This window comes from Pseudoalteromonas fuliginea (genome assembly GCF_000690055.1).
In the GTDB taxonomy this organism is placed as follows: domain Bacteria; phylum Pseudomonadota; class Gammaproteobacteria; order Enterobacterales; family Alteromonadaceae; genus Pseudoalteromonas; species Pseudoalteromonas fuliginea.
Window position 1 is genome coordinate 1 of sequence record NZ_JJNZ01000012.1, and the last position, 57,671, is coordinate 57,671.

The window sequence follows — 57,671 nt, forward strand, 5'->3', positions numbered from 1 at the left end:
CCGCGATTTAATCGCCCCTAGATTGAACAAATTTCAATCCACAAAGATCAACACGCCCTAAGTAATACGTTAATAAAAAACCGTCAACCTTTGGGTTGGCGGTTTTTTTATGGATTATTATAAATACTGCGTTGCTAATTAACCAATAAATTTCGTATTAATGTTTTTTAATGATGATAGTAAACTGTGCTCAACGGTTAGGAAAAACCTAACGATTAAATAAATTAAAACAGGACTAAAACTCATGAAATTACTAAACACATTACTTAGCTCAAAAGCAGGCGTAGCAGCATTAATTTTACGAGTACCAGTTGGCCTTATTTTAGCGGCGCATGGTGCACAAAAACTATTTGCTTGGTTTGGCGGTTACGGGCTTGAAGGTACAGGCCAATGGATGGCGAGTATTGGTTTAGAGCCTGGCTATTGGTTAGCAATGATGGCAGGTAGCGCTGAGTTTTTTGGTGGCATTGCATTAGCAATTGGTTTGTTTACGCGCCCAGCAGCTGTAGTTGCCGGCTTTACTATGCTGATTGCTATTTTTAGCGTACATATTAGTAATGGTTTATTTATGGCAAACAATGGCTATGAATACGCATTAACGTTACTTGTAATAACTGTAGTTTTAGCAATTCAAGGAGCGGGAAGCTTTTCGCTTGATAACGTATTAGTTAAAAAACTAGCTAATAAATAGAGTTTATTAATTGAAGAATAGCGGCCAATTTGGCCGCTATTCTTGTAGGTTAACTACTAAATTATTTAGCTGAAAAAGTTAAAGAATAACTGTACTGCTTTTGCTCAAGTAAATACTCTTTATGAGTACTTGGGCTCCATGAATCATCGCCACCTACACCCATATGTTGATGATCAATGTGTACATGTACGCAATCATCAGCAATGAGTTCGTTAGTGTGTTTTGCTTGCGTTAGCGTACTTTGCGAATACTCGCTGGCTGCAAACAAAAACGCGCCAGTTACGGTTAAGTTATTAATACTCAGCAATTGGCAATCGCTACGCAGGCCATTATCAGTTGGGAATATATACGGTGTATGTAGCTCATTTAAGCTCAAGCTGTAATAACCTAAACGTGCTGCGGCTTTGCGATCTGGGTAGTTTTCAAAAGGCCCTAAACCACGCCAGTTTATTTTTGTATCGCTTTGCTTGTTAAGCGTTGTACTTAGCCCTATACGCGGCATTGGTGGCAGAGTATCGTTTAAGTGCACGTCAATATTTAAGCTAATATTGCCGGTATTATTTAGTGTATATAGCCACTGTGTTTGAGCCTGTAGCACGCCATTAAATTCGTAATTAAATACACAAGTAATACGTACATCAACGCTTGATTGCACTGCGTGAATTGAGCTGCATGTGCGCTGCCATTGCCCTATACCCGCACGCAACCAACGAGCTTCCCATGCATTGGGGTCTAGATTGTCTACTTCGCTTACACCAATGTCGTTATCAAGTGGGGCACGATAAAAGTTATCAACCAGTGGGCTACTAATAACCTGAGTATCGTTTTGTAACCACTGCTCTATAAGCCCTGATTGCTTGCTAAAAACAAGTTTAAATTTATCGTTTTCAATACATAGTTGAGAGTCGGTTTCGTTAACACTTATAGCGTTTTGCTCAGATGATGATGCAAATGATTTACTGTTTAAATTGTTACTATTTATAAGCTTAAACTGCTCTGAATCCATAACGTGATTAGCATTTGCAAAGTGTGAGTCGTTAATTAGTGCTACATCTAAATTAAGGTGATATTGCGCACCTTGCTCAAACGCTGTTTTAGTTTTAATTGTTAACGTGTGCGTACTTTGCGGAGCAATATTAATAATTTGCTCACCTTGTTCAACACAGATGCCATTTTGCATTAACTGCCAAACGAGCTTTTCGTTATCTGTGTGTCTAAATACGTAATCGCTAAATACATCAATAGTGTATTGATTTTTAGTTTGCTCGCGCAGCGTAAATTGTAAATGCTGTTGGCTGTATTTAGCTTCAAACAGGCTAGGGTGCGGCGTGCGGTCTGGGAATAATAAGCCGTTAATACAAAATTGGCGATCGTTTAGTTCATCACCAAAATCGCCACCGTAAGCCCAATAATGCTCACCGTTTTCGTCAGTTTTAGATAAACCTTGGTCTACCCAATCCCAAATAAAGCCGCCTTGTAGGCGAGGGTATTCTCTAAATGCTTGCCAGTAGTCGTCAAAGCTACCTAGGCTGTTACCCATTGCATGGGCGTACTCACATAAAATAAGCGGGCGCGTTTCACCCGGTAGGCTTAGCCATTTTTTTATTGAATATTTTGGTACGGCGTCATCGGCAACATGTGTATTTACACGGGCATACATAGGGCAAATAATGTCGGTTGCAGTGGTATTTGCGCCGCCACCTTCGTATTGCACTGGGCGAGAAGGGTCAAAGCTTTTTGACCATCCGTACATAGCATCGTGGTTGGCGCCGTGTCCGCATTCGTTACCCAGTGACCAAATAATAATAGAGGCGTGGTTTTTATCGCGCTCAACCATTTGTGTATAACGCGACATAAATGCGCCAGCCCACTGCGGATCGCTTGCAAGCCTGCCCATAGGAAACATGCCATGGGTTTCTATATTGGCTTCGTCCACTACGTATAAACCGAGCTCGTCACATAGCTCATAAAAACGAGGGTGGTTAGGGTAGTGAGCAGTACGCACGGCATTAAAGTTATTTTGCTTCATCAGCTTAATATCTTCAATCATATCGGCGGTGCTTACTGTGTGACCGTTTTCTGGGTGGTGTTCGTGGCGGTTAACACCGCGTATAAGTAACGGTTTGCCGTTTAAGCAAAGCTGCCCGTTAAGCATTTCTACTTTTCTAAAGCCAATGTTGTAGGCTTCAACATCTACTGTGTTGCCTTGCTCATCAAGTAGACTCACAACGCAGCGGTATAAGTACGGGGTTTCGGAGGTCCATTTTTTAGGGCTTTGTATATCAATTGTTTGAAATACAACATCGCTCCAGCCACCTTTTTCATCAACACGTTTATTGTTAGTGCTTTGAATTTGTGGCTCACATAGCGCCTGTTCGCCATCAAAAACTTGTACTGCTATTTGATAGTTATTTGGCGCATTAATCGCCGTTTTTATATGTAGCGTTGCATCACGATAGCAAGCGTCTAAATCGGGGGTTATAAACACATCACGTATTTGGTTTTGTGGTTTTGTAAGTAAGTAAACATCGCGAAAAATACCGCTTAGCCACCACATGTCTTGATCTTCTAAATAACTGCCATCGCTCCAACGAATAACCATAACGGCAATACGGTTGGTGCCTGCAACTAACAGTTCGCTTAAATCAAACTCGCTCGGTAAGCGGCTATCTTGTGAATAACCCACCCATTGCCCGTTACACCACAGGTGAAACGCCGAGTTAACGCCTTCAAAAATAATATGATTACGTTGAGTTAGCTGACTTTCACTTATATTAAATTCAGTACGGTAACAGCCCGTAGGGTTATCGCTTGGTACAAATGGCGGGTTAACTGCAAATGGGTATTTAACATTACAGTAAATAGGTTTATCAAAGCCGTGTAATTGCCAGTTAGAAGGCACTGTAATATTTTGCCAGTCGCTGTTTAGTGTTTCACTTAACAATAACTCATCAACCGCTTCGGGTTTATCAAATAATTTAAAGTCCCACTGACCGTTTAAACTTTGTTTTTGTGATTGTGTGTTAGTACGGGCATGCTCTAGCGTTTTAAAGCCATTGAGTGGGCTGTGCGCTTTTACTTGATTAACTTGTACTGAAATTGGGTTTTCCCAATCTCGGCGATTAATTATGTGCTGTAAAGAGGTCATGTTTATCCTATTGCATAAGCGGGCAATTATAATGCGCTAAATATAGCTAAAAATAATCGCAGGGGTTATGCTTAAAGCTCTCCTTTGTTTGTCCAAAACTATCATTGTAATTATGCGCTATAACATTAAAGACATACTCGATATTGGTCCGCGTTGTATAGAACGCTTTATTGATTCACAAACGCTCGCACAAATGCCAAACCTTGAAATAGTACTTGCGGGTTGCTCAAACCTATCGGGTCGTTATTGCGTAGCACGCTCAGCACCGCTAGAACATACACTTTTTTATACATTGGCAGGGCAGGGTAAATTAACAACACACAATGAGCAGTACACACTTAATGCCAATACACTTATTGTGCTACCAGCAAAGCAAAGCTTTGAAGTGAAAATTGATGCTGATCATTGGGATGTTATTTGGTTAAACCTTGCAAATACTAAACGTTGGCAGCATTTAAACTTAGCGCAAGCATTGGTATTAACCGAGCAAAAACTTGAACCGTTACACCTTGCTATGGAGCTTTTATACAGCGAGCCTAATGCTAATTTACGCGAAAGCGTAACGCCTATTTTAAGTCATTACTTAAATGCTACGCTGCAAAATAACTCTCAGGGTGCGGCGCATAATCGTTTAATTAGTTTGTTTGAAGAGGTAGACAAGCGCTTGCAGTTTGATTGGACAATAGAGGCAATGTGCGAACATGTGCATTACTCATCGCCGCATTTACACCGTTTATGCCAAGCGCAATTTGGTAAAAGCCCAATACAACAACTTATTTATTTACGCATTGAGCGAGCTAAAAACTTATTGTTAAACACGGCTTGGCCAATTTCGCATGTGGCAAGTTATGTGGGGTACTCTAATATTTTTAATTTTTCCAAACGTTTTAAGAAGTCGGTAGGCGTGTCGCCAAGCGAATTTAGAAAATAACGTTAGCGGCTCTCTACATTTGAATAAATTTAAGGTATTGTGCGATTTCTTAAATTGCATTTTAGAGTTTTAGGTAGGTAATGCGCTCAAACCGTTTTTTAATAGTGATATTATTAGTGCTTGTACACAGCTTTATTAGCTGTGATGGCGCTGCGTATCATTTGCAAGAAGACGTTGATCACGTAACCAGTTCGTTATCGCAAGGCGACTCCATAGCCGATGATAACCAAAGCGATAAAACATCAACTACCGAAATTCATGCTCACCAACATTGCCATTGTGGCTATAACAGCACCTCTAGCCATTCAATAAGCCCAGAGCAAAGTAAAGCAACTTCGCCTGCGTGCTATAACGGGTTAAATTACCCGCCAGATGTACCGCCACCAAATTTTTATAGCTAGTTTCTAATTTTAAATACTTTGTATATTAGAGCCTGCGTTTATGCGCTATTAGGCTAGTTATATGCATATTTAGGTTACTTGATCGCGCTTGTTTTTAAAGTAGGCGTAGTGATTAAGTTAACTCTGTTTATTAAAAAACGGACACGCTATATGAATAAAAAACCAATTATACTGGTGGCGCTAATGTGCGCGTTACCTGCTTTTAGTAGTTTGGCGAATGTTAAAACATTAACCCTTAAGCAAGCGCTGAGTAATACCGAACAACAAAACCCGGTATTAAAACGCTACCCTTATCATCAAAAAATATTGAGTGCGCTTAAAACTCAAGCAGCTCTTTCGCCTAATCCTGTATTGAATGTTGAAGCCGAAAACTTACTTGGCACAAACAAGGCGCGTGGCATTCAAGGCGCTGAAATAACGCTTGGGCTTAGCCAACTAATAGAGCTGGGCGATAAGCGCCAAAGTCGTATTAATTACGCAACCGCCAATATAAAAGCCCAAGCAATACAGTATCAAAATACCCGTTTAGCATTATTGGCAACCACTGCTGAGCGATACTATCAAGGGCTTAAATTTCAAACATTATTAAGTTTAAACAACGAGCGTAAAGAGGTAGTAACCCAAGCGCTTAAAGCGATTGAACAAAGAGCTAATGCGGGTGCAGCGTCGCAAGCCGATGTAACGCGTATGCGTTATGCACTTAGCCAAGTAGAGCTTGATAAAGCCATGCTTAATAGTGAATTTGAGCGAGCAAGTTTATCGCTTAACGAGCTGTGGAGTGAGGAGCAACCCTACGATACTTTTGCTGGCAATATTAATGCAATTACTGCGCTTAAATCAGCACAAGCACTTTTAGATGCGGTTAACCAAGCCCCTGAATTTGCATTATTACAACAGCAATATTTACAGCAAACAGCTAATTTAACACTGCAAAAAGCAAACGGACAAACCGATATTAATGTAGGGGGAGGCGTGCGCTATAACCAACAAAGCGACTCCAGCTCATTAGTGTTTTCGTTTTCTATGCCACTGCAATTAAGTAACTCTAATAGCGGAAATATTGCAGCTGCAAATAGTCAGCTCATGCTTTTAAATGAGCAGCAAGGGCAATTGCGCATCCAGCTGCGCCAGCAAGTACGTACTTTGTACGCTTATTATCAAGGTCGAGCTAATCAGGCAAAGCTATTATCTGATCAAATTATTCCTCAGGCACAAACATTGATTGAGCAAAGCTTAAAAAGTTATCAACGCGGACAAATTTCGGTGTTGCAATTACTTGATGCTCAACAAGCACTTTTTGATTCTAAACGCACACTTATTACCACTCACGCAGAGCTGTACCAAGTGTTACTTACTCTTGAGCGTTTAACAGGCCAATCTTTAATTGAGACTCATCAATCATGAACAAAAATATAATCGCATTACTAGTATCACTTTCGTTTGCCTGCAGCTTTGTAAGCACTGATGTATTTGCCTCTGCTGAACATGGCGAGTCAGGTCATAAAGAAACAGAGCAACACGATAAAAAACAAGGTCCACACGGCGGCTTTTTATTAACTGACTCTAAATTAACCCTTGAGCTTAAATTGCAAGAATTTGCAGGTAATGTTGAGCTGCGCGTATACGGCTATAAACAAAATAAGCCAATTAATATAAACGACTTAAACATAACAATGAGTTTAAAGCGCTTAGTTGAAGGGTCGCAAAATATACAGTTTGCAGCTGAGGGCGACTACCTTGTTAGCACGCAATCAATTAACGAACCACATTCGTTTGCACTTACCGTTACTGCTAATTATAAAGGCGAGAGCATTAGCTATGAATACGACCAACACGAAGGCCGTACCACGCTAACAGAGCGAGCTATTGAGCGCGCAGTTATTAAAACTGAGATAGCGCAAAGTGGTAAAGTGGATATTACCGATACGCTTTTTGGCGTTATTGCCCCAACACAACATGGCACGGTAGAAGTAATGGCGCCGTATACAGGATTGATCAGCGATATTTTTGTAAGCATTGGTCAAAACGTTAAAAAAGGCGAAGTACTTGCCAATGTAACCAACCGCGAAACACTGCAAAATTACGCCATTAAAAGCCCAATTAGCGGCGTTGTAACCGAGCAATACTTAAAGCGTGGCGAGCTTGCAAGCACCAGCGCACTGATGCAGGTAGTTAACCTTGATAAAGTGTGGGTTGAGTTATCGGCTTTTCCTGAAAACATTGAAAAACTCGCCATTGGTCAAAGCGCTAAAGTGTACGACTTGCATCACCATTTAAATACGCAAGGCAAAGTGTTTTTTATAGCCCCAATGATGACAGGCGGGCACATAGCGCGTGCCCGTATAGAGCTTAATAACCCAGACGGGCATTGGCGCCCAGGCATGCATATAAATAGCGATGTAAGTGTGGCTAAAATAAATGCCAGCGTGCGTGTAAAGCCACAAGCCATTCAAGAGTTTAACGGTCAACCCAGTGTGTTTGTTCGTAAAAATAATGTATTTGAAGTGCGCCCCGTTACCTTAGGCGCAAAAAATAGCGAGTGGGTAGAAGTACTTGCAGGTTTAAACGCGGGTAGCGAATACGTAACAGACAATAGTTATGTCATTAAAGCTGATATTTTAAAAAGCGGCGCAAGCCACGCTCACTAGGAGGCACCATGATTAATTGGATAGTTTCTTTTGCGGTTAAACGCCGCATGCTGGTGCTTGCGCTTACATTTTTATTTGCTGGATTTGGTGTATACAACATTCAAAATTTAGCGGTAGACGCAGTACCCGATATAACTAACGTACAAGTGCAAATTAATACCAAAGCACAGGGTTTTACGCCATTAGAGGTAGAGCAACGCATTACTTATTTGGTAGAAACCGCCATGGCGGGCATACCTAAGCTTGATTACACCCGTTCGCTTTCGCGTTATGGGCTTTCGCAAGTAACGGTTATTTTTGATGAAGGCACCGATATTTATTGGGCGCGTCAGCAAATTGGTGAGCGCATTCAAAGTATTCGATCCGACTTACCTAATAACGTAGAGCCAAACTTGGGTCCTATTGCCAGTGGTTTAGGCGAAATATTTACTTATAGTGTGCACGCCGCGCCTAATGCGTTAAAAGAAGATGGCACTGCCTACAACGCCGAAGACTTACGTACTTTGCAAGATTGGGTTATTCGTCCGCAGCTTTTAAAAGTAAAAGGCGTAACCGAAATAAACAGCCAAGGTGGTTTTGAGCGTCAATATCAAGTAGCGCCAGTGCCCGAAAAACTCATTGCCTATAAGCTTACTATTAGCGATGTAATTAGTGCACTTGAGGTTAATAACAGTAACCGAGGCGCAGGCTATATTGAGCGTTTTGATGGGCAATATTTAGTACGCTCACCAGGGCAGTTAAAAACCATTGATGACATAGCCAATACCGTTATAGCTAAGCGCGACGATGCACCTGTACGCATTAAAGATGTGGCTAACGTGCTTTTAGGCAAAGAGCTTAGAACTGGCGCGGCCACTTATAACGGCGAGGAAACCGTGCTCGGCACCGCCATGATGCTAATTGGCGAAAACAGCCGCGTAGTGGCAAAAGCGATGGCTGATAAGTTAGTTGATGTGCAAAAAAGCTTACCCGCTGGCGTTATTGTTGAAGCGGTTTACGACCGTACAACTCTTGTTGATAAAACCATAGCAACCGTGCAAACCAACTTATTTGAAGGTGCCATTTTAGTGATAGTGATTTTGCTATTACTGCTGGGTAATGTAACGGGCGCGCTTATTACGGCAATGGTTATTCCGTTGAGTATGTTGTTTGCCGTTACAGGTATGGTGGGTAATCGCGTATCGGGTAACCTAATGAGCCTAGGCGCAATCGATTTTGGTTTAATTGTTGATGGTGCTGTAATTGTAGTTGAAAACTGCCTGCGCCAACTCGGTGTAGCTCAGCATAAACATGGCAGGCTACTTACTTTAAACGAGCGTTTAAATGTAGTGACCGCAGCCACCAAAGAAGTATTTACACCGGCTGTATTTGGCATTGTTATTATTATGCTGGTTTACTTACCTTTATTTGCACTAAGCGGCGTTGAAGGCAAAATGTTTCAGCCAATGGCGTTTACTGTAGTTGCGGCGTTAATTGGCGCGCTTATATTTGGCGTTACATTTGTACCTGCTGCTATTGCAGTGTTTGTTCGCGGTAAGGTTGATGAATCCGAAAACGCAGTCATGCGCGGCGTTAAAAAAGTGTATAAGCCATTACTTGGTATATCGCTTAAATTACCGTGGCTGATGGTGGGTATTGCCACTGCATTAGTATTAGTGCTTGGTTTTAAAGTTAAAAACATGGGCGCAGAATTTTTACCGAAACTTGATGAGGGCGATATTGCTATGCACGCGCTGCGCATTACTGGCACTGGTATTGAGCAATCTGTGCAAATGCAAAAAGAACTTGAGCAAACCATATTAGATCAGCCTGAGGTTGCTAACGTATTTTCAAAAATTGGTACTGCTGATGTAGCAAGCGATCCTATGCCGCCCAATGTTGCCGATACTTTTTTAATACTTAAACCGCAAGAAGAGTGGCCTAATCCAGCACTCACTAAAGCAGAATTGGTTCAGCAAATTCGTACCCGTGTTAACGATGTACCAGGTAATAATTACGAATTTACACAACCAATAGAAATGCGCTTTAACGAGTTAATTGCTGGCGTGCGCGCCGATGTGGCACTGCGTATTTATGGTGACGACTTAAGCGTACTTAAAGAGTTTGGCGAAAAAGCCACAGGGCTAATGCGTAATATTGCAGACGCTACCGATGTACGTTTGGAGCAAATGGAAGGATTGCCAACACTTTCGGTAACACCAATGCGCGACCACATGGCGTTATTAGGTTTAAGCGTAAACGATATTCAACAAACACTTGCCGCCGCTGTTGGTGGTGTGCAAACCGGACTAATTTACGAGGGCGATAAACGTTTTTCGTTATTAGTGCGCCTTGATAAGCGTTGGTCTAGCGATGTATCAGCACTTGCTCGTTTGCCAGTTGCTTTACCTAAAGATAGTAACCCAGAACTTGCATTTGTACCGCTTGGCGAAGTAGCGACAATCAGCATTGAAAAAGGGCCTAATCAAATAAACCGCGAAAGTGGTAAGCGCAATGTAGTAGTAACTGCCAATGTAGAAGGGCGCGATTTAGCAAGCTTTGTAAGTGATGCGCAAGCGAGCATGAATGAATCACTTAATTTACCAAGTGGCTATTGGCTTGAATACGGCGGCACGTTTGAGCAGCTACAATCGGCAAGTAAGCGATTGTCGTTGGTTGTGCCGGTCACTTTACTGCTTATATTTGGCTTACTGTATAGCGCCTTTGGATCGCTTCGTGATTCATTGATTATATTTAGTGGTGTGCCACTGGCATTAACGGGGGGTGTGCTTGCGTTATTGCTGCGCGATATGCCGCTTTCAATTTCAGCGGGTGTGGGGTTTATTGCCCTAAGTGGTGTCGCGGTATTAAACGGCGTGGTTATGCTGTCGTTTATTAAGCAGTTACGAAGCGACGGCTTAAGTTTGTTTGAAGCAATTCACAGCGGTGCATTACAGCGCCTGCGCCCAGTACTGATGACTGCGCTGGTGGCAAGTTTAGGCTTTATACCTATGGCGCTTAATTCGGGAACGGGTTCTGAAATGCAAAAACCTCTCGCCACAGTAGTGGTTGGCGGGATTATTTCATCAACTTTACTGACACTGTTAATATTGCCTGCGCTTTATAAGTTAGTGCATTCTAAATTTACTAAAAAAGCAGAAGCTGAATTAGCTTAAATACTAGCTATTGATAATATAATAAAAAAGCAGCTGTACTTATCAGCTGCTTTTTTATTTGGGTATTATTTAGCAAAAATACTACATTAATTATATTGAAAAAGATTATCCCAGCGCTCATCCAGTATCGTTTTTGCATGATCTAAATTTATTGCGCTATACACATCACTAGTGCACGTTACCAAACGCATACGCACCAGCTTTTCAAGTGCGTCGCTAATTTCAAAATCAAGATCGCACTGGTATTTACTTTTAAACCAATGCTCTATTTGTTCATCAAGCGTTTGTGCGGTTAAGCCGCTTTCTGATTTGAGTAAAAAGGTATACGCAAGCAGGGCTTCTTTTATGTCTTCTTCTTCGGCGGCGTCAATAAGCGTGTGAAAAACACCCGCGTTGTTATCGAGGTTTTTAAAGTAGAGGTTATCGCTAAGGGCTTTCATAAATTTTATTTTACGGTTTTTAAACTTACTCCATTCTTTAAAAATAAAGCTGCCAAAAACCCCCATGCCAATAGCAAAGGTAATAAAATGTTGTTGGGTCATTTCTACAGCTTCACTTCTAAAACCACCCCAAAAAGCAAACAGAGCAAGCAATAATACGATTGATGCGCCAAGTTTAGTTATAAGTACCACTGCACCGCCAACTAAAGCCGATGAGCCAATAATTGCTTTATCAATAGGGCGCATGCGTACTTCGCTATTAGGAAATAGCATTTCGAGATCAGCCTTTGGCACATTTTGAAACAACTTTACTATGGTTGAACTTGGCTCAAACCCCATTGGCGTTTTATTTTTAGCTGCAAAATAAGCGCTGTCTTTAAAGCGAATAAACACCGCAACTCGGTCGTAATTAGTAAAGTGCAGCGGTTTTTTACGAAGGCCCCAAAAGCTGATGATGGTTTCAGTGAGTTGCGACTCGCCACGGCGATAAAATACCACTTCTTCAAAGTCGTCAAACTCAACCTCAAGGCGCACTTTAAATAGTGATTCTTCGTTTAATGCCTCTTGTAAGTCTTCATTGGTGATCACTTCAAAATTAGCAGCATTGAGTACTTTGGCAAAATCTTTAGCAAACTCATGTTGGCACTGCGCTTTTTGATCCGCCGATACTGGCGCTAACGATCGCGTGTCACTGTTGGGATCAAACGGGGCGTAGTTATTTTTAAGTGATTCAAGTGTTGCGTGGTAATCGTAATGAATAAGGCTTGCTAGTAAATCACAAAATTGTTTAAACGATGTTTTTTGTGTACTGCTTCTAAGCTCTTCGCTACACATATCAACAATATCTTGCTTTCTAAAGGGAATAAAACGCGCACTTTGCATAAATTTAATAACTACTTACAATTAAAATACTCACTACTTTTAATTGTAAGTTAATTTGTCTGCTATTTCTAACGTGCTTTTTGTTTAAGCACTATTTATCTTGGCTAGAAGGAAAAAAGCCGAGTTATAGTCATAACTCGGCCTAAATATTAATTATTTTGTGTACCTTAAAATTTATAACTTACATTTACACCTAAATTACGGCCTGCTTCGCTGTAGCGTTTAATGCCGTTATCAGTCACTCCGATCCCAGGTCTCATATCACCTTGGTCAACAAAGCGAACACTATCCCAACGGTAATATTCTTTATCTGTTACGTTGTATACGCCTGCAACCAAGCGTAAAGACTCAGTAATATTGTAATACCCAGTTAGGTCAATAATTGTTGCTGCATTACTAGAATAAAGAGGGTATGTTTTTTCGCCATTTTCATCGATTGTAAAGGAGTCTTTATCTTCTTTACCTGCAGTGTAAGAAGCATATGTGTGAACGCCCCAATTACCTTCAGGCTGGTCGTAGCTTATTCCCCACGTTAAATTAAACGGCTGAATAGAGTAGATAGGCGTATCTTCGCTATTTTCACCACTTGTATAAGCCGCTTGTACACGCGTTTTTAAACCGGGTGTTAAATCAAATGTGCGGCTTAGGTTAAGGTCGGCCGAGAACTCAATACCTTTAATTTCAACGGTATCTGAATTAAAGTTGACAAAAAATCCATCTGGGTCTGTTTCACCCGTATTAGTATTTATGCCTTGGCGTTTTTCGCTATCAATAAAGTCTTTATACTTACTGAAAAAAGTACCTAAACGAAAACTACCTTTAGAAAACTCACCAACTAATGCAACGTCATAGTTAGTGCTGTATTCCGCTTTTAGATCGGCATTGGGAACTTCATTCCAATCATCGAGAGTGCCACTTGTTGTGTACATATCTTCAATGGTAGGTGCTCTGAAGCCAGTTGATACACCCATTTCAATACTAAATGAATCATTGAGTGCTTGTTCAATGCCAGCTGTCCATGTTGCCATAGAGAACGAAATTTCTCCTAATGTTCCTGATTCATCTGAATAGTTTTCATCTGCTTTAGCATTATATGTATAGTGGTCATATCGTGCGCCAAGACGCGCCTGAGTTGTTTTTCCAAGATTAAACGTATCTAAGGCGTATAAAGTATAAATGTCGGCTTCTGATTTTGGGATCAAAGCTTGGCTGCTTGATTCTACCCAACCCTTGTCGTTTAAAATGCTGTTAGACTTTCGTACTTGTGAGTTTTCATAGTCTTTATTTAATATTTCAGCACCATAAACTAATTTATGTTTTTGTTGCGCAAACTTAAATGACTTCTCTAGATCAACTGTTACTTGGAATAGGTCTTGATTAAAAGCACGTGTATCAACACGGTCTTCATCGGTAGTTATTCCACCACCAAAACCAAATCTAGCGTGTTGGCTCGTATTAGCCGCAAAGTCGATACTTTGTTTATTTAATGCAGTGGTTATTTTATCAAAAAGAGCTGTTTCACCTTCGTATTTATGAAAAACACCAACTCGGGTTGTTTTACTTATATCGTTGCCTACTCGGTTTGAATACCAACCCCCATTAAATGATTGCGTATCAGTAATTACTTTTGTTTTATAATAAGTACCAACAAATCCAATTTCATTGTCAGGACTAATTTCATAAATAAGCTTAGCTAGTACACTATTTAACTTAGTATCTTGAGGGTCAGGAATTTCTCTGGCAGAGCCTTCTATATCAGCGCCATTCATATCATAGTTTTCAAATTCATTACCATCGCGATAGGTATAAATAATGAGTGATTCTAGAGCACCAGTTCTATTAGCCGCAGTGAGTGAGGTCATTGTTTCGCTATTTTCACCACTGTAGCCTGCTTTTATGGCAAAACCTGAGTCATCGCCTTGATAAGAAAGAAAATCGTCAGGATCTTTCGTTGTCATATTAACGGCACCAGCAAGCGAACCGTTACCCGATAAAATAGCATCAGCACCTTTAACAATTTCAACTGATTTTAGTGCTTCAATATCGACACCATTACGTGAACCTTTAAAATATCCGTAAGCTTGTCCGCTTTCGTACTTTAGTGTTTCGCCCTGTGGCACACCATCAACATTAATAGCAACTCGGTCTTCATCTAATCCTCTAATATTAAAGCCACTTGCACCCCAGCGATCATCACCTTTTGATACAGATACACCAGGTACTAATTTTACTAAATCTTCAAAGTTATCAACTTGGCGAAGTGCTAATTCTTCACTACTAAGTACTTCTACTACCGCATCACGCTCAATGCTTTGAGATTTAACAACCGTTTTTTCTAGTGTTTGTATGGTCTGTCCGAAAGCTTGCCCACTAAGTGCAATGGTTATTGCACTGGTTAAAATGGATTTTTTATATTTCATGATGATCCCTAATTTAATGTTAATTTAAATGCAAAGGCAAACGATTGCGATTTACACATTTATTTTTTAATAATACCTTTAAATGAGTAAGCGTTAGAGGCGATTATTATTTGTTGTTTTATAAGTTATGCTTACAATTCCCAGTTCACCTTTAGCAGGAATGACTAATTTTTTAGGTAGTGAGGCTGATTCAGTATGAGGGCTAAACTCAAATTCAATCCGTTTATAGTTGTGGCCTCCACCTTCTCTTGCCGCTTCTATATTTAGATAGTATTTAGCTTTTCTATCAAATTCACCATTGTTATTTAGGCCACTCCAAAGAACTTTATATTCTCCTGGTCGGCGAGTTGGACGAGCTATACCATCTAATAAATCTGGATTTTTACGACCGACACGTCGCCACCAACGACTGTTTTCTTTAGCCCATCGATTACTTTCACCCAGTAATAGTAAATTATAAACACTACGGTTTTGGCGATCGCTTATCCAAATAGCAACATAAGGTTTTTCATATTTAGCTACTTGTAAATTAGGTATTTGATATTCTATTTGCAGTGAGTTAGCAGAAAGCTCATCAATGGCTTCAGTTTCAGAGCCTACAAAAGTATGCCATCCAGCTGATGCCACTTTTAAACCTTGAGGCGATACTATTAATGCTTCAACATTTTCTAGTTGATTAACCCAATCTATTCCTTGTGATATTGATTGAGTGCTTAATGCCGTTGCGATGGCATCTGCAGTGACGGCGTCTTTAGCTATAACCGTTGCAGATGGCGCATAGTCCATTGGCCAGCCATCTTGTGGATCTAAAATATGACTAAATTTTCTTCTTTGAATCTGTCTAAAGCGATTATGGTGACTACTTGATGCAATGGCCATATTTGATAAATTCACATAATATGGCGCTGCTGATTGAGCATCGTTTAGATTTGTCGGATCGGCTATTGCAACATGCCATTTAGCATTATTATTTGGTTTTCCCCAATAATATGCATCACCGCCAATATCTAATTTTAATCCCGTTGCATCAGGCAATAACGAATGCAAATGCGCATAAGCTAAGTCAATAATAAACCCTTTTGCTAACCCCGCAGGATCAAGTGCTATTTTTTCATCTAATATTACACTGCTTTTTACAGCATCAATGTTAATGGTTGAGCGTTGGATGTCGCGAGCTTTATAACGTACGGCAATCCTATCTGGTACGCTATCAGTGCGTTCAGCGGCTAACCAAAGCTCTTTTAATTTTCCCATTTTGCAACTGAATTTTTTATGCGAAGCGGCATGCCATTTTTCACATAATTCAACAATTTCAATTAATTCACTAGGAAGGTTTTGTTTACTTCCTAATTTGTTTAGCAAGCTAATCTGACTCTCTTTTTGCCACGTTGAAAGAATCCCTTCTAAGCGTGTTATTTCATTTAATGTACTACCTATCGCTTTTTCGGCTTGCAGTTGAGGTACACCTGCAATGCTTATATCCATTGATGTACCTAATACATTATCGTAATGGGCATTTACCATTGCAAGAACTGGCTGTGTGTTAAAAATAAGCAATAAAGCAGCACCGAATATTTTTTTTAACATGATTTATCAACATTCCTTAATTCAATATTGTTCTCCCTGCCTGTAAATTTATTGGCAGGGAGGCGTTTAATATTCAGTAATTAGTGTTTGATGATTTTGCCGTTTTATTGTTGCTCACATATTCATTTTTTTTAGGCGCTGGATCTAGGTTGTTGACGATACCGTCTTTGTCAGTATCCCAACGTGTAAAACTACGATGCCCTGACAGCTGGTATTCAGCAAAGGTCATTGCACCATCTTCATCTTTATCTAAAACATTAAAACGAATGTGTGTTTGTTTTAATGCAGCTTTGCGTGTACTGGCTATCTTTTTATCTAAACGGTTTTCATATTCAAAAATATACTCTTGCTCTGTTAGCCAATTATTAGCATCTTCGTCGGCACGATTAAAGTCTTGTCGACGGCGTTGGTTAAATTCTTTTTGGGTAATAATGTTATCTTGATTTAGGTCGTATTTAATAAAAAAACCTTTTCGATCGTGCGTTGTTGGCATACGAAGTAGGCGTTTTGCTCTGTTTAATTTGTTTTGTTTTTCTTGTGCTAATTGCTGCTCAGTTTTTTCAACCGTTTTCTTTTCTGTTTTTCTTTTTGGCTCAGGATCTAGGTCGTTAATTGTGCCGTCTTTATTTACATCATATTTTGTAAAACTACGTACACCAGATGCTTGGTATTCTTGCCATTCCATTTTAGCATTTTCATTTTTATCGAGTGCTTTGAAGCGTACTGTGGTTTGTTTAACTTGCACTAATCTATCAAGGGTAAGTTGTTTATCCATACGGTCTTGGTATTCAAAAACATATTCGTTTTCGCTTACTGCGCCATCCTTATTTTCGTCAGTGCTGTTAAAGTTATTCTGTCGGGCATTGTCAAATTCAGCTAAGTGCACATTGCCGTCATTGTTGGTATCGTATTGGTTTATGTAAATCGACTTGCTATGCGATGCTGCATTTGTGACTGTACTTAGTAGTGCTAAAACAGTAGTAAAAGTAATCGTTATTATTTTGTTCATTTTATTTCTCGTTTATTCTGTCGCTTCAACAACAAGGGTGTAGGTATTACTGATTTGAGGAGCCGGAGAGCCTTTAGGTGCATCACTTTTATAACGTGCACGTAAAAGGTATACGCCTTGTTTTTGTGGCATAAAGCTAAACTCGCCTTTATCGTTACTTTTTAATGAGATGGAAGGTTTATCATTGCTAAATTGATCGTTCGCCTGAAAAACATCAACAGTTAAGTCAGCCAGTGGTTTTCCATTAAACACGCTAACCATTGATAAACGTTCACCAACAAAAAGTTCATTAGGGTGGCTTTTAGCAACAAACTCTAAGCCTTGACCGTAAGGTTTTAGGGCTGTTTCACTTGGGGCACCTTTGGTTACATAACTTTCAGCTAAGGTGAGTGATTGGAAAAAGGCGAGTAACTTTCCTCCCTCAGGGATTGCATCCATTGGGTTTTCTAGCGATTTTCTTTCACCGTTTATTTCATACATTTTAAACACACGGCCTAAGCGTTTACCTGTGCTAAAGCGATAAGTACCTTCTTCTTTTAGCTGATGTTCTACAACCATACGTAAATGCAATTTCACAACATTATCAGGATTTATGGTTTCACCATTAGGAGTAATTACAGTAAAAATACTGTTATTAAACGCAAGCTCAGGAACAAAAAATTTCTCTGCAAAAGCAGCGTCTAAAGTAACGTTATCTTGACTTGATTCATCAAAAGAGTAGGGCGCTAAATAAGGAGTGTGGGCATAACTTGTTGCACAGACTGTGAGTAGCATCACACCTGTTAATAGTTTTTTTAAACGCATAATAAATTCCTAATTAAGTAAACAAATAATACAGTTGAGCGGGAATAATTTCGCCATATTATATATAAATACGAATAATTCGCAATATCATTTTCATTTAATTGGTGTGTTTTTTACATGAATATGTTTTCAGTAAAAACCTTGGACTTAGCTTGTAACGTTTATTGCTTATAAGGCGAAAGATATGTAATAAATAGCGACTTGCTCATAAATATGTATTTTCATCCTGTATTAAGCTGAATATGCGATGATACTTCGCAAGTTAGTTATATTGTTACTTGGATTGTAGGGAGGTTAATTTAACCTGAACTGTGGATAATAAATCTATCTCAAGCAGCTATTTTCAGCGCTCACTGTGTTGAATTTACTTGCAACAGGCCAGCTATTGACGCGTAAGCTCGTCTTGCTTTCACTGAAAATTTCTGGCTAGAGAATATAAATTTACATATCACTATAATTCAATACGTTGGTAAATATCTTAACCAGAACTCAGGTTAATTTAACTTTATTAGCATTCGATTTTGGTGGGTTTATCTCTGTAGGTTAAATTTACGGTAGTGTTTTTTTAGGTGAAATAGACTTTATATTTGCTTTAAGTGTCTGATAAATAAAAATAAAGCCCTCTGCTTTATATTGTCGAGAGTTTAAATTATAGAAGGGAATTATAATGGCTATTCAAAAAAAGCTTAAACAAAAAACACGTCAATTTATAGATTCTAAGCATATGTTAAGTGGTATTACCGTTGCGTCTTTTTTAGAGTCGACTATAGTCCCTATTCCACTTGAGGCTGTTTTAGTGCCATTAATGCAAGCTCGACGTGAAAAACTTTGGCTTATTGCATTTATGGCTACTTTGGGATGTGTTGTGGGAGCTCTGTTTGGCTATGCTTTGGGTTATTACCTATTTGACGCCGTTGGTGATTGGATCATTAATACGTTTTCAACACCTGAGCAATTTAAAAATGTTCAGCAACAAATGCAAGAACAAGGTTTTTGGTTTGTTATAACGCTTGGTATTGTACCAATCCCTTTTCAAATAGCGATGCTTGCTGCTGGTGCAACTAAATATTCAATTTGGTTATTTTTGTTAGCCAGTGCTATTGCACGTTCTATTCGTTATTTTAGTTTGGCTATTATTGTGTATTACGCGGGTAATCAAGCTGAACGGATAATTAGTAAACATAAAACTAAGGCTATGATTGGTTTAAGTGTTTTAATACTAGGGACATGGGGGGTAAGTACACTCATTTAACGCAGTGGTTTTGTATCTGAATTTTGAACGTGTGTTATAATTTTACGTGTTGCTCATATAGCCTAACGTAAAATTGGACGATAATGAATCCCGAAATAGTAAGTATAAAGTTAAGTCGCTTTGTCCATCTCACTAAGCTGAATAAGCTTTTAATGTTTATACTTCTTTCCTATATTTTGGTGTTTTCTGCTTATTCTTTAATGAATTTCCCTTTTTTAGATTTTAAAAATAATATTTATGGTTTTACGACGGATGTTATTAATTTAATAGTCATTGTTGCTATTTTTTGGGTTGTACAGTGCTCAAAGTTAGCTAAAAAAGCATATTTTTACGTAAGCACTGGATTGTTATTATGGATTGTCGGTATTACGGCTGATGTGCTTGATGAGGTAGTTATACCGCCTTACTGGGTAAGTTTGTATGTTGAAGATTTATGCCGAACTATAGGCATGACAATAACCGCTTTTGGCTTGTTTAAAACTATGTTATTTATGCAAAAAATGCATAATCGGCTAGCTAAAGAGCTCATTATGGATGATTTGACTAATGTGCATAACCGGCGTTGTTTTTATCGATATGTGAAAAATGTGACGACACCCGCATACACTCTTTTAATAATTGATATAGACCATTTTAAATCTATAAATGATGACTTCGGTCACGATATGGGAGACAAAATACTTAAAGAGTTTGCCTATAAAGTGAATGCTTTATTTGATGACACGAGTATTTTTGCTCGAATTGGTGGTGAAGAGTTTGCCGGTTATTTCCCCCCAAGTAATATTAATGATGTGACTGATTTTTCCCAAACTATTTTAGAGCTCGCTCATACAATTAATGTGAAAAACGACCGCTTTATAACTGTAAGCATAGGTATTGCACAACGCATTGAACGAGAGTTGTTTGATGAGGTAATGAAGCGAGCTGATCTTGCTTTGTATAAAGCAAAAGAAACTGGCCGTAATAGGTATGTAGTGAGCTGATCTTTTCAACCTCTAAACGCAGACGTTAAAACGCTAAGCATTTGCTGTGGTTGTCCCTCAAACTTTCCCTTTTGTAATCTATTATCAATATTAAAGACACTTTCATACACTTTTTAACGTTTACGTCAGGAAGTGTCAGTGCGAGTAATGCTTTGTAAATTATGAAATTAAAATAGGGTATTCGAGTCATAAAAGGGATTTTAATAATAAGGAATAACTCTAATGACCAACTCCCTGTTTAAAGCTGCTTTACCACTTAGTTTAATCTCTATCTTAGCCGGTTGTGGCTCCGATGATAGCTCAAGTGATACCGGTTATATTCAATTATATAATGGCTCTTATAACAGCCCATACACTCGACTATTTATTGATGAAACAGAGCGTTCAGGTACTGACTTTGCTGATGTAACTACTCGTCACAACTACAGTACTGACACTTATGATGTAAGTTTTGAGTACCTTGATGCCAACGACAGTTACATAACCATTAGTGAACAAGAAGTGTCGATTAAAGGTGATAAAACGCAATTAATTGTGATGAGTGGCGATTTTGCTGAGCCTATATTCACAGAGCTTAGCGTGCCTATCTCTAGTGACACTGATGAATTTAACTTAGGTTTTTTTAATACCACGAATGAAAATAATAACTATGATATTTATATAGCTACGGATGATGGTGTATTTGAAAGCGCAACATTATTTGCCTCTGCGCAGTATTTGACTGAGCCCGATCTGCAAACACTTGAAGAAGGGTATTATACAATTTATGTGACAGCGGCAGGTAGTTCGGATGTTATTTTTGAATCACCTTCAGTTTATTACTACGACGAAGCAAGCTACGTTGCTATGATCCGTCCAAGCTATGCAACCGAAAAAAACGGTATTACGCTTGATATAGTGACTGATAATAACTATGTCACGGAGCTAAATCATCAAGATGCACAAGGCCAATTACGATTCATTAATACAATGGATAGCTATTCACCGGTTAGCTTCTCAATTACTCGTGGTACTACAGAGTTAACAACCGATACAGTAGCCAACGATACTTATACTAACTATGTTGAATTATCGCCTAACAGCTACAGTGTTGCTATGTATGACGAAGAAGGCACTAAGCTTGCTGATAACTTTTTAATGACGTTAGAGCGTGAACAAAGTGCAGTGGGGATTTTTTATAACGACGAAGAAAATGGTCCTCGTATGATGAGCGTAGAAGAAAACCTTACACCTAGCAGTTATAGTCATACGGTATCAGTTGTAAATTTAATTGAAAATTATGCAGGTCAATCAGTCTCTGAAGTTGACGTGTACTTTACACTTAACGGTGAAACAGTAGAAGACACAAGTAATGTTGTTGATGGGCTTGATAAATACGATCAAGAAGAGCAAGTCGTAGACAACGAGATTTACACTGTTTATGCAGTATTTGAGGATAACGGGCAGCAAATTGTGCTTATCCAACAAAGCGATATGGACTTTACGCAAGAAGGAAACTACATACTTATCTTAGAGCACGATACAACAACGAGCTCAGGTTATAAAATGACCTTAGAACGTACGATCACCGATAGTGTTGAATAGTTAGTTTTAAAAATAGTACATGCCCTGAGTATTTTTTACTTGGGGCTTTTTTTTGATTAAAAATAACAGGTTTGTTTGTTGATGGAGACAGGTTGTATTTTGGTCGTAAACAGATGTCTTAGTTAAGTTAGAGTCTGAACAGCTCAACATATTTAATCGTTTATTATTTTAGCTCTATTTTGTTTGTAGTTTTTATTATCAAACCGTAATTATAGGTAAATTAAGGGGAGTCAAATTAGCTCACGTTGTCGTTTTTTTGTAAAAAAAACAACATAAACACATGGTTTAAATAGGGGATAAAAAACACTGACATATTTAATTCATCTTCTGTAATTAGGATGTCCGTGCCGAGCCAGTATGGCCTATTAATCATAAGCAGCAATTAAGAGAAACATTATGAACCCTTTTAAATCATCACCTTTTATTAAGTCGAGTCTCGCATTAGCATGTTGTGGCATTTTATATACAACCCCAGTTTTAGCTGATGGCGCCGTTAAAGGACGCATTACCGATTCAAGTCAAAGTGTTTACTTTGGTGGTGCAAAAATTACTGTAAAAGAACTAAACCTAAAAACAGTCAGCGGGCGTGATGGTACTTTCTCATTTAATAATCTACCAGCAGGGGATTACACCTTAATGGTTGATTATATTGGTGCATCCTCGGTAGAGAAAAAAATAAAAATTGTTGATGAAAACGTGTTCACGCAACAAATAATAATAGGTGAGCAAGAGGATGCGATTGATAATATTATTGTTTATGGTCAAAGTGCAGGGCAAGCTGGCGCGATTAACAGACAAAAAAATGCCAGTAACCTAAAGTCAGTGGTAAGTGCTGATTCAATTGGTCAGCTCCCAGATCAAAATGCAGCGGAAGCTTTACAGCGCCTGCCGGGGGTTTTTATAGCGCGAGACCAAGGTGAAGGACGTTTTGTTGGTATTCGTGGTATCGATCCTAATTTAAATAATGTGACCGTGAATGGCCTTAATGTACCTTCTCCCGAGGCAGGGGTTCGCAGTGTGGCAATGGATGTTATTCCAAGTGAATTAATTCAAAGTTTAGAAGTAAGTAAAACGGTCACACCCGACATGGATGCAAGTGCGATTGGTGGCTCAATTGAAGTTAAAAGTTTAAGTGCTTTTGATAAATCTGGGCAGAGTTATAGCTTCACCGCACAAGGTTCATATAATGAACTTGAGTCGGACACTAGCCCTAAATTTTCGGCAAGTTTTACAGATGTTTATGAACTCAGTAACGGTTTGGATTTAGGGGTAGCGACTGCTATTTCATGGTTTAAACGTGACTTTGGTTCTCGTAATGTTGAAACTGATGGTGGCTGGAGCGAATTTAAAGTTGAAGATGACGCTACGGGTGAAGATATAAAAATTTTTGGAGCAGAAGAGATTGAGCAACGCCAATATCAAATTACACGTGAGCGTTTAGGTGCTGCGCTTAACTTTGATTTACACAGTGGTGTAGCAAATCGATACTATTTACGCACACTTTACAGTGATTTCTCGGATGATGAATACCGCCAGCGTAAAGAGTTTAAGTTTAGCGATGGCCAAGTTAATACACATGATAATAACAGCGCTTCTTTTTCTGACGCTGAAATGGACCGAGATACGAAAGATCGTTATGAAGAACAAAGCATTTTGTCATTGGTCGCAGGTGGCGAGCATCAATTAAACAATTGGTTTGTTGAATACAGCGTCGGTTACTCAAAGTCAGACGAAAAAGAGCCAGATCGCTTAAATGTAAGCTTTGCGGGTGAAGGGCTTGATTTGGGTTATATTGCACAAAGTGAAATACCAAGCTTATCTCAATCATCTAATGCTAACGAGATGAGCAATTTTGTTTTAGATAAAGTCGAGGCTAACGACAATCTTAGTGAAGATGAAGCAATGACCTTTAAGGTTGATTTCAGTCGTGATTTTGTTTGGAATAATAACAATGGTGAATTCAAGTTTGGCGCTAAATATCAAAGCCGTGAAAAACGTAACGATGTAAATGTTTGGATTTATAAGGATGACTTACAAGGAGCCCTCGCGAGTGACTTCGCTGCGCCTGTCCCCGACTATGATTTAGGAGAATTTGGTCCTGGTCTAAATCGTTCAGCTATCCGTCAATTTGTGAATAATAATCGTGATGCATTTGAACTGAACGAAAACGACTCACAAGTTGAGTCCGATGGTGCAAGTTATACCAGTAATGAAGATATTGTTGCAGCTTATGCAATGGTAACGTTAGATATTGATAAGTTACAAATTGTCGCAGGCCTTCGTTATGAAGGAACTCAATTTGATACTGAAGGTAATCAGGTCGCGCTATTAACTGACGATGTAAACGATACGGAAGTAGTTACAAGCACACCTTGGAAAGCCACAAAAGATTATGATCATTTTTTACCTAGTTTAAATATGCGCTATGAGCACAGTGATAAATTAGTGTCTCGTTTTGCCTATACAAATACAATTGCACGCCCTTCATTTAAAGATTCTGCGGCGTTTCAGTTAATTGAATCTGAAAGCAGTGAAGATGACGGCGTAATTTCCGTTGAGCGTAAAGCTGAAGTGGGGAACCCCGATTTAGACCCTTATGAATCAATGAATCTCGATGCCTCTATTGAATACTACCCAGGCAGTATTGGGGTACTTTCAGCGGGGCTGTTCTACAAAGATATCGACAACTATATTGTTCAGCAAGAAGTACAAGATAACGGCCAATGGAATGGTTACCAAGAAGTTGTGCAAATGGTTAATGGTGGCTCTGCATCACTAACAGGGCTTGAACTTAACTGGAGTAAAACGTTTGATTCTGGTTTTTTAATTAGTGCAAATGGCACATTTATTAATGCTGACGATGACTTACCAAATCAAGCAGATAAAATAGGTAACTTTATTGTTGGTTATGAAAACAATGTAATTAGCACTCGTTTGAGCGCATCTTATAAGAGTGAAAGCTTCCAATTTGAAGATGCTGACATGAATGTATATGAAGATAGTCACACGCAATTAGATTTCAGCGGTAAGTACTTTATAAATGATTCTGTTAATGTTTACTTTAATGCGAAAAACTTAACCGATGAGCCTTTGTATCTTTATCATGGTGAGCGTAAATACAACTACCAATATGAATCATACGGTCGTACTTATGAGCTAGGGTTTACTATTAACTCTCTTTAATTTACACAACTAAAAAGGCCTACTTGATATAAGTAGGCCTTTTTGTGGAATATAAAATGATGAACAAATTACTTCTTTCACCACTTGCATTTGCTTGTTGTATGTTACTTAGTGCGTGCAGTGCGCAGGCTGAAAAAACACCTAGTAAAAATATAAATTTTATCGCTTTTGGGGATGGCGGCTATCACGTTGACTACCCCAAAAAGAAACAGATTAAAAACCCCAAAAACAAAACTGAATTTATAGCCAAAGAATTACAAGATTGGCTTGAAGATTATCGACCACGTAAAGAGTTTGATCATGCTCCTATTTATGTGTATCCGGGGACAGATATAGCAACCGAACAAGGTGGTGCACAAGCGGTTGGCCTAGCTATGGCTAAATTATGTGAAAGCAAAGAGTGTCAGTTTGCTATTCAATTAGGCGATAATGTTTACCCCGATGGCGCAGATGCTAATGATGGTAAAGATGATCAAAAACGTTTACATGATTTAATTTATGCCCCTTTGAAACCATTGTTCGATGCTGATCCATCTTTGATTGTATATTCTGCTTTAGGTAACCATGACTGGCGCAGCTCTCGAAAAGGGGTGGCATTACAAACTGAGTGGATGGCGCAACAACCTAATTTTTTTATGGGTGAACAAGGGTACTACAGTTATAAAAAAGGGATGCCAGGTAACGACGTAGAATTTTTCGTTTTAGATACAAATATGCTGTTGGCGGGGCAAACATACTATAAAGTGCCGCTTAACCCTGATGGCAGTGAAGGTAATGAACAACAAGCAATTAAAAGTGGTGCAGCCAAGCTTGAAGTTCATGATAAGCACGAAGGACCGAAAAATGACGAAGATATTAAGCAACTAGGATGGTTAAAAAAAGAAATTGCTAACTCAACGGCTAAGTGGAAGTTAGTGTATGGACATCATATTTTATGGTCAATTGGTGGTACAAAATACACAGAAGGACATGTGTTACGGCGTTTACTAATGCCAACACTATGTAAATATGCTGATGGCTATATTGCGGGTCATGAACACGATTTAGAACTGTTAACTGATGATTGCTCTGAGTTTGATAGCGGCAGTAGTCATGGCAAATTACCGCTTATAATATCTGGTGCAGCTTCAAAAATGCGTGGCAAACATTCCCCATTTGCACAGTTTCAAGCCCAAAAATATCCGGAGTATGATTTAGTGTGGTCAAAGAGCTTTGTTTGGGGCTTTAGTCACATAAATATTGATAATCAACAAGATCAACTTAAAGTTAGTTTTTATACAACGCCGCGAAACTTAAGTGGTGGGTTGATAGATGAGGGGCAATTTAGGTTTAAAAAACGCACACAATAATATAAAAGCTTAACACAACAAAAGCCAAGCTGTGCTTGGCTTTTGTATTATTTATTGATGCTAATTAAGCTGAACTCTGGATAATAAATCTATCTTGAGCAGCTATTTTTAGCGCTAACTGTGTTGAATTTACTTGCAATAGGTCAGCTATTGACGCGTAAATTCGCCTTGTTCTCACTGAAAATCTCTGGCTAGAGAAAATAAATTTAAATATCACCATGATTCAATACGTTAGTAAACCTCTTAACCCGAGTTCAGGCTAAGTAATAGCGTAAAAAACATTATTAATGTAGATAATATAAAAAATAGGTACTATAGCCGCTGTAAATGAATAACTACAGAGTGTGCCATGGATGATTTAATAGGTTTAGCAGTAATACTTATATTGGTAGTTGTGGGGGGCGCTATTTGTGGATTAATTGCGCTTATACAATTAAAGAGTTTGAAGCAAGATATTACTTTTTTAAAAGCAAAAGTGAATGAGTTACAATCAAATGTCGTAGTGCAAAAACAAACTCAATGTGTTGATGCAAATATTGCACATAACCAGCCTGTGATTGCTTCAGCCAAAGTATATAAACCAGAACCCGTATACACAAATCTAGCCACTGAATCCCAAATAGCGGTTAAATCCAGTATTAACAGCACAGCTAAAACAAAACGCAAAACACCATCTCCTATCGAATTATTACTTAATAAACTACGTACAGGGTTTGAAGATAATTGGATGACCTGGATTGGCGCAATAGCACTTGCTTTTGGTGGCATATTTTTAGCTAAATACAGCCTAGAAGCGGGATTACTATCGCCTGTAATGAGGCTGAGTTTGGGTGGATTATTTGGACTTAGCTTAATTGCAGCCGCAGCTTACTTACACCATAAACGCATTGTATTTGAAGGCTTTAATAATTACATACCCGCAGCGCTTGCCAGCGGCGGGTTTATTACCTGTTTTGCTTTAACGCTTTTAGCTTACAGTAGCTACGCTATGCTTAGCCCTACCGTGGCATTTTTTGCACTGGCTGTTATTGCGATTAGTGCAAGTGCAATGGCGCTTAGGCTAGGCCCATTATTGGCTGTATTAGGTATTATTGGCGCTTATAGTGTACCAATATGGGTTAGTACAGGCAGTGGTAACTTGTTTGCATTATTTATGTATGTTGGTTTTGTAAGTTTGTCGGCTGCGTTAGTTGCACATAAAGTACAGCGAGCTTGGTTGTGGTATTTATTATGGGCAGGGCACATTGGCTGGTATTTAGTTGGTTTTACATTACTTAAAATTAATACCGTTTGGTTAATGGGGACGTTTGCTTTACTTAGTATTATAGGGCTAATTGCTATACCGCGCTTAGGTCTAAAACTGAATGTTATTGAACATCGCCCGCACAGTTTAAAGCGCTTAATTAAAGTGCTCCCAGATCACCTCTTATTACTCGCTTTTATAGCGCCCTTAATATTTACCATGTTGATCAGTCACTTTGATATGCAGTGGCAAACAGTCGGCGTGTTAAGTATTGGTTTGGTGCTATTTTTAGTCCTTAAAAATAGCCGCTGGGATATTTGGCAGGGCGTAGCGTTAGTTATTTCAACGCTATTAGTTATAAGTGCTCAGCGCACGCATTTGTCGCCAAACCTATTTGATGACACACTCTTTATATTCAAAAATGAGTATGGTTTGGGTTTATTACTCGGGTTGTTACTTACAGTTTACGGGCTTTATTACGGTAAAAAGCAATCTAAGCGTTTAGCGTTTCATATAACTGGGGCATTTAGTGTATTTGTAATGATAGCGGCTTTGTATGCGCTTATTCCTAATTCTGCGTTAAGTACTGCATATCCACTTTGGGCCGTTGTATTGTTTGTAGTGGCGGCTATTTTAATAAAGCTCGCGCAGCATAATACAACGCTATTTCAGCGTTTTACTTATTGGGTAGGCGCTAATGCCAATATTACGTTAGCAATTACCATGCTACTCAGTGACAGCGGCTTAACCATTGCACTTGCTGTACAAGTATTACTTATAAGCGTGCTTATTAAGCGCTATAGCGTGCCTATGCCGCATTGGCCTATAAAAGCCTTGGTTGCTGCGTTGTTACTACGCCTTACGCTTTCACCTTGGACGCCAAGCTACGATGCGTTAACGGTATTTGGTTTGCATTGGAGTATTGTGGTTTATCCGTTATGTATTGCGTTATTTTTTGCCGCAGCTAGGTGCTTTAACACATCTCAATTAAAAGTATGGTTAGAGGGTGCGGCGCTTCATTGTTTAGCGCTTTTTATTACCACCGAAACAAGTTATCAGTTAGTAGGGCATTATCCGCAATTTGATTCACTTAACTTTTACGAACAAATACTCCTTACCTGTAACTGGCTGGCATTAGGGTGCGTGTACTTACACAGAGCAAAACTTGCCGGTACTTTAGCTAAGTTATATAAAGTGGCGGGTTTTGCACTTGCAGGGTTAGCGGGGTTTTTTGCTATTAAAACACTGCTTGACGACAACCCATTATTTGAATCACTTTACATAGGTGAGCTGCCAATATTTAACTGGTTATTACTATTGTGGTTAGTACCTGCAGGATTAACGCTTTGGCTGGCCAAGCTTGTAAAACCAATAAATGCTAAAGCTACGTCATTTATATTGGCCGTTGCGGGTGGTTTTATATTATTGGCTATAAACAGCTTTATTCGCCAATATTGGCAAGGCCCTTACATTTACTTATCAAAAGGCGCAAGCAATGCAGAGCTTTATAGCTACTCTGTTATTTGGTTATTATTGGGTGCGGGTACTGTTATTTTTGGTCATTTAAAAAATCAATTATTAATACAAAAAGTAGGCTTAGGCTTACTAGCTGCCGTTATTGTTAAGGTGTTTTTAATTGATATGGCTAACTTGGAGGGCTTACTTAAAGCGCTTTCGTTTATTGGATTGGGGCTTTCGTTAGTGGGACTAAGTTGGTTGTTCCAAAAGCTCAGAAGCCGAGTAAATTAGTTTAACTTTATGAACACTTTATAAAGCAAAGCCCAGTAAAGATACTGGGCTTTTTGTTTTACGGTATTACTAGATAGCTTTTAACTAGAACACTTTTAACTAGAACACTTTTTACTAGCCTATTATGTACTGTGATTAAGCAGTGCTTTTAGTTTGCCCGGTTTAATTGGCTTGCTTAAATAATGAATATTAGCGGCTTTGGTTTCTTGTTTAAGCTCTGTGTCGCGTACTGCGGTAATTAAAATAGCAGGTACTTGGCTTTGCCAAATTTCGCGCAGGGTTTTAATTAGTGTTATCCCATCGCAGTCGCTGCCTAGTTGATAATCCATTAAAATAACATCGGGTGCGCCATTTTGTTTAGCATAAGTGAGTACACTATCTACGTTATCAAATAGTGTGTAATTAGCTTGCCATTTTTTAAGTAAACTCGCCATGGCGGCTAAATTTTCGGGGTCGTCGTCTACGGCTATTATATTAATTGCTGCGCGGTTTTCTATTAGGCTACTTGCAGTGTTTTTTTGCTGTACGAACAGCTTATCGCCATAAGGTACTTCAACACTAAACCGACTGCCTTTATTGGGCTCTGAGCGTACATGCAATGGCAAGCTAAGTAAGTCAGCCATTCGTTTCACTACGCCAAGGCCTAAGCCAACGCCTTTGTTATCACCCGATTCAACACGGTAAAAGTCGTTAAATATTTTGGCTTGTTCAACTTCGCTAATACCTGGGCCTGTGTCCCATACTTCTATCAGTAGGTTGTGTTTACGGTTTCTACAGGCAATTAATACACGGCCTTTGTCAGTGTACTTAACGGCATTAGATACTAAGTTTTGAATAATTCGGCGTAAATAGGTTATGTCGCTGTGTACGATTTGTTGATTTGAACGCACCGTTAGTTTAAGCCCTTTATCACTAGATAATATTGCGTATTCGCTTTGTAATGGCGCTAAAATTTCATCAATGCAAAAATGGCGAGGCGTTGGGGTCATCGCGCCTTGTTCTAGTTTGGCTATTTCGAGCAAAGCTGACATTAAATGCACGGTTGAGTCGAGGCTGTCGCCCAATTTATCAAAGTTATTTTGGTTGGTGCTATCGAGCTGCTTTTCGTCAATAGCAGCAAGGTATAAACGCGCTGCATTAAGCGGCTGTAAAATATCGTGGCTTGCCAACGCTAAAAATCGTGTTTTACTGTCGTTAGCTTGCTCTGCTTCACGCTTGGCTAAAGTAAGAGCTTGCTCTGTTTGTACGCGACTGTCTATTTGTGCTTGTAAGTCTTTATTAATTGTTTGTACTTCTTGGGTACGTGCTTCTATGCGATTTTCAAGATCCATGTTTACTTCTTCAAGCGCATTTTGTGTGCTTATATGATTTGTAATATCCGAAAAGCTAGTAACAAAACCGCCATCAGGTAATGGGTTACCAATCATCTCAAATACTTGGCCGTTACGGCGGTGGCGAATAAAATGATGGGAACTGCCATTTTTTAAATGTTGTACGCGTTTTTCTACTTGGCGTTCTATTTCGCCTGGGCCACATTCACCACGGTTGGCGTTGTACCTAATAATATCTTCAATATGTTGGCCTACTTCTAAAAAGCCCTCTGGGTAGCCAAACATTTCACCATAGCGTTTGTTCCATGCAACAAGTTTTAAGTCTTTATCGACTACTGAAATACCATGACTTAAATTTTCGAGCGAGGTAAACAATAAATTTTGATTAAACTGCAGTGCTTGTGTCGTTTCGTCAAAAAAGTTTACAACCTCTTCAAACGCCATACGCTTACCCGACGATACCGTATGTATTAATGCTTGTGCCGATGAGGCGCCTAACACACCCGTAAGAGCACGCTCACAATAAGCAATAAATTCAGGTTCAGGGTGAGCGTTGTTGTCACTTAAATGATGTGCCAATGCGTAATGCGCGAGGACTTGTTGGCTACGCTGAATACCTAAAAAAGTTTGCAGTAGTATTTTAAAATCGTAAACCGTGGCTTTTACGTCTTTATTTAAACGCCTTGCTAAAATAGCCTGATCTTTGGGGTTAACAAATGCAGCTGCTTGAATTTTATCGATTAGACGCTCTTCTGCGCCTAATGAAAAGCTAATATAACAACCAATATTGGCAAATAAGGCAATGAGCGTCCCGCGTGTTATGAGTGTTTGTTGTAATTCACTATTTAAGGTGTTGCCTGCATCTAAAATAGGTAGCATTAAAAATAGCACCCAACAAATAATGCCAGCTATTAAACCAGCATAAACACCGTAAGCATGACCTTTTCGCCAGTATAAACCGCCAACAATAGCGGGCAATAATTGCGTAACGAGTGAAAATGCCACTAGCCCCATACTCGCCAATGCACTGCTGTGGCCAAACCATTGTTGATAAAAATAAGCCAAGATTAGAATACCGGCAATGGTAAAACGTCTTACCAATAAAATTTGCGATTTGTAGCTGGTGGTAATTAAGTTACGTTTAAATTTACGGCGTAATATTAATGGCAATACAACATCATTTGAGATCATAGTACTTAATGTAAGTGTTGCGACCACTATCATTGCGGTGGCGGCAGACAACCCGCCTATAAATACAAAAGTGGTTAAAAATGCATTGTCGTTAATTAACGGTAGGGCAAGTACAAAGCTGTCGGGGGAATAACCACTGCCAATTTCAGGATGGATAGCGGCAGTTGCAATGGGTAAAATCATCGCAGCAGTCAATAACAAATACAGAGGAAAAGCCCAGCGAGCAGTAAATAAATGACGTTTATTTTGGTTGTCTACAACGGTGACATGAAATTGGCGTGGTAAGCATATAATGGCAGCTGCAGCCATTAACGACTGACCAATAAAGTTAAAACTGAAAAAGTTAAAATCGCTCCAGTGATCCCAAATTGATTCGGTGATTTTACTTGAGGTTGATTCGGGCAAATTAAATAGTGTGAATATGGCAAGTCCTGCCACAGCCATAAGTGCAATAAGTTTAATCATTGATTCAAAGGCAACAGCAAGCATTAAGCCTGAGCGATATTCGGTTACATCGACTTTGCGCGTACCAAAAAATATAGCAAATAAAGCCATAATTAATGTGGCAGAAAGCGCGAGCATATCGCCGGATATTTTATTACTGTTTTGCAAAAGTAAAAAGCTGGTACTGAGTGCTTTTAGTTGTAGTGCGATATAAGGAATAGTCGCCAGTAACGCGATAACTGTTACCATAATTGCAGTAGTTTGGCGCTTACCGTAACGAGCAGAGATGAAATCGGCAATAGTGGTTATGTTTTGTTTTTTACTCACCAATACTAATTTACGTAAAAAGCCTTGTCCGAAAAAAAACAACAATGCAGGACCAAGCAAAATAGGTAAGTAGCTCCAGCTACTAGTCGCCGCAGTTCCTACTGACCCATAGTAGGTCCATGAAGTACAATAAATACCTAATGAAAATGAGTAAACAAAAGGGTGGTGGCTAATGCGTTTTGCTAAAGGCGTCGTTTTATCACCCCAGTTAGCCAGCCAAAACAGCACACCTATATATCCTAAAGCAACAATAATGAGTACGGCAGTCATGTTGTTATTAAACCTTATTATTTAAAATAGCCCCCCAACCCTATGAGGGATTAACACAATACCAGAACTCAGGTTAAGTGTGAGGGTTGAATTTAAATCATAATTTTAGTTTTGTTTTTATCTTTTTGAATATTAAAGATAAAAATAAAATAACTTATAGCATTAGACTAATGTCGCATTAATTTAGTACTTAGCTTCTTTATAACCCTAAAACTCAACTTAAAAACCTTAACAGGCTGAAAAATAACAAAAAGAGCTATTTAGGTTTAGTTGTTTTTATACAGTTTACGTAAACGTTAATAAGCTGTTACGACTATGGTCGCAATTCAATCTTGAGACAGCATTGCTAAATTGGTAAGTGAAGATAAAAAACCACTCATCGCGATATTGCGGTGCTTAAAGGGGAAAATAAAAATGGCTTTTAAAGATGAAGAACAAGCAAAAGCTTATTGGGCAGAAAATATTTCACTGTTATTTAAACTATTAGCAGTGTGGTTTATTGTGTCTTTTGGCTTTGGCATATTATTGGTAGATGTACTTAATGAAGTACGTTTTTTTGGGTTTAAACTTGGCTTCTGGTTCGCCCAGCAAGGCGCGATTTATACCTTTGTTGCTTTGATTTTTGTGTACGTTTTCAAAATGAATACGTTAGATAAAAAATATGGCGTAGACGAATAGGAGCTAAGCAATGGATGTTCAAACACTCACGTTTTTAATTGTTGGTTTAAGCTTTGCGCTTTATATCGGCATAGCAATTTGGGCCCGAGCGGGTTCAACTAAAGAATTTTATGTCGCGGGCGGCGGCGTACCTCCTCTTGCTAATGGTATGGCAACAGCAGCTGATTGGATGAGCGCCGCGTCGTTTATTTCAATGGCGGGTATTATTTCGTTTGCAGGTTACGATGGCAGCGTTTACTTAATGGGGTGGACAGGTGGTTATGTACTATTAGCTATGTGTTTAGCGCCTTACTTACGTAAATTCGGCAAGTTTACTGTACCTGACTTTATTGGCGACCGTTACTATTCACGCACCGCACGTTTAGTGGCAATTGTATGTGCCATATTCATTTGTTTTACTTATATTGCAGGGCAAATGCGCGGCGTAGGCGTCGTATTTTCACGCTTTTTAGAAGTAGAAATTGAAACTGGTGTTTACATCGGTATGGTGATTGTATTCTTTTATGCGGTACTTGGCGGCATGAAAGGCATTACCTATACACAGGTAGCGCAATATTGTGTACTTGTATTTGCCTACCTTGTACCAGCCATTTTCATCTCAATGATGATGACGGGTCACTTTTTCCCACAAACCGGTTTTGGTGCCACATTAATTGGCAGCGACGGCGTGTACGTACTTGATAAACTAGACGGCTTAAGCGCTGAACTTGGTTTTGCGCAATATACCGAAGGCTCTAAGAGCATGATTGACGTGTTCGCTATTACTGGTGCGTTAATGGTAGGTACTGCTGGTTTACCACATGTAATTGTACGCTTTTTCACTGTACCTCGCGTAAAAGACACGCGTATTTCTGCCGCATGGACTCTTGTGTTCATCGCGATTGTTTATACTACAGCACCTGCGGTTGCAGCTTTTGCTCGCGTAAACATGGTTGATACCATTAATGGTAAAGACGGTAGCGGTACAGCTTACGCAGAAGCACCTGCATGGATTAAAAATTGGGAACGTACGGGATTAATCACGTTTGATGATAAAAATGGCGATGGCAAAATGTTCTACACGGCGGGTAAAATTACCGATCCGAACAGTGCTAACGAAGTTAATGTAGATCGCGACATTATGGTATTAGCAAATCCAGAAATTGCTAACTTACCAGCATGGGTTATTGCACTTGTAGCAGCAGGTGGTATTGCCGCCGCATTATCTACAACAGCAGGTTTACTACTGGTTATTTCGACCTCCGTTTCGCACGATTTACTCAAGCGAACCCTCAAGCCCGATATTACCGACAAGCAAGAGCTACTTGCAGCGAGGTTGGCAGCCATGGTTGCTATTGTTATCTCCGCGTACTTTGGTATTAACCCGCCTGGATTTGTGGCATCGGTTGTGGCATTTGCCTTTGGCTTGGCGGCTGCAAGTTTCTTCCCTGCAATTATTATGGGTATATTCTCTAAAACAATGAACCGCGAAGGTGCTGTTGCCGGTATGGTAACGGGTATAGGCTTTACCGCTGCGTATATCATCTTCTTCAAATTTGTTAGTCCAGAGCTAAACAGCCCTGAAAATTGGTTCTTAGGTATTTCGCCTGAAGGTATTGGCTTAATTGGTATGATTATTAACTTTGCAGTTGCTGCAATTGTTCTTAAATTTACTCAACCAACACCTGTTGAAATTCAAGAAATGGTAGAAGGTATTCGTAATCCTAAAGGATCGGCAGAAGCGCACGATCACTAAGGTTACTTAAAATAAAGCGTAAAAAGCCCGACTTAAGTCGGGCTTTTTATTTGTATAAAAAATGAGTACATTGGTGTTGTGTATACTTTTTAATGAGCACAACTATGAGCGTAGAACAACAAGAAATAGCCCAATATGTTTGCATGCAAGCACCATTTAGCCTACTTGATAGCAGTGCATACGAGTATTTTGTAAATCACCTCGACATTATTTACCTCACCCGCGAAAATCAAACTCAGTGGTTGCAAAGTGAAAACCCTAAACTATTTTTAATTCGCTCTGGTTTGTATGATTTAGTTGATGCTAAAGGCGACGTTGTTACGCGTTTAGCACAAGGTGATTACTTTGGCTTCCCGTCGTTACTAACGGGGGAAGCGATTCAAAACCGTTTAGCGGTACAAAAAGAGGGCATAGTGTATATGCTCTCTCAAACGCATTTTGATTTTTTGCGCAGAGAATATAAATCGTTTGAGCAATACTTTGTACGCGCTCATGCTAACCGGTTGTTGTCATCGCATTATAAAAGTAAAAACGATAGCTGGTCTGAGCGTAAAATATCAGAGCTGATGGCACGCACAGCGATTACGCTTGCGCCTGATGCAAGCATTAGGCAAAGCGCTAAAAAGATGAAACAGCATGGTGTGTCGTCAATAATGATAACGCAGCATGCACATTTAGTTGGCGTGGTTACCGATCGTGATTTACGTAACCGCGTACTCGCCGACGAGGTAAACCCTCAAGATGCTGTAAGCAGCATTATGACCGCTAAGCCCAAGTTTATATTTGAAAATAATCGAGTGTTTTCAGCGCTGCACTTAATGCTTAAGCATAATATTCATCACTTACCGGTTCTTGATGAAAACCATAAACCGATAGGAATGATAACCAGCACCGACTTATTACGCCAACAAAAAAGTGACCCCGTGCAGCTTATTGGGCGCATTTATAAAGCGCACACTATTACTGACTTAAAACGCTATGCAAAAGAAATCCCCGAGTTATTGCGTGGTTTTTCGTACAACATTGACGACATATCGCTAATTGGTAAATTACTAAGTGGATTAACCGATGCGCTTACATCGCGACTAATTCACTTATTTCAAGAAGAGCATGGCGCAGCGCCAACCAGCTTTAGTTTTATTTGCTTTGGCTCGCAAGCACGCGAAGAGCAAACTCTGCACTCAGATCAAGATAACGGCTTATTACTTCCTAACGACTTAAGCACTGATCAGCAAGCTTACTTTAAAAGCATGGGGAAATTTGTATGTGAGAACTTAGTTGAATGCGGCATTAGGCGTTGCCCTGGTAATATTATGGCAAGCAGCGATGAGTGCCGAATGAGCGTAAACGACTGGAGCGAGCGCTTTTTTAAATGGATAAAAAGCCCCACACCAGATGCGATGCTTAATTGTAAAATATTTTTTGACCTGCGCTTTATTGAAGGTTCAAACGCTTTATACACCGCTTTTTGCGAGCAGCTAATTCGTATATCGCGTAACGACTTATTCTATGCTGCAATGGCAACCGACATAAGTAGTAACAGCGTGCCAATTGGTTTATTTAATAAATTTAAAACCGAAAAAACCGATGAAAATAATAAATACATAGATTTAAAAAAACGCGGTGTCGTAATTATAAATGACATAGTGCGGTTATACGCTTTAAAAGCGGGTATTAAGCGAGCTAATACCCAAGAGCGACTAGAGGCACTGCTCAAACATAAATTGCTTAGCAAAGAAGATATATACAACCTAAAAGATTGCTGGCGGTTTTTAACGCAACTTCGACTTAGTACGCAGATAAACGAAGAAGGTTTACCAAGTAATTGTATTAATCCTAATAAATTAAACTCACTAGAGCGCCATCAACTAAAAGAAGCGTTTTACCTTGTTAAACAAGCGCAGCAAGCTGCTGCGTTTAAGTTTGCTCGCGGCAGTTTATAATGATGGATTACTAACATGGTAAAAAAGCTGCTCACTCGGTACTTAAAGCGCCGTAAATTACTAGGCAAAAATGCCTTGCAACAGCGTTACTTAGTGATTGATTTAGAGCTCACTGGCCTTGATGCAAAACAGCACGAAATTGTATCGGTAGCGTGGGTGGTAATAGATAATCAATGTATAAAAATGAGTGAGTCGCAGCACATTATCAATAAAGACGTTATAAGCCTCGAACAAAGCCCTGTTTATCACGGTATAAATGATGATGCGGTAGCAAAAGGGCAAAGTTTACACAGTATACTAACGCAACTAAGTAGCCACTTTAGTGATTGTATTTTAGTGTTTCATAATGCCATGCTCGATTGGGGCTTTTTAAAAATAGCCCTAAAAAATGCCAATATAACAACGCGGCCTAAACTGATACTCGACACCCTCCACATCGAGAAAAAGCGTTTACTCAACCATTCATCTGAAATAAAGCAAGATGATTTAACCCTTAATGCCTGTCGTATACGTTATGAGTTACCAAGCTATCATTGTCATCATGCACTGACCGATGCACAAGCCACTGCCGAGTTACTGCTAGCCCAGTGCCATCAAATAAGCCGTGGTAAAGAGCTAAAAGTAGGCGAGTTGACGTAGGTTGGCTGTAGGCGGGGCTTTATGCCGTGCGAAATAAACTCCCGCCTACAATAAAGAGCAGTTTACTTTTATTGTTATCCGTATGACTATAGGTACAGTTGCGTAATCATTATCTAACTAATTACTTCAAGGAACGAATATGAAACTCATTATCACTATTTTTCTAACATTATTCCCACTCATCACTTTTGCTAATTCAAGCTTAGCTACAAATCGTCATATTACGGTTCAAGGGACTGCTGAGATATTAGTTGAGCCTGACATGGCTCAAGTTTCTTTTGAAGTAACGAGCATTAAAGATACGTTGCTTGAGGCTAAACGAGATCTTGATACCCAGATTAACTTGTTACTTGAAGGAGTCGATAAATACGGTTTTGAGCAAGACGATATTTTTGTATCTGGTTTAAAAAGCAATGTATACAATATTATTGGTACAGAAACGGGGACTGTTTCAGGCGATAAATACTTAGCGCTAAAAACGGTTAAAGTAACAATAAACGATATTAAAAAAATAGATGGTTTTATTGAATTTGCACAAAGTCTAAAAATAAATAATGTTATAGCAATCGAGAGTTTATCTTCAAAAGCAAAGTTGTTAGAGGCGCAGGCAACACAAGCTGCAGTAGATGACGCAATAGCTAAAGGAAGCATGCTTGCTAAAGCATTTGGCGTTGAACTTGGAAAAGTTTATAGTATTAATTCAACTGCTAATCATCAAAGATACCCTACTAATAATGTTAATAGTTTAATTTTTCCAGGTTCTGGTGCTAACTCAAATCCATTCGAACAGGTGCGGTATGTGGATGAAACAATAATTTTTACATCATCAATAAACGTGGTGTTTGATTTAGACGTAAAATAATAACAGTAAGTACGGGGAACTCTTTAACGAATTTGTTTTTGTTTGATTTTTAGCTTTTTTATAAAAACAATTTGGATTTAAATTCATCTATATCGATAGGTTTTGATAATAAATATCCTTGAAAAAAATGGCATCCTAATGACTTTAAATAATCTAACTGAAATTCAGTTTCAACACCTTCAGCCACTACATTTAAATCATATAAATTAGCTAAAGACAAAATCACTTCAACCATAGAGTTCTTATTTTTATTACTTATCGTAGTTTCATTAATGTTATTAATGAAACTACGATCTATTTTTAAAGTGTTAACCGGATAGTTTTGCAACTGATTAAAGGCTGTATATCCAGTGCCAAAGTCATCCAAGGATAACTTAAAGCCTTCATTTTTTAATTGTTCTAGAGTTCGAGTTGCATTTTCTTCTCTAGTTATTAAGCTTGTTTCTGTTATTTCAAACTCGATTATTTCGGGGGGAATATTATACTTTGTTATTAATTTAAGTATTTTCCCAATGAAAGACTCTGAATTTAGCTCCAAAGCTGAAATGTTTATAGCAAAAAAGAATTTTTTATTTTTAATTATTGGTAATATTTTTTTTATTTCATTAAATGCTTTTTCAATTACTATAAAGTCAATTCTTGATATTAGGCCTGCTTCCTCCGCTATAGGAATATATTTATCTGGCCCATGTTTTTTTAAAATTTCGTCGTCATTTCTAATTAGTATTTCTACACCAATCATTTCATTAGAATTATAAATAGGCATGAAATTTAGAAAAAAGGACTTTATTTCTATCGCGCGGTCCAGTGCTATAATAATTTCGTTTTTGACGACTAGTTCATTTGATAATTTTTCATTAAAAAACTCTATTCTATTTTTCCCCGTTTTTTTAGCTTTGAACATAGCTTGATCAGCATCGCTAATTGCCTGTAAAGGTGTTAATTTGAGATCGTTAGTTGTTGATACTCCAATACAAGCATCTAATTTGAACTTTACACGCTCTATATACATTGATAAATTAATTTTTTTTAATAACTCATTGGCTGTTTCGGTAATATGAAAATTATTATTCGAGACTTTCAATACAACTATAAACTCATCACCTGCGACTCTTGATACCGTACCATCGAGGACATTTTTATTTGTTTTTACTTCATCTATAAATGTAATAAGTTTTTGGCTAATTTCTTTAAGCAATAAGTCACCGACAGTATGGCCATAAGTATCGTTTACCCGTTTAAAATTATCGATATCTATGTAGTAGAAAACAAGCTGTGTAGTGGGCTCTAAATTTTTAAACTGATGCTTAATCCAAAAAGTAATACTTCTCCTATTATTAATACCTGTTAGATAGTCTTTGTTAGCTTCTTTAATTAATTTCAATTCATTTCTTTTCAAGTTTTTCGAATATAAATATGAGATAATTATAGTTATCGAAATGCTAATAGATAAACCAATGACTACTCGGATAACTTGTTGGAAACTAACTGCGTATAACGAAGCTATAGCGAAAATCAAGCTAATTAAGAGAGCTTTGTTTGTCGTATTCGTATAGTACATCACGATAATAAAAGGATAGAGGTAAACAATTCCCCGCACATCAAAATAATAAGATGTATATATAATACCAAGCCCTAAAATATAAGTTAAAAGCTTCTTATGATAACTTTTCAAACCATAACGAACAGCTGTTATTGCACAGTATAAAAGAAATATTAGATTAATAAGACAAAACCAAGCCATCTCTGATGCACCATACATAGAGTGATAGTATGTATAAGATGCCCAAGGGACCATGCCTAAAAACATGAGTATAATGTATACTCTATTTGAATTTTTATTTGTAGCCATTAATAACCCTGAAAATAAACAATGTTGTTATTTGTGCCTAATATTAACACGAACAAGAGTAGGAGATACAGCCGGGGAACACAGAGAGGGTGATACATTTTGTAAAATAATGTGATTTAATAGAACTCATTATCTATAGCATATTATTTGAGCCTCATAGATTTCCTTTTGCTAAGATAAATGGATTAGATTTTCTCGAAAAACAGCTCTGGTCATTTAGTTTTGTTAGTAGGCTTGTTTACAGCAATTGGTTTGGCAACTTTAATCGTATACACGATAAACCAATATCAGCGGTCAAATACTATGGTGGTAGTAGGATGGCAGGTTGTTTTAAATAGGTATCTAAGTCATAGCTGCTAGATGATTACGTAACTTAAATGTTTTGAAATATATTTGTACTTTACTCTTAATTTAAAGTTTCTAATGCTTCCCTCTTATAATCAGATGCAAGGTCGATTACAATACAGCCATCTAAAAGGCATATTGCCTTTATCTGCACGCTAAAAGAGTGGATTTTATATTTCATGGCAATCAAACTTGCAATTAATGGTTTTGGTCGTATTGGTCGAAATATTGTCCGCGCGTTATACGAGTCTGGTTTGAGCGACGATATAAAAATTGTTGCGATTAACGAACTTGCTGATCCTGAAGCTATTGCTCATTTATTAAAATACGACACATCCCACGGTCGCTTTTCTTTTCCTGTAAAACTTGGTGAAGACACCATTAGTGTTGCAGGCGATACCATTGCACTTTTTTGTGAAGAAAACCCAATTGAATTACCTTGGCAAACGCTCGATGTAGACGTTGTACTTGAATGTACAGGTGTTTATCACTCGCGCGAACATGCGCAGTTACATATTACAGCAGGCGCTAAAAAGGTGTTGTTTTCGCATCCGGCCGATAACGATGTTGATGCCACTATTGTGTATGGTATTAACGACGATGAGCTTAAAAGCGAGCATACAATTGTGTCTAACGGCTCGTGTACAACTAACTGTGTTGTGCCGGTTATTAAAGTATTAGATGATGCATTTGGTATTGAGTCGGGCGCTATTACAACGATTCATGCGTCGATGAACGATCAACAAGTGATTGATGGTTATCATCATGATTTACGCCGTACTCGCGCTGCAAGCCAATCAATAATTCCAGTTGATACAAAGCTCGCCCGTGGTATAGACCGTATTTTACCTAAGTTTAAAGGTCGTTTTGAGGCCATTGCCGTACGAGTTCCGACTATAAATGTAACGGCAATGGATTTAAGTGTAACGGTTAATACCGATGTAGATTTAAACGCAGTAAATAATGCACTTAAAGCACAAGCAAAAGATCGCTTAGAAGGTATTTTAAGTTATACCGAAGAGCCGCTTGTATCGGTTGATTTTAATCACGACCCACATTCTTGTATTATTGATGGCACACAAACACGTGTTAGTCACAAACGACTGATAAAGTTATTAGTATGGTGTGATAATGAATGGGGTTTTGCTAATCGTATGCTCGACACCGCGCGTGCTATGATGGCAGTGAATAAGTAATTTATTAATATAATAATTTTAAACGTATTTTTCAGGTTCAGTATCGTTAACTAAGGAGATGTTCATGTCGGTCATAAAAATGGTAGATTTAGATTTAAACGGCAAACGCGTATTAATTCGTGAAGATTTAAATGTACCAGTTAAAGCAGGTAAAGTGACGTCAGATGCGCGTATTCGTGCAGCACTACCTACTATTAAACTAGCCCTTGAGAAAGGCGCTAAAGTAATGGTTATGTCACACCTTGGCCGTCCTACGGAAGGGGAATACGATGAAGCGTTTTCGCTTGCACCTGTAGCTGATTACTTAAACGATGCCCTAGAGCAAACTGTACGTTTAGAAAAAGATTACCTAAATGGTGTTGATATTGCTGATAACGAAGTGGTTGTTTTTGAAAACGTGCGCTTTAACAAAGGCGAGAAGAAAAACGACGAAGCGCTATCTAAGCAATTAGCAGCACTGTGTGATGTATATGTAATGGATGCATTTGGTACGGCTCACCGTGCACAAGCATCTACCCATGGCGTTGGCTTATTTGCTGATGTGGCATGTGCAGGTCCGCTGTTATCGGCTGAACTTGAAGCATTAGGCAAGGCACTTGATAACCCCGCTCGTCCATTAGTGGCGATTGTAGGTGGTTCTAAAGTTTCAACTAAATTAACCGTTTTAGATTCACTTTCTAAAATTGTCGATCAGTTGGTTACCGGTGGTGGTATTGCAAATACCTTCATTGCTGCATCAGGTAGCCCAGTTGGTAAATCGCTTTACGAACCTGATTTAATGGATGAAGCGAACCGTTTATGTGCAGCAGCGATTGCTAATAATGGTGAAATTCCGGTACCGACTGACGTAGTTGTTGGTAATGAGTTTTCTGAATCTGCTGTAGCTACGCTTAAAGATGTAAGCGAAGTAACAAGCGACGATATGATTTTTGATATTGGCCCTGATACAGCGAGCAAGCTTGCAAAAATTATTGCAAATGCAGGCACTGTTGTATGGAATGGTCCAGTAGGCGTGTTTGAGTTTGACCAGTTTGGTAATGGCACTCGTGCTATTGCACAAGCAATTGCTAACTCAAATGCGTTTTCAATTGCGGGTGGCGGTGATACCTTAGCCGCCATTGATAAATACGGCATTGCCGATAAAGTATCTTATATTTCTACTGGTGGTGGTGCGTTCTTAGAGTTTTTAGAAGGCAAAAAACTGCCAGCAGTTGAAATGCTAGAATCGCGCGCTAAGTAATTTTAGTCGCGTAAGGTGAGGGGTAATAGCCCTCACCGACAATTAATTATTAAATACCTCTCACCCTAATTTAATAGTTAATTTAGACGGAATTTTACTGCAAAGCAGTGGTTTTTCGTGGCGTTGTTATAACGCCAAACTAACACATCCGTTCAAACTAGATGGTAGGGAACTACTGTCGATAAATTGGAGAATACCCAATGGCTTTAATCAGTATGCGACAACTTTTAGATCATGCAGCAGAGCATGGTTACGGCGTACCTGCTTTTAACGTTAATAACCAAGAGCAAATGCGCGCAATAATGGAAGCGGCTGACAAAACAAACAGCCCAGTAATCGTGCAAGGATCAGCGGGCGCACGTGCTTATGCTGGTGCTCCATTTATTCGTCATATGATTTTAGCAGCCGTTGAAGAATGGCCACATATCCCCGTTGTTATGCACCAAGATCACGGCACATCGCCAGGTGTATGTCAGCGTTCAATTCAGCTTGGTTTTTCATCAGTAATGATGGATGGCTCGCTAATGAGCGACGGTAAAACCCCTTCAAGCTACGAATACAATGTAGAAGTAACGCGCGAAACTGTTGCTATGGCGCATGCCTGTGGCGTATCGGTTGAAGGCGAGCTAGGTGTACTTGGTTCACTTGAAACAGGTGAAGCTGGCGAAGAAGATGGCGTTGGCGCAGAAGGCATATTAACCACTGAGCAAATGCTAACAGATCCTGAAGAAGCGGCTGACTTTGTAAATAAAACACACGTTGACGCACTTGCAATTGCATGTGGTACTTCGCACGGTGCCTATAAATTTACGCGCCCACCAACAGATGACATTTTAGCGATTGACCGTATTAAAGCGATTCATGCACGTATTCCTAACACGCACTTAGTGATGCATGGTTCATCTTCGGTTCCACAAGAGTGGTTAGAAATTATTAATCAGTATGGTGGCGAAATTCCAGAAACTTATGGTGTGCCTGTTGAGCAAATTGTCGAAGGTATTAAGTTTGGTGTTCGTAAGGTAAATATTGATACTGATTTACGTTTAGCTTCTACCGGTGCAATTCGCCGTCACATGGCGTTAAACCCATCTAACTTTGATCCTCGTAAATACTTAGCTGAAGCAACTAAAGCAATGACAGAGATTTGTGTTGCACGCTATAACTCGTTTGGTACCTCTGGTCAGGCGAGTAAAATTAAGCCAATTTCACTTGATGAAATGCATCTTAAATATTTAAGCGGTGAGCTAGACCCTAAAATTAGATAATCGATACTAGGCCAGTAACTTTGTTACTGGCTTTTTTAATGTTAGCCCTTTTTATATTGCAGATTACGGTTTATTGATCAGATCACTGTATTACCAACACCGTACTTTGGGATCACGCATTTACTAACATAGCTATTTTTGGATCATTATTTTACTAAGAAAAGTACACTTTGACGCTATTTTAGGCTTTGAAATAATCTGATCGTTATTTATTTGTACAAACAATCAACAACTTATAGCTTTGACTAAGTACAACTCTGATCTGAGGGGGGATCGGCTTGGTAAAAATCTGATCCTTTATTTAAGGCTTAGTAAAATTTAGATCTATTTTTAAACGTATTGATGGTTGCACAGGCGGGTTTGTTGATTTTGAAATGGCTTTAAGGTTACTTTTAAGTCGCTGATCTGAAAAAAACATTGGTTAGTAAAATAATGATTCCAGTTAGTTAGGTGTTATTTAAATAATCACAAAAAAGCAGGTAGTGTCAAAGTTAAATATTTTATAAATTTATCGTAAACCTCTTTTTATTGCGTTAAATATTAAAAAGGTTTTAAAAATATGACGTTAATGAGGTTATTTATCACTAATTTGTGTTTTTTTTACCACCATTTTAATTTACACGTTACACTTTCATAAAAATGTCATACTTAGTCATAATAATGAAAACTAATTCGATAGCGTAAGAGATAAATTGGAATGTCACGTAAAGTACTAGTCGTAGATGACGAAGCTCCTATCAGGGAGATGCTGGTTTTTGTTTTAGAGCAAAATGGATTTCAGGCGATTGAAGCAGAAGATTATGACTCTGCAATTGCAGCTATGGTTGAACCTTATCCAGACATGGTTTTACTTGATTGGATGTTGCCAGGTGGCAGCGGTATTCAAATTGCGAAAAAGTTTAAGCAAAATGAACATACCCGCCAAATCCCAATTATTATGCTTACAGCCCGTGGCGAAGAAGAAGACAAAGTACGCGGTCTTGAAGTAGGGGCTGACGATTACGTCACTAAGCCGTTTTCCCCTAAAGAGCTTATGGCGCGTATTAAAGCAGTTATTCGCCGTGTATCGCCAACCTCATTAGAGGAAGCTATTGAAGTACATGGCCTGCGCTTAGATCCTATTTCTCACCGTGTTACCTCTGAAGGTAACGAGCTTGATATGGGGCCAACCGAATTTAGATTGCTACACTTTTTTATGACCCACCCAGAGCGTGTTTATAGCCGTGAACAACTGCTTGATCATGTATGGGGAACTAACGTTTACGTCGAAGATCGTACGGTTGATGTGCATATTCGTCGCCTGCGTAAAGCAATTGGCCCACTTGGACATGACCGTTTGGTGCAAACTGTACGTGGTGCTGGGTATCGTTTTTCAAGTAAGCTGTAATACCAAATTGCATAAATATTTGAATAATTTAACGAGTTAAATAACTCTATAACGTTGTTAAAAATTTTATTTAGAACACAACTAGAAATAAAATTTTTGCTTAGTTATAGCGCAATTTCCTTATCGTTAAATAGACCCCATTTATAAGCCAGTTGGTATAACGTGCGTGTGTATTACTACTCTAAGGTAAAGTGAGTGTATGTATCGAGTTGTTAATAAGCAGGCGTTAGTAAAACGTCTGTTTATCTATTTTTTACCTTTACTATTAATTGGTGTGCTGGTTGGCGCGCCATTTTTGCTTTTATTTTTAGGATCTTTTTCCCTCCTTATTTGGCACTATCATCAGCTTTATCGCTTGAGCGATTGGCTACTTAATCAACGCAGTTTTAATCCACCCGAGGGCGAAGGTGCGTGGGAACAAGTATTCGAAGGCATTTATCATCTACAGCACCGCAATCGTAAAAAGCGTAATGAGCTTGCTGATTTAATTCGGCGCTTTCGCGATGGGGCAGAAGCTGTACCTGATGCTGTTGTGGTACTGCAAAATGATTTAAGTATTGTGTGGTGTAATCAACTAGCACTTAAGGTGCTTGGCCTGCAGTGGCCAACAGATCACGGTCAGCGCCTTGATAACTTGGTTCGCGAACCTAAGTTTGCTAAATACATGCACAAAGGTGAATTTGATGATGCCCTTGAGCTTGATAATGGACATGCGGTTGAGCAAGTACTTGAATTTAGGGTTATGCCATATGCAAGTACACAGCTAATGGTCGTTGTGCGTGATGTAACACGTTTAAAGCAGCTTGAACAAATGCGTAAAGACTTTGTAGCCAATGTATCACATGAACTACGTACGCCGCTTACAGTGGTATCTGGCTATCTTGAAATGATGGATGGCGATATGATGCCGCCGCCAGCAATGTGGGGCAAGGCACAAAAAACGATGCTTGAGCAATGTAAGCGCATGGATAGCTTGGTTAGCCAGTTATTATCACTTTCGCGAATAGAAGGTGCTAGGCGTCAAGATAACGATAAAGCAATTAATGTTCCGAAGTTGCTTGGTTACATTCAAACCGAAGCACAATCAATTAATCAGGATAAAGGTCATGAACTTGTTTTTGATATTGATGCGACTTTAGATATTAAAGGCTCTGAGGATGAACTACGTAGCGCGTTTTCTAATCTCGTTTTTAACGCTATTCATTACACCAAAGCTGGCGGCAAAGTACAGGTATGCTGGCAGCATAAAGGTGATCGTGCTTGTTTTAGTGTTACCGATAACGGTGATGGTATTGCGCCAGAGCATATTAATCGTTTAACGGAGCGCTTCTATCGGGTAGATAAAGCACGAAGCAGAACAACAGGGGGATCGGGTTTAGGCCTTGCGATCACAAAACATGTACTAACGCGCCACGATAGCAAATTAAATATTCGCAGTGAAATAGGCAAAGGTTCATGTTTTTCTTTTGATTTTTCGATCGATAAGATAGTTCCGTTGGCTAAGTAATTATACAAATACCAATTCGCAATAATACTTAATCAATTTGAGGGATTAAACCTGGTGCTAGCTGCGTTAAAAATTTCTTATATATAACAACTAAATAACGAAATTTTTGCCTTGTTATCAACACAACTTTCTTATCTCAAAGTAGAACAACGAATTAAGCGAATTGGTATAAAAAGCAAAGTCATAAAAGTGTCACTTAATAGCAATCTAACTGTCATCTACTCACTTTAGAGTGGGCAACAGTTAGTAAATGAGACGAACAAACCGGGGAACCCGACATGAAATTTAAAAATTTAGTTGCCGCAATGGGTGTGGCTGTTACAACTTTCGTATCTGCGCAAGCAGTTGCACTAGATAAAAACATTCCTGAATATCAAAAAATTAGTGGTGTTTCAGGCAACTTTTCATCGGTAGGTTCTGATACTTTAGCCAACATGATGACGTTTTGGGCTGAAGAGTACAAACGTATTTACCCAAATGTAAATATCCAAATTCAGGCCGCAGGTTCTTCTACTGCACCACCTGCATTGACTGAAGGTACAGCTAACTTAGGCCCAATGAGCCGAAAAATGAAATCAAAAGAAATCGAAGCGTTCGAAAAACGTTACGGTTATAAACCAACAGAAGTGCGCGTTGCTATTGATGCGCTAGCGGTTTATGTTCATAAAGATAACCCAATTGAAGGTCTTCGCATTGACCAAGTAGATGCTATTTTTTCATCGACTCGTAAATGTGGTGCACCAGAGCAAGTTAACCGCTGGAGTGAAGTTGGCCTAACTGGTAGCTGGGCAGCAAGAGATATTCAACTTTACGGACGTAACTCGGTATCAGGTACTTACGGTTACTTTAAAAAGAAAGCATTGTGTAAAGGTGACTTTCGTAACAACGTAAATGAACAACCAGGCTCTGCATCGGTAGTACAATCAATTTCATCATCATTGAATGCAATTGGTTACTCAGGCATTGGTTACAAAACGTCGGGTGTACGTACTGTTCCATTGGCTAAAAAAGGCAGTAATTTTGTTGATGCGACTCTTGATAACGTTGCTCAAGGTAAATACCCGCTATCTCGTTTCTTATACGTTTACGTGAATAAACACCCAAATAAACCATTAGCGCCTATCGAAGCACAATTTTTAAAAATGGTGCTTTCGCAAGATGGTCAACAAATTGTAGAAAAAGATGGTTATGTACCACTTTCGGCAAAGCTCGTAGAAGTAGAGCTTAAAAAGCTAGGTTTAAATTAATAAACTATAAGCAATAAAAAAACCGCTCATTGAGCGGTTTTTTTGTGCCTAAAATTAAGGGCCTGAAAGATAAACAGCTCCAAGTATTTTAAACGCTTATATACCACCTAATTTTTCGGCTTGTACTTTACACTGATTGTAGCTTTCAACACATTTGCCAGAGCATACTTGTTGCTTTAAGCCTTCGCCACTTGACTGCTGTTCACAGGTAGTTTCACATTGATAGTTTTGTTGAGCACACTGGTTAAGTTCAGGGCTTTGTATTTGGTTTTGACAACCAGCTAAAAATGCAAAAGTAAGGGCAACTACGCTTGTTTTTATTAAATTGTGCATGTTTAATCCTTAAAAATGGAGTCGCAATAATATTAAATTTCGACCTGAATATTGTCGATTAATCTAACATTACCAAAATAGGCAGCAGCTAAAATAACAAACTTGGTGTCTTTGAGTGTAGCAGTTTTTAATGTATCTCGTTGAGCTATCTCAAAATAGTCTGGCTTTAGACCAGCTTGCTCTAAGCTCTGTTTAGCTAAGCTTTCAAGTTTTACGAAGTCTTTCTCGCCACTTTTTAGCTGTTCTGCGCATGTATTAAGCGTTTTAAATAATACGGTTGCAGTCGTTTTTTGCGCTTCAGATAAATAACCATTACGTGAACTCATAGCAAGGCCAGAAACTTCTCGCATTGTAGGGACACCAATCACTTCAACCGGAATTGATAAGTCGCGTGCCATGGTTTTAATGACTTGCAGCTGTTGAAAATCTTTTTCACCAAAGCAGGCATAATCAGGTTGTACTAGATTAAATAACTTAGTAACGATTGTTGCAACGCCTCTAAAATGCCCTGGGCGTGAACCACCGCAATAGCCTAATGAAATGTCAGGCACATCGACAAAGCTTTGTGCACCAAGTCCGTTAGGATAGATTGTTTCTACGCTTGGAGTAAATACAATATCGGTTTCAAGCTCAGCAAGACCTTGTTTGTCTTCGTTAAGTGTACGAGGGTAGTTATCTAAATCTTCGTTAGCACCAAACTGCATAGGGTTTACGAAAATGCTCACAACCACTTTGTCGGCCAGTGTTTTTGCTTTTTCGACTAGCGAAAAATGCCCTCGGTGTAAGTTTCCCATAGTTGGTACTAATGCCACGCTAAGACCTGCTTGTCGCCATGCTTTAATTTGGCTGCGTAATGATTTTATTTCAGTGATTGACTGCATTATTTAAACTCGTGTTCAGCGCAAGGAAATGCACCGCTTTTAACGTCTGTACAATATTTTTGAACGGCTGCAGGCATATTGCCTGTTTCGAGCAAAAAGTTTTTAGAAAATTTAGGAATATACCCAGCTGAAATACCGACTAGATCGTGCATTACCAGTATTTGGCCGTCAGTTAGGCTACCAGCACCAATACCAATAGTTGGGATGCTTAGAGCGTCTGTAATGCGTTTTGCCAATGCACTAGGAATACATTCAAGTACTAATAATTGTGCGCCAGCAGCTTCTAGTGCTTTTGCGTCATCAATCATTTTTTGTGCTTTGTCTTCTTCGCGACCTTGTATTTTAAAACCACCAAATACATGCACTGACTGCGGTGTAAGGCCTAAATGCCCGCAAACTGGAATACCTTGTTGAGTAAGTGTTTTAATACTCTCGTAAAGCCATTCTCCGCCTTCAAGCTTAATCATGTTTGCGCCAGCGCGCATAAGCTCAGCTGCATTTTTACAGGTATCACTTACGCTTGAATAGGTCATGAAAGGCAGGTCGGCAATTACAAATAATTCACGACTACCAGCGCGCGCACAACGTGTATGGTATGCGATATCTTGATTGGTTACGCCAAGCGTGTCATCGCCACCTTGAAGTACCATGCCCAAAGAGTCGCCCACTAAAATAACTTCAACGCCGTTATCATGAAATAACTTTGCAAAACTGGCGTCGTATGCCGTTAACGCAGTAATTTTGTTATTCTCTGCTTTCATTTTATTTAAAGTAGAAACAGTTATTTTAGACATAATATTCCTCGCAGGCTGAGCCTAGGTTAATTACAGAGGTAATTGTTGTAAGTCGTTGAGCGGTAAATTTTTTGCAATGGTTTTTAATGCAACGCCGCTAGGTAAAATAAGTTCAGGTGTAAGCTCTAATAGTGGATACACTACAAACTCGCGATTATTCAAACCATAATGAGGCACGGTTAAGCGCTGTGTATTTATGATTTGATCATCAAATAATAGGGTGTCTATATCAAGAGTGCGTGGCCCCCAACGCTCTGCTTTTCTAACTCGACCGTGCTCAAGCTCTATACTTTGTGTTAAATCAAGTAATTGCTCTGGCTCAAGGCTTGTTTTAATACATGCAACGGCATTTATGTAGTCGGGTTGATCTTGTGGACCCATAGGTTTACTGGCGTAATAATGCGATACGCTCATAAATTCACAGTGAGGCAACTTTTTAAGCGCAATAACGGCGTTATCAAGCTGCTCTTTTGGTGAGTTTAGATTTGCACCTAAACCCAAATAAACACAATGCATGGTATTACTCAGCAGGCTTTTTAGGTGCACGACGGCGTGTGCGCTTTCGTGGTTTAGGACCGCCAGGGTGACCTAGGTTCTTAACCATCTCTTTTTGGCCGTTAATGTCTTGGCCTAGATACTGTGTCCACCATTGTGCTAATTCGGTGTGCTGTGTTTCACCTGCATCAACACGTAATAACAAAAAGTCATAAGCGGCTTTAAAGCGAGGCTGTTGCGTTAGTCTGTAAGCGCGTTGCCCTGCTCGTTTATCTAAACGGTGCTGAATATGCCAAATGTCGCGAGCACCTAGTGTAAAGCGTTTTGGAACTGCAATGTGCTGAGCGCTATCGCTCAATACTTTATTCATTGCTTGAGCAAAAGCATCGTATTCAACGAGTTGCTCTTGTTCTTGAATTTCTTTAGTTCGTGCTAATAATGGAAACCAAAGTAGCGCTGCAAAAATAAATGCAGGTGTTACTTTTTTATCGGCATTTATACGTTCATCGGTGTTTTGAAACATTTGCTGAACAAGTGTGTGCTCTAGCCCACCAGGCTTTTTATTTAAAATGCTATCAAGGTCTGGAAATAGCGATTTAAATAAACCGTATTTACGCAGCATTAAAAAGTTAGCTTCAGCTTTACCGTTTAAAAACAGTTTAAGTACTTCTTCAAACAAGCGAGCTGGCGGAATGTTATCAAGCAAACTTGCTAGTTCTGTAATTGGTTTTTCGCTTTTCGGTGCGATGCTCATATCAAGTTTAGTGGCAAAACGCACTGCACGTAACATACGAACAGGGTCTTCACGGTAGCGAGTTTCAGGGTCACCAATGAGCTCAATTTGTTTGGCTTTAATTGCAGCTAAGCCGTTTGCGTAATCATGAATACTAAAATCATTGATTGAGTAATAAAGTGCATTGATTGAAAAGTCGCGGCGCTCTGCATCTTCTTCAATACTGCCAAATACGTTATCACGTAGTAATTGACCTTGATCGCTCGATTGGCTTATTTGGTTTTTATCTTCTGGCGCTTCGTGATGTCCGCGCATCGTTGCGACTTCTATAATTTCACGACCAAATACGATATGTGCTAAGCGAAAGCGACGACCAATTAAGCGACAGTTTCTAAAAAGTTTCTTTACTTGATCTGGCGTTGCATTGGTTACTACATCAAAATCTTTTGGTTGTTGGCCCAACAATATATCGCGAATGCAACCACCAACTAGGTAGGCGTCGTAACCACCATCTTTTAAACGGTACAGTACTTTGATTGCATTTGGGCTAAATTGTTTGCGCGAAATACCATGCTCACCACGAGTGACAACAATAGGTTCACTGCTTACCGAAGCGCTTTTTGCACTGGTATTCGGGCCGATTATTTGTCGGCAAAATTGAAAAAGCTTGGAAATAATAGTCTGTCTCCTAGAAGGTGTTGATTGACTTGTCATCGCAATCAAAAATTACAGCAAATAGGGAAGTTATAACCCAGTACAAGCTGTTTAACGTAAATAGCATATATTTAGGCGGCTATCATATACCAGCAGGGTTTAAAAATTAAGTTGATGTGTTGAAATTAAGCCGTTTTTAGCGATTTTTATTTACTTAGTTGAGTAAATTGGATGGCTTGACTCGTCGGATGCTGAGAAATCTGTATTTCGGGAACGTGTGGCACCTGTTTTAAGCTAAAGTTTTTAACTCCCCAAGCGACTAATTGTTCAATATTTAAATCGATTAGATCAGCAATTACAGGTAGTCCTAAAAACTCAAATGCACTGATTAATGCAGGTTTTGGATTGTTTTTACTAATTGCGGGTGCATAATTTTGTTTAGACAGTTTAAAGCCAGGTTTGGCAACCGCTAAAGGTAAATGAGCAAATTCAGGTACAGGGCTGTTGAGTTGTTTAAACAAACTAATTTGCCGAGCAGTAGGTTCAATTAAATCTGCACCTCTTACAATTCGATTAATCCCTTGATCAATATCATCAACAACCACTACAAGCTGATAAGCAAATAAACCATCGCTACGTTTAATTAAGTAATCTTCATGGGCAAGGGGACTATTTACCGTTATATCACCTTGGATTAAGTCACTAAATTGAGTCGTTGGATGTTGTTGAACTAAGCGAAGTGCACCGGATTCAGTGCTGTGATCAAGTACTTTGCAATGCCCCTGATAAATACCACCAATGGTTTTTATTTGTTTGCGAGTACAGGTGCAACCATAAATAAGCTTTTGTTTTAAAAGTGAGTGGGTAATATCTTGATATAAAGGCAAGCGCTGTATTTGATAAACAACCGGTTCGTCCCAGTAAAGGGCGTAAGCGTGTAAGGTATTTAGAATATCGGAGTCGGCATTTTTTACAACGCGCGTAGTGTCTATATCTTCGATACGGACTAACCATTTACCTTTGTTTGCTTTTGCATCAAGGTAACTACCCACAGCCGCCACAAGTGAGCCAAAATGTAATGGCCCAGAAGGAGACGGTGCAAAACGACCGCGATATTTACGCACTGGCGCAGTAACGGCTGTAGGAGACATAACTAATTAATAGAGGTTAATTAGCCGCGTCCAGATTGTTTTTCTTTGATTTCTGCAAGTGTTTTACAGTCTACGCATAAATCGGCAGTAGGACGCGCTTCTAAGCGGCGTATGCCAATTTCGATGCCACAAGACTCACAAAAGCCAAAATCATCTTCTTTAATCAGGTTAATTGTTTTTTCAATTTTTTTGATTAATTTACGTTCGCGGTCACGAGTACGAAGTTCTAAAGAGAACTCTTCTTCTTGTGCAGCGCGGTCAACTGGGTCAGGAAAGTTAGCAGCTTCGTCTTGCATGTGCGATTTAGTACGGTCGACTTCATTGCGTAAATCATTACGCCAAGCTTCTAAAATCGCTCTAAAATGTGCACGTTGTGCATCATTCATGTACTCTTCACCTGGTTTTTCTTGGTATGGTTCTAAACCGGCTTGAGCCAATAAACCATGTTTCTTTTGGTCTGGCATAACTCTCTCCTAAATCCTTAATTTAATGCCTCAGCATTAGCCGGCGGTATAAATAACAGAATCTTATACCCTAGGCAAATTTATTTTTAATTAATCGAATTAGCTTCAACCATGTTCACTGATCAAAAAGTGTATTAATAGTCTATTTACACTTTTATTAATTCATGTATTCGCTCTTTAAAACTTGCCTAGTTATGTGGGCAAAAGTTTTAAAAACAAGCTGATTTGTACAATTTAACAAGGACTATTTTCGAGTCTTTGTCATTTCAACAGTAAGACTAGTTTAATTGTTTGTATTTATACATTATTTTACAAATGCTATTTTTTTATGAAGCAAAACCTCATTTGCTGAAATCTTTGCTTTGTATGCTAATACTTCAACCCCCGCCACAATTGCTTGGCTTAATAGCATGGCGTACTTTTCATCAATATGCGCAGCTGCACTTACTGTATTTATTCCTTCATGCAAAACAGCAAACAGTAATACTGCTCGGTGACCTTGTTCGATCATTTCTATTAGTTCGCGAATATGTTTTTGTCCGCGCAGTGTTTGCGCATCTGGGAAGTAGCCTTGCCCACTTTGTGGTGCATCTTGGCTTAGTAATGTGACTGATTTAACTTCTACGTAGCAATCAGGTTTATTTTCGTCTGTGAGTAAAAAGTCTATGCGGCTATTTTCACTGCCGTACTTTACTTCGCTTTGCAATTGACTGTAGTCGAGTAGCTCGCTTATCACATTATTGTTTATTGCTTCTTCTACTACTTTATTGGCCACCGCTGTATTTACACAAATAAGCTGCGATAAATTATTTTGCGTCAGCTCTAATGAATGTGGGTATTTTCGTTTTGCGTTATCGCTCGTTGAATAAAAAGCAGTAAAACCCGGCTCTGCGCATCCGGTCATTTTACCTGTATTAGCACAATGGGCGGTAAATTCGCTGCCATCACTTAATTGTAGGTCGGCTAAAAAACGTTTGTAGCGCTTTAATAAGGTGGCAGGTTGCAGAGTTGGCGTGTACTTCATGATAAATTCCAAAGCGTAAATACTGCACAGCAGTGTGGTTTATGTTATTTATCTCAAGCTGTTGGGAACTTAAGCGCTCTATAGTAAACTCGGTGGCACATTTAAGTGCAAGGGTATTCTAACATGAGTGAAAAATTTGTTGTTCAACTAAGCGAACAAGCAGCAGCGAGTCATTGGGGCGATAATGCGTCATTGTCTTTTAACGAGCGCGGTGCAACTGTTCATTTATCTGAGCAAGACACATTAAAAAATGTTCAAAAAGCAGGCCGTACTATTGCAAGCCAAGGCGTTAAAAACGTTGAACTAGCAGGCGATACCTGGTGTACAGAAAGTCAGTGGGCTTTTTATCAAGGTTTTGTAACACCAAAATCGTTAAACGGTGTTGAGTTTGTTGATAACGCACAATCAGATATTAAAGAACTTGCTCACTTAAAAACGTCAGCAATTTGGGCTCGTGAAATGGTTAACGGCACTGCCGATGACATTTATCCTGAAAGCCTTGCAGAAAAAGCGGCTGAGTTTATTCAATCATTAGCGCCTGAGCATGTAAGTTACCAAATTATTAAAGGTGATGCCTTACTAGAGCAACAATGGATTGGTATCCATGCTGTTGGTCGTGGCAGTGAACGCCCACCAGTATTGCTTGAGCTTGATTACAACCCAACAGGCGATGAAAATGCACCAGTAAGTGCTGCGCTTGTAGGTAAAGGTATTACGTTTGACTCAGGTGGTTACTCAATTAAATCAAGCGAAGGTATGCTTGGTATGAAGTGCGACATGGGCGGCGCTGCAACTGTAACCGCAGGTTTAGCATTGGCTATTAACCGTGGTATTGAAAAGCGCATTAAACTGTTTTTATGTTGTGCTGAGAACTTAATTTCGGGCCATGCATACAAATTAGGTGACATTCTTACTTATAAAAATGGCACGACAGTTGAAATTGTAAACACTGATGCTGAAGGTCGCTTAGTACTTGCTGATGGCTTAATGGCAGCAGGAGAGACTGGCGCTCCACTTATCATTGATGCAGCAACACTAACTGGAGCAGCGCTTGTTGCTGTTGGCCAAGAGTACAATGCTTTATTTGCACTTGATAAAGAACTTGCACGCGAAGTTGAAAGTTTTGCATCTCAAGAAATGGAAGCTGCTTGGCCACTGCCTCTTGAAAAATGGCATCAACAAAACTGCCCGTCTCCTTATGCTGATACGGCAAATAGCCGTGCACAAAAGGGTGGCGGTTACGGCGGTGCATCAAATGCGGCTGGCTTCTTATCACGCTTTGTGCCAAACGACGGCAAAGGTTGGGTACACATAGATTTAGCCGCTGCGTTTAACATGGGCAGCACAAGCCAGTGGGCAGCGGGTGCAACTACTCAAGGTATGCGTACAGTTGCGCGAACTTTACTAGAAAAAGCATAGTATTTACTAAATTTATGCTTTTTATACTTTGAATGAATAGGCACCACTTGGTGTCTATTTTTTTGTACGTGAAGCAAGCAATTTTATTTCATTTGCGGTAAAATCCGTCGCCAATACCTGTTTGAGTTTAATTTCTGCTTAACTCTAAGCTGCGCTCAAGCGTTATATCCACCACTGGGGTTTCTAATTATGTCAGATAAGTGCTACATCACAGCTCAACAACTGCTTGAAGATTCGTTCCGCGTAGCGGCACAAGTATACCAAGATGGCTTTCGTCCTGATTTTATTATTGGTATTTGGCGAGGTGGTGCACCGATCGGTATTGCTGTTCAAGAATATTACGATTACAAAGGCATTGAGACTGACCACATTGCAGTACGTACTTCGTCTTATTACGGTATTGGTAAACAATCGAAAGAAATTAAAGTACATGGTTTACATTACATAGTTGAAAACGCGAATGCAGGCGATTCATTATTAATTGTTGATGATGTATTTGATTCTGGTCGTAGTATTGTTGCATTAAAAGAAAAACTTTCAGAGCTTATGCGTTTAAACTTGCCACGTGATATTCGTATCGCATGCCCATATTACAAACCAAAAAACTCAAAAGTAGATACAGTGCCAGATTACTATATTCATGAGTCTGAAGAGTGGTTGGTGTTTCCGCATGAACTATCGGGTTTAACACCAGATGAAATTATTGCAGGTAAATCTGACCTTGCAAAAATACATGATATTTTGCTAGAAAAGTAAGATTCATAAGTAATACCAACCTGCATAAATCTTTGATCAATTTAACGAA

General features: G+C 39.1%; 41 protein-coding genes. 25 read left to right on the forward strand and 16 right to left on the reverse strand.

Annotated features, from left to right (window positions below; all coding sequences use genetic code 11):
- The first annotated feature begins 244 nt into the window (after positions 1-244).
- Complete coding sequence (locus DC53_RS16100; RefSeq protein WP_033028706.1) at positions 245-691, forward strand: DoxX family protein; 447 nt, start codon at positions 245-247, stop codon at positions 689-691.
- Positions 692-752: 61 nt separating this feature from the next.
- Here DC53_RS16100 and DC53_RS16095 read toward each other — a convergent pair whose 3' ends face one another.
- The gene (locus DC53_RS16095) at positions 753-3,839 is read right to left on the reverse strand and encodes a beta-galactosidase (protein ID WP_033028707.1); all 3,087 of its coding nucleotides are present in this window, start codon (positions 3,837-3,839) and stop codon (positions 753-755) included.
- A 112-nt stretch (positions 3,840-3,951) separates the two neighbouring features.
- Here DC53_RS16095 and DC53_RS16090 point away from each other — a divergent pair, with 112 nt between their 5' ends.
- From DC53_RS16090 to DC53_RS16070, 5 genes are all read left to right on the forward strand, one after another.
- Positions 3,952-4,770 (forward strand): AraC family transcriptional regulator, encoded by an 819-nt coding sequence (locus DC53_RS16090; protein WP_033028708.1) that lies wholly within the window; start codon positions 3,952-3,954, stop codon positions 4,768-4,770.
- 80 nt (positions 4,771-4,850) lie between these two features.
- Positions 4,851-5,171 (forward strand): hypothetical protein, encoded by a 321-nt coding sequence (locus tag DC53_RS16085; RefSeq protein ID WP_033028709.1) that lies wholly within the window; start codon positions 4,851-4,853, stop codon positions 5,169-5,171.
- Positions 5,172-5,321: 150 nt separating this feature from the next.
- Positions 5,322-6,575 (forward strand): TolC family protein, encoded by a 1,254-nt coding sequence (locus tag DC53_RS16080; RefSeq protein WP_033028710.1) that lies wholly within the window; start codon positions 5,322-5,324, stop codon positions 6,573-6,575.
- A complete protein-coding gene (locus DC53_RS16075; protein ID WP_033028712.1) occupies positions 6,572-7,819 on the forward strand; it encodes an efflux RND transporter periplasmic adaptor subunit in 1,248 nt (415 codons plus the stop codon). Before DC53_RS16080 ends, DC53_RS16075 begins: the two co-directional genes overlap by 4 nt.
- An 8-nt stretch (positions 7,820-7,827) precedes the next feature.
- On the forward strand, positions 7,828-10,974 hold the full coding sequence (locus DC53_RS16070; RefSeq protein WP_033028713.1) for an efflux RND transporter permease subunit: 3,147 nt from the start codon (positions 7,828-7,830) through the stop codon (positions 10,972-10,974).
- Positions 10,975-11,060: 86 nt separating this feature from the next.
- Here the strand turns inward: DC53_RS16070 and DC53_RS16065 are convergent, their stop codons facing one another.
- The 5 genes from DC53_RS16065 to DC53_RS16045 all read right to left on the reverse strand — a co-directional run bounded on the left by DC53_RS16065 (position 11,061) and on the right by DC53_RS16045 (position 18,116).
- Entirely contained in the window at positions 11,061-12,296 is a 1,236-nt protein-coding gene (locus DC53_RS16065; RefSeq protein WP_007378236.1) for a TMEM143 family protein, read from the reverse strand.
- Between the two features lie 167 nt (positions 12,297-12,463).
- Entirely contained in the window at positions 12,464-14,716 is a 2,253-nt protein-coding gene (locus DC53_RS16060; protein WP_007378237.1) for a TonB-dependent hemoglobin/transferrin/lactoferrin family receptor, read from the reverse strand.
- 93 nt (positions 14,717-14,809) lie between these two features.
- Positions 14,810-16,303 carry a DUF2271 domain-containing protein gene (locus DC53_RS16055; protein WP_033028714.1) on the reverse strand — a complete coding sequence of 498 codons (1,494 nt, stop codon included), beginning with the start codon at positions 16,301-16,303 and terminating at the stop codon, positions 14,810-14,812.
- Positions 16,304-16,376: 73 nt separating this feature from the next.
- A complete protein-coding gene (locus tag DC53_RS16050) occupies positions 16,377-17,312 on the reverse strand; it encodes an EF-hand domain-containing protein (protein WP_033028715.1) in 936 nt (311 codons plus the stop codon).
- 12 nt (positions 17,313-17,324) lie between these two features.
- On the reverse strand, positions 17,325-18,116 hold the full coding sequence (locus DC53_RS16045; RefSeq protein WP_007378240.1) for a DUF4198 domain-containing protein: 792 nt from the start codon (positions 18,114-18,116) through the stop codon (positions 17,325-17,327).
- Positions 18,117-18,783: 667 nt separating this feature from the next.
- Between DC53_RS16045 and DC53_RS16040 the strand changes: the two genes are divergently transcribed.
- The 6 genes from DC53_RS16040 to DC53_RS16015 all read left to right on the forward strand — a co-directional run bounded on the left by DC53_RS16040 (position 18,784) and on the right by DC53_RS16015 (position 29,459).
- Positions 18,784-19,368 (forward strand): YqaA family protein, encoded by a 585-nt coding sequence (locus tag DC53_RS16040; protein WP_007378241.1) that lies wholly within the window; start codon positions 18,784-18,786, stop codon positions 19,366-19,368.
- Between the two features lie 152 nt (positions 19,369-19,520).
- The gene (locus tag DC53_RS16035) at positions 19,521-20,351 is read left to right on the forward strand and encodes a GGDEF domain-containing protein (protein WP_008135144.1); all 831 of its coding nucleotides are present in this window, start codon (positions 19,521-19,523) and stop codon (positions 20,349-20,351) included.
- A gap of 222 nt (positions 20,352-20,573) precedes the next feature.
- Positions 20,574-21,935, forward strand: a complete 1,362-nt coding sequence (locus tag DC53_RS16030; protein ID WP_008135145.1) for a hypothetical protein — start codon at positions 20,574-20,576, stop codon at positions 21,933-21,935.
- Between the two features lie 396 nt (positions 21,936-22,331).
- Positions 22,332-25,118: a TonB-dependent receptor gene (locus DC53_RS16025; protein ID WP_033028716.1), complete on the forward strand. Its 2,787-nt coding sequence runs from the start codon at positions 22,332-22,334 to the stop codon at positions 25,116-25,118.
- A 56-nt stretch (positions 25,119-25,174) separates the two neighbouring features.
- Positions 25,175-26,467 carry a metallophosphoesterase gene (locus DC53_RS16020; protein ID WP_007378245.1) on the forward strand — a complete coding sequence of 431 codons (1,293 nt, stop codon included), beginning with the start codon at positions 25,175-25,177 and terminating at the stop codon, positions 26,465-26,467.
- A 349-nt stretch (positions 26,468-26,816) separates the two neighbouring features.
- Complete coding sequence (locus DC53_RS16015; RefSeq protein WP_007377500.1) at positions 26,817-29,459, forward strand: DUF2339 domain-containing protein; 2,643 nt, start codon at positions 26,817-26,819, stop codon at positions 29,457-29,459.
- 122 nt (positions 29,460-29,581) lie between these two features.
- On the opposite strand, the gene DC53_RS16010 is transcribed toward DC53_RS16015, so the two are convergent.
- On the reverse strand, positions 29,582-33,022 hold the full coding sequence (locus DC53_RS16010) for a PAS domain-containing hybrid sensor histidine kinase/response regulator (protein WP_007377499.1): 3,441 nt from the start codon (positions 33,020-33,022) through the stop codon (positions 29,582-29,584).
- 414 nt (positions 33,023-33,436) lie between these two features.
- Between DC53_RS16010 and DC53_RS16005 the strand changes: the two genes are divergently transcribed.
- From DC53_RS16005 to DC53_RS15985, 5 genes are all read left to right on the forward strand, one after another.
- Positions 33,437-33,700: a DUF4212 domain-containing protein gene (locus tag DC53_RS16005; RefSeq protein WP_007377498.1), complete on the forward strand. Its 264-nt coding sequence runs from the start codon at positions 33,437-33,439 to the stop codon at positions 33,698-33,700.
- A 10-nt stretch (positions 33,701-33,710) separates the two neighbouring features.
- Positions 33,711-35,435 (forward strand): sodium:solute symporter family protein, encoded by a 1,725-nt coding sequence (locus DC53_RS16000; RefSeq protein ID WP_007377497.1) that lies wholly within the window; start codon positions 33,711-33,713, stop codon positions 35,433-35,435.
- Positions 35,436-35,539: 104 nt separating this feature from the next.
- Positions 35,540-37,378, forward strand: a complete 1,839-nt coding sequence (locus DC53_RS15995) for a DUF294 nucleotidyltransferase-like domain-containing protein (RefSeq protein ID WP_007377496.1) — start codon at positions 35,540-35,542, stop codon at positions 37,376-37,378.
- 15 nt (positions 37,379-37,393) lie between these two features.
- The gene (locus tag DC53_RS15990; RefSeq protein ID WP_033028717.1) at positions 37,394-38,017 is read left to right on the forward strand and encodes a 3'-5' exonuclease; all 624 of its coding nucleotides are present in this window, start codon (positions 37,394-37,396) and stop codon (positions 38,015-38,017) included.
- Positions 38,018-38,156: 139 nt separating this feature from the next.
- Positions 38,157-38,879 carry an SIMPL domain-containing protein gene (locus DC53_RS15985; protein WP_007377494.1) on the forward strand — a complete coding sequence of 241 codons (723 nt, stop codon included), beginning with the start codon at positions 38,157-38,159 and terminating at the stop codon, positions 38,877-38,879.
- A 58-nt stretch (positions 38,880-38,937) separates the two neighbouring features.
- On the opposite strand, the gene DC53_RS15980 is transcribed toward DC53_RS15985, so the two are convergent.
- Positions 38,938-40,731, reverse strand: coding sequence for a putative bifunctional diguanylate cyclase/phosphodiesterase (locus DC53_RS15980; RefSeq protein WP_007377493.1), 1,794 nt, complete (start codon positions 40,729-40,731; stop codon positions 38,938-38,940).
- 524 nt (positions 40,732-41,255) lie between these two features.
- Between DC53_RS15980 and epd the strand changes: the two genes are divergently transcribed.
- The 6 genes from epd to DC53_RS15950 all read left to right on the forward strand — a co-directional run bounded on the left by epd (position 41,256) and on the right by DC53_RS15950 (position 48,918).
- A complete protein-coding gene (epd, locus tag DC53_RS15975) occupies positions 41,256-42,272 on the forward strand; it encodes an erythrose-4-phosphate dehydrogenase (protein WP_002961528.1) in 1,017 nt (338 codons plus the stop codon).
- A 64-nt stretch (positions 42,273-42,336) separates the two neighbouring features.
- Positions 42,337-43,512, forward strand: a complete 1,176-nt coding sequence (locus DC53_RS15970; RefSeq protein WP_007377492.1) for a phosphoglycerate kinase — start codon at positions 42,337-42,339, stop codon at positions 43,510-43,512.
- 200 nt (positions 43,513-43,712) lie between these two features.
- Complete coding sequence (gene fba, locus DC53_RS15965; RefSeq protein WP_007377491.1) at positions 43,713-44,777, forward strand: class II fructose-bisphosphate aldolase; 1,065 nt, start codon at positions 43,713-43,715, stop codon at positions 44,775-44,777.
- A 697-nt stretch (positions 44,778-45,474) separates the two neighbouring features.
- Positions 45,475-46,164 carry a phosphate regulon transcriptional regulator PhoB gene (phoB, locus tag DC53_RS15960; RefSeq protein WP_006791869.1) on the forward strand — a complete coding sequence of 230 codons (690 nt, stop codon included), beginning with the start codon at positions 45,475-45,477 and terminating at the stop codon, positions 46,162-46,164.
- 199 nt (positions 46,165-46,363) lie between these two features.
- A complete protein-coding gene (gene phoR, locus DC53_RS15955; RefSeq protein WP_007377490.1) occupies positions 46,364-47,671 on the forward strand; it encodes a phosphate regulon sensor histidine kinase PhoR in 1,308 nt (435 codons plus the stop codon).
- Positions 47,672-47,949: 278 nt separating this feature from the next.
- Positions 47,950-48,918: a PstS family phosphate ABC transporter substrate-binding protein gene (locus DC53_RS15950; RefSeq protein ID WP_007377489.1), complete on the forward strand. Its 969-nt coding sequence runs from the start codon at positions 47,950-47,952 to the stop codon at positions 48,916-48,918.
- Positions 48,919-49,014: 96 nt separating this feature from the next.
- On the opposite strand, the gene DC53_RS15945 is transcribed toward DC53_RS15950, so the two are convergent.
- From DC53_RS15945 to sfsA, 8 genes are all read right to left on the reverse strand, one after another.
- Positions 49,015-49,251: a hypothetical protein gene (locus DC53_RS15945; RefSeq protein ID WP_007377488.1), complete on the reverse strand. Its 237-nt coding sequence runs from the start codon at positions 49,249-49,251 to the stop codon at positions 49,015-49,017.
- A gap of 32 nt (positions 49,252-49,283) precedes the next feature.
- A complete protein-coding gene (gene panC / locus DC53_RS15940) occupies positions 49,284-50,132 on the reverse strand; it encodes a pantoate--beta-alanine ligase (protein WP_007377487.1) in 849 nt (282 codons plus the stop codon).
- Positions 50,132-50,926 (reverse strand): 3-methyl-2-oxobutanoate hydroxymethyltransferase, encoded by a 795-nt coding sequence (gene panB / locus DC53_RS15935; protein WP_007377486.1) that lies wholly within the window; start codon positions 50,924-50,926, stop codon positions 50,132-50,134. The genes panC and panB overlap by 1 nt, the downstream gene beginning before the upstream one ends.
- Positions 50,927-50,956: 30 nt before the next feature.
- Positions 50,957-51,442, reverse strand: a complete 486-nt coding sequence (gene folK / locus DC53_RS15930; RefSeq protein ID WP_007377485.1) for a 2-amino-4-hydroxy-6-hydroxymethyldihydropteridine diphosphokinase — start codon at positions 51,440-51,442, stop codon at positions 50,957-50,959.
- Between the two features lie 4 nt (positions 51,443-51,446).
- The gene (pcnB, locus tag DC53_RS15925) at positions 51,447-52,868 is read right to left on the reverse strand and encodes a polynucleotide adenylyltransferase PcnB (protein ID WP_007377484.1); all 1,422 of its coding nucleotides are present in this window, start codon (positions 52,866-52,868) and stop codon (positions 51,447-51,449) included.
- 146 nt (positions 52,869-53,014) lie between these two features.
- On the reverse strand, positions 53,015-53,959 hold the full coding sequence (gluQRS, locus tag DC53_RS15920; protein ID WP_033028718.1) for a tRNA glutamyl-Q(34) synthetase GluQRS: 945 nt from the start codon (positions 53,957-53,959) through the stop codon (positions 53,015-53,017).
- Positions 53,960-53,979: 20 nt separating this feature from the next.
- Positions 53,980-54,423: an RNA polymerase-binding protein DksA gene (gene dksA / locus DC53_RS15915; RefSeq protein ID WP_007377481.1), complete on the reverse strand. Its 444-nt coding sequence runs from the start codon at positions 54,421-54,423 to the stop codon at positions 53,980-53,982.
- A 304-nt stretch (positions 54,424-54,727) separates the two neighbouring features.
- Positions 54,728-55,447: a DNA/RNA nuclease SfsA gene (gene sfsA, locus DC53_RS15910; protein ID WP_007377480.1), complete on the reverse strand. Its 720-nt coding sequence runs from the start codon at positions 55,445-55,447 to the stop codon at positions 54,728-54,730.
- Between the two features lie 123 nt (positions 55,448-55,570).
- Here sfsA and pepB point away from each other — a divergent pair, with 123 nt between their 5' ends.
- Complete coding sequence (gene pepB / locus DC53_RS15905) at positions 55,571-56,866, forward strand: aminopeptidase PepB (RefSeq protein ID WP_007377479.1); 1,296 nt, start codon at positions 55,571-55,573, stop codon at positions 56,864-56,866.
- 189 nt (positions 56,867-57,055) lie between these two features.
- Positions 57,056-57,622: a phosphoribosyltransferase gene (locus DC53_RS15900; RefSeq protein ID WP_007377478.1), complete on the forward strand. Its 567-nt coding sequence runs from the start codon at positions 57,056-57,058 to the stop codon at positions 57,620-57,622.
- Positions 57,623-57,671: the final 49 nt, after the last annotated feature.

Excerpts from the sequence above, each read along its gene's own strand:
- DC53_RS16100 (WP_033028706.1), top strand. The coding sequence starts at position 245 with ATGAAATTACTAAACACATTACTTAGCTCAAAAGCAGGCGTAGCAGCA.
- DC53_RS16095 (WP_033028707.1), bottom strand. The coding sequence starts at position 3,839 with ATGACCTCTTTACAGCACATAATTAATCGCCGAGATTGGGAAAACCCA.
- DC53_RS16090 (WP_033028708.1), top strand. The coding sequence starts at position 3,952 with ATGCGCTATAACATTAAAGACATACTCGATATTGGTCCGCGTTGTATA.
- DC53_RS16085 (WP_033028709.1), top strand. The coding sequence starts at position 4,851 with ATGCGCTCAAACCGTTTTTTAATAGTGATATTATTAGTGCTTGTACAC.
- DC53_RS16080 (WP_033028710.1), top strand. The coding sequence starts at position 5,322 with ATGAATAAAAAACCAATTATACTGGTGGCGCTAATGTGCGCGTTACCT.
- DC53_RS16075 (WP_033028712.1), top strand. The coding sequence starts at position 6,572 with ATGAACAAAAATATAATCGCATTACTAGTATCACTTTCGTTTGCCTGC.
- DC53_RS16070 (WP_033028713.1), top strand. The coding sequence starts at position 7,828 with ATGATTAATTGGATAGTTTCTTTTGCGGTTAAACGCCGCATGCTGGTG.
- DC53_RS16065 (WP_007378236.1), bottom strand. The coding sequence starts at position 12,296 with ATGCAAAGTGCGCGTTTTATTCCCTTTAGAAAGCAAGATATTGTTGAT.
- DC53_RS16060 (WP_007378237.1), bottom strand. The coding sequence starts at position 14,716 with ATGAAATATAAAAAATCCATTTTAACCAGTGCAATAACCATTGCACTT.
- DC53_RS16055 (WP_033028714.1), bottom strand. The coding sequence starts at position 16,303 with ATGTTAAAAAAAATATTCGGTGCTGCTTTATTGCTTATTTTTAACACA.
- DC53_RS16050 (WP_033028715.1), bottom strand. The coding sequence starts at position 17,312 with ATGAACAAAATAATAACGATTACTTTTACTACTGTTTTAGCACTACTA.
- DC53_RS16045 (WP_007378240.1), bottom strand. The coding sequence starts at position 18,116 with ATGCGTTTAAAAAAACTATTAACAGGTGTGATGCTACTCACAGTCTGT.
- DC53_RS16040 (WP_007378241.1), top strand. The coding sequence starts at position 18,784 with ATGGCTATTCAAAAAAAGCTTAAACAAAAAACACGTCAATTTATAGAT.
- DC53_RS16035 (WP_008135144.1), top strand. The coding sequence starts at position 19,521 with ATGTTTATACTTCTTTCCTATATTTTGGTGTTTTCTGCTTATTCTTTA.
- DC53_RS16030 (WP_008135145.1), top strand. The coding sequence starts at position 20,574 with ATGACCAACTCCCTGTTTAAAGCTGCTTTACCACTTAGTTTAATCTCT.
- DC53_RS16025 (WP_033028716.1), top strand. The coding sequence starts at position 22,332 with ATGAACCCTTTTAAATCATCACCTTTTATTAAGTCGAGTCTCGCATTA.
- DC53_RS16020 (WP_007378245.1), top strand. The coding sequence starts at position 25,175 with ATGATGAACAAATTACTTCTTTCACCACTTGCATTTGCTTGTTGTATG.
- DC53_RS16015 (WP_007377500.1), top strand. The coding sequence starts at position 26,817 with ATGGATGATTTAATAGGTTTAGCAGTAATACTTATATTGGTAGTTGTG.
- DC53_RS16010 (WP_007377499.1), bottom strand. The coding sequence starts at position 33,022 with ATGACTGCCGTACTCATTATTGTTGCTTTAGGATATATAGGTGTGCTG.
- DC53_RS16005 (WP_007377498.1), top strand. The coding sequence starts at position 33,437 with ATGGCTTTTAAAGATGAAGAACAAGCAAAAGCTTATTGGGCAGAAAAT.
- DC53_RS16000 (WP_007377497.1), top strand. The coding sequence starts at position 33,711 with ATGGATGTTCAAACACTCACGTTTTTAATTGTTGGTTTAAGCTTTGCG.
- DC53_RS15995 (WP_007377496.1), top strand. The coding sequence starts at position 35,540 with ATGAGCGTAGAACAACAAGAAATAGCCCAATATGTTTGCATGCAAGCA.
- DC53_RS15990 (WP_033028717.1), top strand. The coding sequence starts at position 37,394 with ATGGTAAAAAAGCTGCTCACTCGGTACTTAAAGCGCCGTAAATTACTA.
- DC53_RS15985 (WP_007377494.1), top strand. The coding sequence starts at position 38,157 with ATGAAACTCATTATCACTATTTTTCTAACATTATTCCCACTCATCACT.
- DC53_RS15980 (WP_007377493.1), bottom strand. The coding sequence starts at position 40,731 with ATGGCTACAAATAAAAATTCAAATAGAGTATACATTATACTCATGTTT.
- epd (WP_002961528.1), top strand. The coding sequence starts at position 41,256 with ATGGCAATCAAACTTGCAATTAATGGTTTTGGTCGTATTGGTCGAAAT.
- DC53_RS15970 (WP_007377492.1), top strand. The coding sequence starts at position 42,337 with ATGTCGGTCATAAAAATGGTAGATTTAGATTTAAACGGCAAACGCGTA.
- fba (WP_007377491.1), top strand. The coding sequence starts at position 43,713 with ATGGCTTTAATCAGTATGCGACAACTTTTAGATCATGCAGCAGAGCAT.
- phoB (WP_006791869.1), top strand. The coding sequence starts at position 45,475 with ATGTCACGTAAAGTACTAGTCGTAGATGACGAAGCTCCTATCAGGGAG.
- phoR (WP_007377490.1), top strand. The coding sequence starts at position 46,364 with ATGTATCGAGTTGTTAATAAGCAGGCGTTAGTAAAACGTCTGTTTATC.
- DC53_RS15950 (WP_007377489.1), top strand. The coding sequence starts at position 47,950 with ATGAAATTTAAAAATTTAGTTGCCGCAATGGGTGTGGCTGTTACAACT.
- DC53_RS15945 (WP_007377488.1), bottom strand. The coding sequence starts at position 49,251 with ATGCACAATTTAATAAAAACAAGCGTAGTTGCCCTTACTTTTGCATTT.
- panC (WP_007377487.1), bottom strand. The coding sequence starts at position 50,132 with ATGCAGTCAATCACTGAAATAAAATCATTACGCAGCCAAATTAAAGCA.
- panB (WP_007377486.1), bottom strand. The coding sequence starts at position 50,926 with ATGTCTAAAATAACTGTTTCTACTTTAAATAAAATGAAAGCAGAGAAT.
- folK (WP_007377485.1), bottom strand. The coding sequence starts at position 51,442 with ATGCATTGTGTTTATTTGGGTTTAGGTGCAAATCTAAACTCACCAAAA.
- pcnB (WP_007377484.1), bottom strand. The coding sequence starts at position 52,868 with ATGACAAGTCAATCAACACCTTCTAGGAGACAGACTATTATTTCCAAG.
- gluQRS (WP_033028718.1), bottom strand. The coding sequence starts at position 53,959 with ATGTCTCCTACAGCCGTTACTGCGCCAGTGCGTAAATATCGCGGTCGT.
- dksA (WP_007377481.1), bottom strand. The coding sequence starts at position 54,423 with ATGCCAGACCAAAAGAAACATGGTTTATTGGCTCAAGCCGGTTTAGAA.
- sfsA (WP_007377480.1), bottom strand. The coding sequence starts at position 55,447 with ATGAAGTACACGCCAACTCTGCAACCTGCCACCTTATTAAAGCGCTAC.
- pepB (WP_007377479.1), top strand. The coding sequence starts at position 55,571 with ATGAGTGAAAAATTTGTTGTTCAACTAAGCGAACAAGCAGCAGCGAGT.
- DC53_RS15900 (WP_007377478.1), top strand. The coding sequence starts at position 57,056 with ATGTCAGATAAGTGCTACATCACAGCTCAACAACTGCTTGAAGATTCG.